The organism is Actinacidiphila sp. bgisy160 (genome assembly GCF_965342435.1).
GTDB lineage: Bacteria > Actinomycetota > Actinomycetes > Streptomycetales > Streptomycetaceae > Actinacidiphila.
Window position 1 is genome coordinate 1 of the sequence record NZ_CBDRCM010000063.1, and the last position, 40,857, is coordinate 40,857.

A 40,857-nucleotide genomic window follows, 5' to 3' on the forward strand; every position below is an offset into this window, starting at 1 on the left:
CACCATCGGTACCAGCGGCGGCGTCCGCCGCCCTCCGCGGCCCGGAACACGAAGCCGAGCAGCCACACCACCAGCACGATCAGCGCGATCCACCACAGGGCCTTGAGGGCGAAGCCCGCCCCGAAGAGGATCAGGGCCAGCAGCAGGACAAGCAGCAAGGGAACCATGTCGTCAACCTCCTGACTCCGCGTGTGCCCCGCCTTGGCGTCACCATGCGTGACCCTTTCCAGGGCCGGTGCGCCGTAGGATCGAAAGGGCTCGGCCCCTTCCTCTGGAACCCGCGATGCCCGACCCGACGTCCGACCAGCCCTGCCAGGCCCGTGGCCCGCAGCCCGACGCCGTCGACCGGCGGCTCGACGCCGTCGCGCGGCATCCCTTCCGCGCCAGGTTCCACCTGCGCGGTCGCGACCGCGTCACCGCCGGGCTGAACGGCCCGTCCACGATCCGGTGGCACGCCCACGACCTCGTCGCCAAGCGCCTGGCCCCGGCCGCGCCGTACAAGGACGGCAAGCAGACCCCCTACCGTGGCCATCCCGTGTTCGTCGCGCAGCACGCGACCGCCACCTGCTGCCGCACGTGTCTGGAGCGGTGGCACGGCATCCCCAAGGGGCGTGAGCTGAGCCGCCGGGAACGCGCCTACGTCGTGGAGGTCATCTGCCGCTGGATCGAACGCGAGCTGTCCGCCCCGTAGGGCCCCGCGGCCTGATCCCCCGGGGCGCGTGCCCGCGGGCGGGGGCATGCCGCAATTCGGCGGCGCTCAGGGGAGGACGGGGCGGGAGGCGCGAGATCCCGGCTCGTCCTGGAGCCGGCGGACCGGCCCCACCGAGCGTGGGGCAGGGCAACCGCGCACTGGCCCTGCCCGGTGCGCATGAACGGCGCCATCGCGGGTCGGACGTGCGGTGCGGGTGCCGGACCGCGATTCCCCCGTCGTGGTCCGGCCCCCCGCCGGCCGTCAGCGCGCCGGCGTCCGCAACTCGATGTCGTCGGGCCCGAGCGGCCGGCCGTCCGCGTCGCGCATCCGCAGTGGGGCCACCGGGCGGCCGGTCGCCCGGTCCACGACGGTGGTCCGCTCCTCCCCGGGCTCGAAGAGGTTGGCCTCGCCCCACTGGCGCAGGGCGAGCAGCACGAGCCGCAGGCCCTTGCCCTCCTCGGTGAGTTCGTACTCCCGGTAGGGGCTCCCGTCCGCGGCGGGCACCGTGCGCAGCACCCCGTGCTCCACCAGTTTGGTGAGCCGACTGCTCAGGATGTTCTTGGCGCAGCCCAGGCCGCGGTGGAAGTCGTTGAACCGGCGCACCCCGTCGAGCGCGTCCCTGACGATCAGCAGCGACCACCAGTCGCCGACGACGCCCAGGGTCCGCGCGACCGGGCACGGTCCGTCACTGAAGTCCTTCTTCTGCATCTCCCTCTCCCGGTTTCGACATTAAACCGAAAGGCCGGGCAGGGCAAACGCCGTGCCGGGGTAGCGCGGATCCACCCGGGCCGGGACGTAGAAGCCGGTGGTGGCGGTGACCGCGGCGGCCGGCTCCGTGGTCTCCTGCGGGGCGCCGGCGGCGGGCGTACGCCGTGCCCCACGCGCGGCTGCGCGCAGCGGCGCGGCCTGGACGGCGTAGAGCCTGCGAGTCCCCTGCGCGCGCACGACGGCGAGACGCCGGCCTGGGGACGTTCCCGTTTCGTCCCCGGTGCCCCTGAGCAGCGAGGACGTACCCCGACGCGCGCCTCACTCCAAGGGAGGAGGGAGGAGCCGGGCATAGGGGTGGCTTCAGGGACGTTCCCTGACACGGGCCCGAGGGCCCACGGCGTAGGACTGGAAGGGTTCGCCCGGCACGGGCCGCGTCTCCGAAGGAGTGATGACCATGCGCCGCATCCGCGTCCAGCGACCGAAGAAGCCGGCGCCGTCCCGCCCTCCGATCGACCTGCGGACACCGTCCGGAAAGCCCCTCCCGTACTGACGCCCGTCACCGACGCACACCGTGCACGTCCAGAAGGGTCGCCCGAGATGAGCGACACGATCCACCGGCCCGGGAGCACCATCCCGGCCTTCCGCCCGGTCTTCGCCTACGTGATGAGGCGGCTGCGCTACTTCGTCGAGGGCTTCCGTCGTGCGGCCCTGGCCAGGTGACGGCGCCGGTCGGTCGAGACCACCCGCCCGGGGAGACGCCCCGCGGCCGGGAGTGCCCGGTCGGCCGCGCCGCGCCCCCGAACGGCCCACGCGGAGCGCTGTTGCGCGTCGGCGCCGACCGGGTGACCCTTGACGTGATTCGGGTGCACCGGGACGCGAGGTGGGCCATGGTCGAGCCAGCTGTGACGATCCGGCAGGACGGCGACGGTTATGTGGTCACCTGCCCGGGGACCGACGCGGTCGGACGCGGGCCGACGGAGACCCAGGCGTGGACGGACTTCTGGGCGGCCCTGCACGCCGACTGGAGACCCCCGGCAGAGCTCAAGGCGGGCCCTGGCGAAAACCATGTACGAGGCCTGCGGGTACTGCGGCTCTTCCTCTGACGCCGGTCAGGTCAGGGCGCCCGGCCGGACCACACCGGCTCGACGCGCGCCCACTCCCGCTCCCACGTCCGCAGCCGCCCGCTCAGCGCGAGGGGGGCCGGCGCGTGGTGGACGCCCCAGGCCGCGGCCGACCACAGCAGCAAGCACGTGATGCCCAGCACCAGGCCCGCACCCCGCGCCCCCGCCGTACTGCGGGTCCCGGGCGCCGGCGAACCCCGGTCGTCCACCCGGATCCGTATGCGCCCGCCCGCCTCGACAGGCCGCCCCATCGGGACCCGCCCGGTGTGCGCACGGCCGCGCGGGCGCCCTCGGAACGGGCATGGGGCTCCTCCCGCGGGGCCACCCCGGGGCCCCGGCACCCTTGTCGGGGATGTCAGGTGCAGACCGTGCCCGCGGGCGGCAACTGGCCGCCGGTCAAGTAGCGGTCGACGGCGTCGTCGACGCAGCCGACCGACCTGAGGTAGGCGGTGTGCCCGTCGCCGTCGTAGGTGAGGAGACGGCCCGAGGAGAGCAGCCGGGACAGGGTCCGTGCCTCGGAGTACGGGGTCGCCGGATCGCGCGTGGTACCGACGACCAGGATCGGCGCGGCGCCCCGCGCGGTGATGGCACGGGCCGGCTGGTCCGCTGGGACCGGCCAGTGGGCGCAGGCCGACAGCTGCTCCGCGAAGTACCTGCCGAAGCGGGGCGAGGCGCTGACGAACGCGGGCAGCGCCTCGCGTGCCTGCGCGGGGGTGGCGCGTGCTCCCAGGGTGCCGCTGAGGCAGCTGATCGCGAGGTAGGCGGCACCGCTGAAACCGGAGTGGTCGAAGGCGCCGCTGAGTTCCTGCACCGCCGTGGTGCCGCCGGAGCGGACCTCGGCGAGCGCGGCCCGCAGCTTCTCCCACGCGGGCGCCATGAGCCCCGTGGTGACCGCGCTGATGAGGCCGTCGCCGTCGAGGACGACGTCCTTGCCCTGTCGCAACGGAGCGCGGTCGAGGGCCTCGACCAGCGCGTCCAGGGCTCGGCCCGCCTCGGCGACGGAGTGACCCACGGAGCAGGCCGGCCGGGCGGCGCAGTCGGCCGCGAAGGAGTCCCAGGCGATCTGGTAGCCCCGGGCCTGGGCCAGCACGCTGCGGACGCCGTCGAGCGTGGGATCGACGCCGCCGTCCAGCACCATGCGGCCCACATGGGACGGGAAGAGGCCGGCGTAGCTCGCGCCGAGGTAGGAGCCGTAGGAGAAGCCGAGGTAGTGCAGCCGCTCGTCGTCGAGGAGGACGCGCATGAGTTCCATGTCCCGGGCCGAGTCGAGCGTGCCGACGTGGGGCAGCAGCCGCCCCGCGCCCCGCTCGCACGCGGCGGCGGTGTCGCGGGCCGCCTCGTCGGCCCCCGCGAGGTCAGGCTGGTCCGCGTCCGGTTCGTCCGCGCCGGGGAGCCACCGTACCCCCAGTAGGGTGCCGGCCGTGTCGGTACCGCAGTCCACCGGAGTGCTGGAGCCGACCCCGCGCGGGTCGACCGCGACCAGGTCGTAAGCGGCGCGCACCGCCGGTGAGAAGGCCCCCGCGAACGGCCACAGCGAGGTGATCGCGGGTTGGCCGGGCCCGCCCGGGTTGAACAGCAGCGAGCCGATGCGCTGGGCGCCGGTCCCGGTGGCTTTTTTGCGGGTCGCGGCCAGTCGGACGTCGCCAGCTTCTGGACGGGCGTAGTCCAGTGGGGCCCGCAGGGTCGTGCACTGGAACGCCGGCTGCTCCGCGCAGGGCTTCCAGTCGAGCTTCTGCCGGTAGTAGCCGGCCAGTGCGGGAGGAACGGCCGTCGCGGCGGCGAGGCGCGCCGGCCCGGCGGGGCCGTGCCCCGCGCTCTGCCCCGGCGGGCCGGCCGTGCAGCCGCTCAGCAGGAGTGCGCAGGCGCAGAGCACGGTGAGCGCCGCGTGATGGAGCCCGCGCCCGGGTCCGCGGGATATGGGTCCGGTGGTCCGGCCTGCCTTCATCGCCACGCCTCTCCTTCACCTTCCGGAGCGTGATCAGTGCACCACGCACCGTCCGCGGCGGGGGCGTTCGCGTAGGCCGGTGGGGTGGTCGCGGCGGGCGGACACCGGCCCGCCCCGGGCCCGTGTACGGGCCCGGGGCGGAGTGCCGTGCGGGGAACTGCGGGCCTCAGGCCTCGCCGCCCTGGGTACGGCGACGGCGCAGGAGGAACACGCCGCCCGCCGCCGCGACGGCGAGGAGGGAGGCGCCGGTGAGGCTCTCGGCGGTGTTCATGCCGGTCGAGCCGCCGAAGCCGGTGTCGGGCGCGCCCCCCTTGTTGTTGTCGTTGTCGCGGTCGTTGTCACGGTCGTAATCGCGGCCACCGTAGCCGCCGTGCCCGCCGTGGCCGTAGTGGCGCTTGTAGCACTTGCGGTCGTGGTCGCGGTCACGACCGCCGCGGTCGCCGTAGCCGCCGCGGCCGTTGCCGTCGTCACCTTGGTCGCCGCGGTCGCCGTAGCCACCGCGGTCGTCGCCGCGGCCGTGGCCGCCCCGGCCGTACGAGCACTTGTCGCGGCGGTGACCGCGGCCGTAGTTGCCGTAGTCGTCCTCGTAGTCGTCCCCGTACTCGTCGTCGCCGTTGTCGTAGTTGTCGTCCGGCACGGTGCCGGGGTCGGTCGTGACGGTTCCGCCGTCGCGGTCACCGGTCGTGCTGGTCGTGGCGGGAACGGTGAGGGTGCCGACGCTGCCCTGGTCGGACTTCGGGCCGACCATGCAGCTGACGGTGATGGTGTACGTGTTGGCCGGCGCGTCGTCGGGGATCGTGAACGTTCCGCTCAGCGGACCGCCCGGGGTCGCCGCGCTCAGGGTCAGGGCGTTGCGCAGCAGGCCGGACGGGAAGGCGTTGGCGTTCACCATCGCGCCGGGTGCCTGGCAAACCTCCGAACTGGCGGTGACGGTGACGGAGCGTCCGTTCTGGGCGACGTTGACGTCGACCACGGCGAAGGCCTGCGAGTTCGGAAGGACGACCGCCGCAGCGGTCATGGTCGCCATCGCCAGGATGCGAGCACCACGCATGGAGCTGAACCTCCTTGTGGACGGGGCAGGCGGGATGTGGCCCCCGGCACGACTGCCAGCGCGTCCTCGAGACCTATATGGCGATCATCCGCAGCCGCTCCGCACCCCGAGACCGTCAGAGGTGTACGGCCGAATGGGGTGGGGCCGTGGCGCCACCCGGAACGTTTCCGCAGGTGAGGGGCGGTACAGGGGGCCGGATAAGAAAAATGTGAAGAGATGTCCAACTGGGTGATGGATCATCAGCTAATGTTGCGTCAGTGAAAGGGCGCGGGCTCGGCCCATTCGATTGCCAACGACTGACTGACCGTCAGCGGGCTTCGTCGTGCACCAGCGTGGGCCGCGACGGGCATGTTGCGCTTACCGACGGCACGTCAGGAACTATGTGAGGCACGAGCGTTCGCCGATCCCGCATCAGAACCGGATGCGGGCCGCGACGGGCAGGTGGTCGCTGCCGGTCGGCGGCAGGGTCCGTACGTCCGAGACCGTCGCGGACCGCGCCAGGACCTGGTCGATCCGGGCCAGCGGGAACCCTCGCGGCCAGCTGAACGCGAACCCCGACTTCGGGGCGCCCAGCCGCGAGGTGAGCGGGGCCAGTCCACGGTCGTCGACCGTGCCGTTGAGGTCCCCGAGCAGGATCACCCGGTCCAGTGGCTCGGCCGAGATCGCGGCGCCGAGCAGAGCCGCGCTCTCGTCCCGCCTGGCGGAGCCGAACCCGCCCAAGCCGAGGCGCAGCGACGGCAGGTGGGCCACGTACACGGCGACGTCCCCCTGCGGCATTCGGGCGGTCGCCCGCAAACCGCGGTCCCAGTCCGCGCCGACGCCCGTCGGCCGGATGTCGATCCTGCGCTCGTCCACCAGGGGATACCTCGACCACAGCCCGACCGTGCCGAAGGACACGTGATGGGGATACGTCTCGTCCAGGACGCCGCCGAAGTCCCGCAGCAGGGACGGCGTCAGCTCCTGAAGGGCGACCAAGTCGCCATCTGCTGCGATGAGCTGCTCGGCCGTACCGGTGGGATCCGCGTTCTCGTCACTCACGTTGTGCTGCACCGCGACGAGGTCGTACGCGCGGCCGCCGTGCGGGAGCGGCAGATCCCCGAAGACCGCGAACCAGGCCGCCAGCGGCACCAGGAGCGCGCACAGGGCGACTCCCGAGCGACGCAGCAGGGCCACGCACAGCAGCGCCGGGACGCCCAGGCCCAGCCACGGCAGGAACGTCTCCAGCAGGCTCCCCCAGCGGCCGGGGCCGTCGGGCACCGCGCAGTGGCAGACGAGCAGCAGCGCCAGCAGCAGCGGGAGCGCCAGTACGACCCCGTCCCAGCGTCGCGGGCCGCGCCATCCGCGGCCGTCGCCCGTCCCGGCGGCCCGCTCGTGATCCGTCCGTCTCCGTGATCGCACGCACCAACGACGCCGGTCCGCGTGATCCGGTTCCCGTACCACTCCGTGACGGGGCCCACACGCCTCCGCTACGACGGCTCCCGCACGTCCGCCACGACCCGGAACTCCGCCGGCCCCAGCGTGAGCACGCCGTCGCTGAGCGGCGTGCACCGCACTCCGCCCTTGCCGCGCAGCGCGCGCTGCGCCCCCGGGCCGATGACGGTGTCCATCCAGGAACAGGGCCGGGCAGGGCGCCGTACCGCGAACAGGACGGGCCCCGCCCCGGTGTCCAGTGCCACGGTCGTGCCCACGTAGGCGTCGATGTCGACGCCGCGGAGCAGCACGTTGCGGCGGGTGTGCCGCAGGTCCGTCTCCGGGTCGATGTCCAGCGGCAGGTTCTCCGCCGCCATGAGGGTGACGGCGGCGTCGCGATGGGCCGGCCGCGCGTAGTAGCGATCACCCACGAGTCCGAGCCCGCCGCGCACCTCGGCGCTGCGCACCAGCTCCCCGTCCGGCGCCGCCGACGGCCCCTGAGACGGCCGCCCCATGTAGCGGTGCAGCGGAGAGACCAGCAATTGCACGACTTCGACCTGCTGAGACATGCGGCAAGCCTAGAACGCCGCCGGCTCTGCCCGGCGCGGGCGTCTCAGGGCCGCCCCCGCGCCGCCGGTCTCACACGTCCCAGGACGTCGCGGTGGGGCGGGGGAGTGGCGCACCGTCGACGTAGAGGTCGACGCGCTCGTTGTAGAAGGCGACCATGCCCGCGACGGGGGCGCACGCCACCATGGGGAAGTCGTACGCCCAGGCGACGTCCTCGTGGACGGTGGTGCCGGCTTCGAACGACCAGTAGCCGCTGGTCGTGCCCTTGTACGGGCAGCGCGTGACCGTGTCCGAAGGGCGCAGCCGGGTCCAGTCGACGTGCACGCGTTCGACGTAGTAGCGGGTCGGCAGGCCGGTCTCGAACAGGGTCACCGCGTGCGGCGCGTCGGCGAGGACGGTGCCGTCGATCTCCACGCGGACGCTGCTGGACGAGCGCAGGGCGTCGACCCGCGTGTAGGGGCTCCGCGGGTGGACGAAGACCTGCTCGTCCTCCTCGTACCAGGCGTCGAGGGCCTCCCAGCGGAAGCGCGCGGTGCCCAGGAGCCGGTCCGGGGCGCCCTCGTCCCAGACCCAGGCCGCGCCCTGGCGGACCTCGGAGCCGACGTGCAGCGAGTGGCGGCGCGCCGGGCCGGGGCCCAGCCTGCCGGTCCGGCCGTCGTCGGTGAGCACCCCCTCGGCGAGGTCCTTCACCGGGATGCTGTACTGCGGGTATCCGGGCCACTCCCACACGTACAGGGCACGCCGGGTGTCGAGGACGGTACGGCCCCCGACCAGCGCCCGGATACGCCGCGGGACGGGTTCGACGTGCCCGACCGGGACGATCAGACCCGGATGGTTCACGCTCTCGTCCGCCATCGGTGATCACCTCGGTCCGTTCACGGGCTTCCGTACGCCCAGCTTGTCCGGAGCCCGCGCAATCGGCCACCCCGGCCGCCCCCGCGGCGCAACACCGCCGCCCGCCGCGACCAGGACGAGCGGGAACTCGGGGCTGGACGCGTGCCGGACGCCACCCGGGACGAAGCCCGCCGCGCGGCAGGTCTCGAGCAGCCGGTCGGACCAGCCGGGAGCTTCCGCGCGGGGGAAGACCACGAGGTCCTGGCCGGACAGATCGACGAGGGACACCCGCGGCCCGCGGGCCACCGGCGAGGGCGGGGGAGGACGACTCCCAGTCCGGAGGCGGCCTCCGGCCGAGCCGGAGCCCCGCCGCGTGAGGGCGCGCTCAGGCCCCCACGGTGCCGTCGACGCCCTCGCGGAGGAAGTCCGCGTGTCCGTTGTGGCGGCCGTACTCCAGGAGCACGTGCACCATGACCATCCGCAGGGAGACGTCCTCCCCCCAGCGCGGCTGGTGCCCGGCCAGGTCCAGGGACTCGGCCGCCTCCTCGATCCGCCGGGAGTTCTCGACCTCGGCCTCCCAGGCCGCGAAGGCCTCGGCGCGGGTGGACCCGCTCGCGTCGTAGGCCGCCTGGAAGTCGATCCTGTCGGACCACACCATGGGCGCGTCGTTGTCCTCGAACACCCGGCGGAACCAGGCGCGTTCCACCTCCGCCATGTGCCGGACGAGCCCGAGCAGCGACAGGGTGGACGGAGGCATGGACCGCAGCCGCAGTTCCTCGTCCGAGAGCCCGCGGCACTTCATGGCCAGCGTGGCGCGGTGGTAGTCGAGGAACGCCCGGAGCGTCTCGCGCTCCCCGCCGAGCAGCGGCGGGCCCACGCGGTCGTCGTCGGTCACTGGATGCTCACTTTCTCCGTTCCTACTGCGGGGGCCAGCCTTTCACCCCTGCCGCCTGTCAGGCCCGGGAATTACGGTGGGCTAGGATTGAAGAGTTCTTCAATTGACGAATCTCCTCAGAGGGTGCGGGTGGTCCGAGTGCAGGTTCCGCTCTACCAGGCCAAGGCGGAGTTCTTCCGCATGCTGGGGCACCCCGTGCGCATCCGCGTCCTGGAACTCCTGCAGGACGGCCCGAAGCCGGTGCGGGACCTCCTCAACGCGGTGGAGATCGAGCCCTCCAGCCTCTCCCAGCAGCTCGCCGTACTGCGCCGCTCCGGCATCGTGACCGCCACGCGCACCGGCTCCACCGTGGTGTACGAGCTGGCGGGCGGCGACGTGGCGGAACTGCTCCGGGCGGCCCGCAGGATCCTCACGGAGCTGCTGACCGGGCAGCAGGACCTGCTGGCCGAGCTGAAGCAGACCGAGGAAGCCTCCGTCGTCCGCGCGGCCGGCACGACGGGCGGCGCCGCGTGAGCTCCGGGGCGGGCGCGCGCAAGGACACGGGCGGCGAGAGGTACAAGCAGCGGGCGGTGCTGCTGCGTGTCCTCGTCTACGTCTTCGTCACCCACTTCATCGCCGGTTTCATCACTCTGCTGTTCTACCTGGGGCAGCACGCCCCCAAGTGAACGGGCCACCGGTTCAGGCGGGGTCCAGCGGCAGGGTGACCCAGATGCCCTTGCCTCCGGTACCAAGGTCGGGGTGCACCGCTGCGGTGCCCCCGCACTCGGCGGTGACCTCGGCGACCATGGCCAGCCCGCCGCCGGCCGCGGCGGATCGGAGCAGGTCCGGCCGGTGGGGATGCCGGTCGTACACGGCGAAGGCGAGTACCCCGCCGCCCGTCGCGTAGACGACGTCCAGGCTGGGGGAGACCGCAGCGGCGTGGCGGACACTGTTGGCGACCAGCTCGCTGAGGATCAGCAGGGCCCGGTCCAGCACGGCGTCGCCCGGTGCGAGGCCCCAGCGGGTGTAGACGTACTCGCCCGTCCTGCGGGCCACGGCCACGGACAGGGGTGCCGTCGGCAGGGTCAGCACATGGCGGCGCTGCAGCATGGCACGCGCATTCACCGGGGGCCGGGCCGGCCGTCGTCAGCGGTGCGGGCACCAGCGCCGGCGGCGCCGCTGAGCCGGTGCCCCTGGATCGTGAGGGGGTGGATCCGCAGCAGGGTGTCGTGCGGACCGTGGACCCATCCGGTGAGCGTGCGCCGGTAGTGGGCGGCCTCGTGCGCGTCGGTGAGGTCCTGGGCGGGCCCGGTGGCCGCGACCGACCAGCCGGTGCCCGCGGCGCCGTGGAACCGTTCGCAGTGGTACGTCACGCCGCCTCCTTGCGTGACCGCGGTGAGCGGGACGGGGGCACGGACGACGAGCGCGCCGTACTCCAGGACGTGGGCGGCGGGACGGACGAGCACCCTGCCGCGCAGCACATAGACCAGGCGGCCGCTGCGTGCCCCTTCCAGCAGCCACAGCGCCTCCGCCCCGGTCAGGTCGGTCATGCGGTACGCGGGGCTCATCCGGCGGCCTCCCCCTGCAGCACTCCGGCCCGGTGCAACCGGGCGCGGGCCGCGCGGACGGCTTCCGGGGCCGTGGCGTGCACCAGGTCCGCGTCCCGCAACCCGTCCAGCACGCCCAGCGCGTCCAATGCGTGCCGCTGCCCGGGCCGGACCCCGGACGCCAGCACCGTGATGCCGCGGCGGTGCAGCCGGTCGATCGCGTCCTTCAGGACCAGGGCGCCGGTGGCGTCGATGTGGGTGACACCGGAGAGCCGCAGGATGACCACCGACACGTCGGCGACCTCGGTGAGTTCGAGCAGGGAACGGTGTGCGGCGGCGAAGAACAGCGGCCCGTCGAGGCGGTACGCGACGATGTGCTCGGAGAGCAGGGCGTGTTCCCCGGCGCCGTGCCCGTCCGGCGGACCCTCGTGCAGCGGCACCTGATCGAGCCGGACCTGCCGCGCCACCGCGCGCAACGCCAGGGCCCCGGCCACCACCAGCCCGATGACGACCGCGTACACCAGGTCAAGGGCCAGCGTGGCGGCTGCGGTCAGCAGCAGCACCGCGCCGTCGGCGCGGGTCGCCTGGGCCATCGCCCGCAGCGAGGCGACCTCGACCATCCGGATCGCGGTGGCGAGCAGCACCCCCGCGAGCGCCGCCAGCGGGATCCTCCCGACCAGGGGAGCCGCGACGAAGACGATCAACGCGAGGACGGCGGCGTGGGCCAGCGCGGCCAGCCGCGAGCCCGCGCCCGTACGCACGTTGACGGCGGTGCGGGCGATCGCCGCGGTGGCCGGAACCCCACCGAACAGCGGGACGACCAGGTTGGCCAGGCCCTGGCCGAACAGTTCCCGGTCCGGGTCGTGGCGCTGTCCGCGCGCCATCCCGTCCGCGACGGTCGCCGACAGCAGTGACTCCAGCGCGGCCAGGGCCGCCACCGCCACGGCCGGCGCCAGCAGCGAAGGGAGGGCGGCCGGGTCGAGGAACCCCAGGGAGGGCGTGGGCAGTCCGGACGGCAGGTGCCCGATGCGCGCCACCGGAAGGTCCGCGGCCTCGGCGGCGATCGTGGCCGCCGCGACGGCCGGCAACGAGAACGGCACCCGGGGGCGCCACCGCGCACCCGCCAGGATGAGCCCGGCCACCGCGGCCGAGATCGCGAGGGGCGCCCAGTGGGGGTGGGTCAGGAACTCCCCTACGGCCCGCAGGGCCACAACTGCGATCTTGTCGCCGTCCGGCGTGGGTACCCCCAGCGCCGCGGGCACCTGCTGCAGCCCGATCACGCAAGCGATGCCGAGGGTGAAGCCCTCCACGACGGGAGCGGGCACGTAGCGCATGTACCGGCCGGCGCGCAGCAGGGCCAGCCCGATCAGCAGCGCACCGGCCATCAGCCCCACGGTCAGCACCCCGCCGGGTCCGTACCGGGCGACGATGGGCACCAGCACGACCGTCATCGCGCCGGTCGGCCCGGAGACCTGCACATTCGATCCACCGAACAGGGCCGCCACGGCCCCCGCCACCACCGCAGTGGCGAGCCCGGCCTCCGCCCCGAGTCCCGAGGAGACCCCGAACGCCAGCGCGAGCGGCAGGGCCACCACCGCGACGGTCAGCCCGGCGAGCAGGTCCTGACGGGGCTGCCGCCGCATCGCCGCCAGATCGTCCCGCGCGGGCAGCAACGCGCGTACCGGGTCCCACACCCGCCCTGCCAGCCAAGTCACCGTGCTAAGACACCGGCCCTGTCGTCCGTCGTCCCGGCCGGTTGCCTGGGACGGTTCGTTGCCGTGCCCGGGTCTCCCATGACGACACAGCGGGATCATCATGTAGCGAATTGAAGAATTTTGCAATTTGTGGATCTGATGGGTCGCCGGGCCCGCCGGCGGCCAGGCATGGGCGACCCGGCAGCCGGCGGCTCCGCTCGGGCCGGGGGCCAGGCCGGGGATCCCCGCGCTCCTCCCGGCGAAACGCCCCGTGTCCGGCCTCCAGCGTCGCTCGTGAGCAGTACCCGGCGGCCCGGCCGGCGCCGCATGGCGGGAGGGGCGCACGGGGTGCGGAGTCGCGGGGGAGTCCTCGGGGCGTACGCGACGAGTGCGTCAGGACCGTACGAACCCGCCGTTCCGCCGGAACCGGGACCACATCGGGTACTTCGGCGCCCGCTGCCCGTCCTTCGGCTTCGCATGTGTGCAACTGCGCGTACTCCCCCCGGATTTCTTCTTGTCACCCGGGGGTGATCACGACGAGGGTGCAGGGCGAGCCGCGGGCGCGATGGTGCGCCGTGCATCCGATGTCCCACTACCGAGCCCGGGTCACCCCCGGGCTGCCGGAGGCATTCGTTCATGTCAACACGCATACGGCCCAGACCGGTTCACCGATCCGGGCGTACCGGTCTGTCCGTCCTGCTCGCCGCCGCCGTCGCCCTGGGCGTCACCGGCCTGACCGCCCCCGCCCACGCCGCCGACCCCGGCACCGGCACCGGAGCGGCGCCCGCGCCGCAGCCGTCCACCGCCACCCCCGCCCTGGTCGACGGCCTCACCGACCCCGCCGACGCCTCCGTGCCCGCCGCCACCGCGGCCCGCACCCACCTGGCCGGCCACCAGGACCGCTACCGCATCCCCGCCCCCGACCGCGACCTGGTCACCGACGCCGTCACCACCGACGCCGACGGCACCGAGACCGTCCGCCTGGGCCAGAAGTACCGCGGCATCCCCGTCCTGGGCGCCCAGTACGTCGTCCGCATGACCCACAAGAACGGCAAGCGGACGGTGACCGGCACCTCCGGCTCCTACTTCACCGCCCTCGACGTCGACACCACCCGCCCCACCCTCCCCGCCTCCACAGCCGTACAGCGCGCCGTGCGGCAGGTGCGGGCGGAGCTGGCGAAGGGCGGATACCGCCCGGCCCACGCCAGGAGCGCCAAGGACGGCCTGACCGGCACCGACCGCGGGCTGACCGTGCTGCCCACCGGCAAGGGCGTGCTCGCCCGCCACGTCACCGTGCGCGGCACCGACCCGGCCACCGGCGCGCCCGTGGTCCAGGAGGTCTACGTCGACGCCGCCACCGGCATCGCGGTCTTCGAGTACGGCGGCCTGCCCACCTTCGCCCCGACCGCCTCCGCCGGCCCCGCCGCGCACCGCAGTGGCACGTCCATGCGCGACGGCGCCTCGACGCGGGGCGGCGCGCCCGCCGCTCCCGCGGCCGGAGCGACGGGCGTCATCGGCAGCGGGGTCCTCCTGAGCGGCACGACCGTGCCGCTGAACCTCTCCGAGGACGCGGCCACCGGCCAGTACCTGCTGCGCGACACCGCGCACATGGCCGACAGCAGGAGCCACAACGTCATCCAGACCTGGGACGCCTCCAGCGTCTGGTACCAGGACGTGTCGGGTCAGTGGCCCGAGAGCGTCGTGCCGTTCGCGATGCCGACCACGACGGCGCCGCAGGAGATGACCGACAGCGGCGCGGTCGACGCCCACTGGGCGGCGGGCAAGGTGTACGACTTCTACCGCGGCACCTTCCGGCGCGACAGCCTCGACGGCAAGGGCATGGCCATCAACTCCCTCGTCGGCGTCACGGACTTCGGCTCGCCGTTCGTCAACGCCTTCTGGGACCACACCAAGATGGTCTACGGCACCGGTGACGACGAGTACCGCTCGCTCGCCTCCGACCTGGACGTCGTCGGCCACGAGATGACCCACGGCGTCGTCGAACACACCGCCGACCTCGTCTACGCCGGTCAGTCCGGCGCCATGAACGAGGCGATCGCCGACTACTTCGGCAATGTCATCGACGTCACCGTCAACCGCACGCCCATGACCGACCCCGAGGCGGGCCTGATCGGCGGCGACCTCTGCCGGACCCGGGCGCCGAAGGACTGCGCCTTCCGCGACCTCAACGACGGCGCCACCACGAAGGGCTTCCTCGGGCTGCCGCTCGGCTCCGCCTACGACAACGGCGGCGTGCACGTCAACTCCACGATCTTCAGCGGCGCGCTGTGGGACATCCGCGAGAGTCTGGGCGGCGAACTCGCAGACAAGATCGTCTACAAGGCGCTCACCTCGTACATCACCCCCCTCGACGGCTTCGACGAGGGACGTGACGCGGTCATCGCCGCCGCCAGGTCCCTGCACGTCAAGGGCGACCGCATGGCGAAGGTGAAGAAGGCCTTCGACGCCCACGGCATCGTCCCCGGCTGGGAGCGGAACCTCGGGCTGGACAGCGACGTGCTGATGGGCCGGCTCGGCACCCTGATGTCGTACGTCGGCACCGGCAACAGCCCCAGCGCGGGCGGCGACTGGTGGGCCGCCCCCAAGTCCAGCGCCGACGGCACCGAGCCGTACGCCGTGTGGACCGGCCGCACCGACGGCAAGGGCAAGCCCCGCCGGGTCTCCCCGGTCGACGGGCGCTCGCACCTGAGCCCGGTCACCGACGGCAAGCGCGTGGTGTGGGTGGCGGTCGGCGACGTCCCCGGCGACGACCCCTGGGCCCACACCTACGACATCCTGTCGGCGCCCGTGGGCGGCGGCCCCGTCAAGACGCTGTACAGCACCACCTCGGAGATCAGCGGCCTGAGCGTGGACGGCGACACGGTCGCCTGGTCCCGCCGCGACGACGCGACCTCGCTGCAGCGGGTCCTGTACCTGAAGGGCGGCGACACCACGCCGCGTCAGGTGCCGCTCGGCCGGGACTACAACCAGGCGGTCGAGCCCGCCGTCAAGGACGGGCGCATCGCCTACATCCACGACGGCATGTTCGACGGCACCTACGGGGTCGTCGTGGAGGTCTTCGACACCAGGACCGGGAAGACCGCCACCCTCGGCGCGCCCTCGCAGCCGGAATGGATCAGCGCGCCGGTGATCACCGCGGCGGGTGTCTACTGGCTGATCGACACCGACTACACCGACGACGACTTCACCACCCTGCGCCGGGCGTCCGTGGACGGCTCCACCGTCACCGACGTCATCGCGGAGAAGGGCCCGCGCCCCGTCCGGGCGTTCGGCCTCACGGCCTCGGACACGGCGGTGACGCTGACGGTGTTCTCCTCGTGGTCGCAGGTCTTCGACGACTACAACGACTCCTTGGCCAAGCTCTACCAGTTCACCCCGCAGGGCACCCCGCTGGGCCGGGTCTCCTGCAGTAAGGGCCAGCAGTCGAACGCCGCCGCCGGCACCGGCAGCCGCGTCCTGTGGATGGACACCACCACCACGGACACCGACCTGGTGACCCGGGCCCGCCCCGCGGGAACCTGCGGCTGAGCGGCCGCGACACCGCACCACCCCGACGGGGGCCCGGACCGGCGCACGCCGGACCGGGCCCCCGCCGGCCGTCCCGCGAGGCGTACGATCATCAGCCGGTGCGCGTACGTACAGGGGTGGCAGGCTGCATGGATGTCTCGTCGGGCGGTCCTTGGGCGGGCACGGGTCTGGACCCCCTGGGCAGCCGGGTCCTCGAGTACCTGGTGGGACGTCCCTCGGCGGACGCCGCCGCGGTGGCCGAGGCGGTCGGCACATCCGCCGGCGAGGCCGAGCGGGCGCTGCGGGACCTGGAGGAGGAACTCCTGGTCATCCGCATCCCCGGCGGGTCCCCGCGCTGGAAGGCCGGACCGCCGCGCTCCTCCCTGGGTTCCCTGCTCGCCCGCAGGCGGGGCGAACTGGCCCGTACGGAGCTGCTCATGGAGCGGCTCGACGAGCTCTACCGCTCCGTCGCGCACCCCGGCGCGCCGAACCTGGTGGAGGTCCTGGAGCACGGCGACGAGGTCGCCGCCCGCTACGCCCACCTGCTGAAGGGCAGCAGGAGCGAGGTGCTGCACCTGGCCAAGCCGCCCTACGTGACCGGGACCTCGGACGACTCGGGGCACCGGGACCCGGACCGCACCGCGGTCGCCCCCGGAGTGCGGCTGCGGTCGGTGTACGAGGCCGACGGCTTCACCGACGAGGTGTCCCTGGAGACCGCGCTGCGCGGCACCGCGGTGGGCGGTGAGTTCCGCCTCGGTACCCGGCTCCCGGTCAAGCTGGCGCTCTTCGACCGGACCGCGGCCCTCCTCCCGCTCCAGGGCGACCGGCCCTCGGCGGGCTCGATGGTGGTGCACTCCCCAGCCCTGATCGAGGTGTGCGTCGCGCTCTTCGAGGGCATCTGGGAACGCGCGACACCCGTCTCGCTGGAGAGCCGCCAGGACTGGCCCGTCCCGCGGCGGGAACGGGAGACGGTGGAGACCGACGAACGGACCCGGGAGATCCTCCACCTCATGGCCACGGGGATGAAGGACGACGCCATCGCCAGGGTGCTCGGCGTCAGCCGCCGGACGGTGCAGAAGCACGTCAGCGAGGCGGGCACCGCCCTGGGCGCCCGGACGCGGTTCCAGATCGCGCTCCTCGCCCACGAACGCGGCTGGCTGGACGGCTGAGCCGGCCGTCCACGGCCGAGCCGACGCTTGGCCTGCGCTGTACGCCGTGTTCGCTGATGTAAAACGTTCAATCACACTATCGCTGCGCCTCGACGACCCGGCGGTGGCCGCCGTCGGCATCGCCGTCGTCGCCGCGCAAGCTCGGTGCCCGCCGTATGGTGCGCAATCCCGTCCTGTTCCCGCCGGCGGCGCTTCGGCCCGGGTGGTTACGCTCCGCCGGTGTCCGGCTCGCCGTGTCCGTGCGGCCCTGAGTGGTGCACCGGGCCGTGCGCCTCGCCACAGTGCCTTCCCGTCGCATCGGGCCGGCCCACCGGGGCACCGCCCACGGTGAGCAGCTCGGCGGGCGCGTGGTCGACCTGCAGGGTGGTGTGGGTGAGCCCGTAGTCCGAGCCGAGCAGGTGCTCCAGGTCACGGCGGACGGCGTGGCAGTCCCCGCCCGGCTCGACGAGGACGTGCGCCGACAGCGCGGGCTGCCCGGAGGTGATGGTCCAGATGTGCAGGTCGTGCACCTCGGTGACCGCCTCGTGGGCGGCCAGGCGGTCGCCCACCTCGTCCGGGGCCAGGCCGGCGGGGGCCGCCTCCAGGAAGATCCGCCCCGACTCGCGCACCAGCGTGCACCCCGCCTTGAGCATGAGGCCGACCACCACGAGCGTCGCGATGGCGTCGGCGCGGACGAAGCCGGTCAGGAGGACGACCAGGCCCGCCACGGCCGTGCCGACGAACGCGTACAGGTCGTTCAGCACGTGCTGGAACGCGCCCTCCACGTTCAGCGACGTCCGGTTCGCCCGCGACAGGCACCACGCCGCGCCGATGTTGACGACCACTCCGGCCAGCGCGGTGACCAGGACCGGGCCGCCCGCCACCTCCGGCGGCGAGACGAGCCGCCGCACCGCCTCGTAGGCCAGCCACGTGGCGAGGAGCAGCAAGGTGATGCCGTTCGCCTGCGCCGAGAGGATCTCGGCCCGCTTGAGTCCGTACGTGAAACCGCCGCGCGCCGGGCGCGCCGCCAGCCGCATCGCCACGAGCGCCAGCACGATCGAGGCGGCGTCGGTGAGCATGTGCGCGGCGTCGGAGAGCAGCGCCAGGGACCCCACCAGCAACCCGACGACGACCTCGACGGCCATGAAGCCGGCGATCAGCCCGAGCGCGAGCGCCAGCCAGCGCCGGTCGGCGTTTTCGGCCACCCCGTGTGCGTGCCCGTGCCCGTGCCCGTGATCGTGCGCGTTCATGGTGCGGCGACCTCCCCGTTCCGGTTGCGACACCCGCAGGGAAACACATGGGCACGCCGATCGCCAAAGACTGCACCGGTGACCGTTGTCAACTTCGATAGGACGGCGGTGACCTGTGCCGATGCCGGGCGGATCAAGAGGCGTCGGGAGTCACTCCGGCAAGCCCACCCGGGGGTGCCCGGAGGCGGGCGGCCTCCCGGCACCCCAGTGAGGTCAGCGGTTGGGGCTCGCGCCGCGGGCCGCGAGCATGTCGGCCATCAGGCGTATCTCCGCCTCCTGGCCCTGGACCATGCCCGCCGCCAGGCGTCGCACCCGGTCGGTCCGCGCGAGGTCGGCGGCCGCGGCCGCCATCTCCACGCCGCCCTTGTGATGTGCGGTGAGCAACTGGAGGTAGAGGACCGCGGCGGCCTTGCCATGGGCCGCGTCGAGCCGTCGCAGCTCCGCGTTCGTGGCCATGCCCGGCATCAGCGACCCGTCGTGCGGCGTGTAGGCCATGTCGTGTCCCATCCACGTCATGGGCGGCGTCGAGGACGACTTGGGCAGCTCCCAGACGTCCAGCCAGCCCAGCAGCATGCCGCGCTGGTTGGCCTGGGTGTTGATGACGTCGTAGGCCAGCCTGCGCACGTCCTCGTCGTCCGTGCGGTCGCGGACGATCAGGGACATCTCCACCGCCTGCTGGTGGTGGATCGCCATGTCGCGCGCGAAGCCGGCGTCGGGCGAGTCCGTGCCCGGGGTGCCCCCGCTGCCGGGGCGTGCCGTGAGCAGAGCGAAGGCCAGGACCGCGAGCACGACCAGCACCATGGCGCCGGCGAGAGCGAGCAGCGGCCTGCTCGCGCCCCGGGCGGCGGTCACGAGGCCTTGCCCCCGGTGCAGGGCGCGCCGGGCTCGGGGGTCTGGTCCCCCTGCACATAGGTGTCGAAGAACTCGGCGACGCGCGGGTCGTCCGCCTCGGTGACGCCCAACTGGTGGCCCCACGCCGTGAGCGTGATCGGCGAGGCCTGGTCCGCGTAGGGGCTCATCAGGGAGTACGGGGTCTTCGAGACGCGGGTGGCGAGCGTCTTGACGTCGGCGTCCGTCGCCTTGTCCGTGTACGTGACCCACACCGCGCCGTGCTCCAGGGAGTGCACGGCGTTCTCATTGGTGAGGGGCTTGTCGTAGACGTCGCCGTTGCAGTTCTGCCAGACCGGGTTGTGGTCGCCGCCCGCGGGCGGGCTCATCGGGTAGTCGACGGTCTTGCTGACGTGGTTCTGCGTGAGGCCGGACCACGTCTTCTCCCCGCTGATGGAGCCGGCGGCCGCGGCTTTCCCGTCGCTGCCGCCGTTGTCGTCGGCGGAGTTGACGAGGTAGAGGCCGCCGCCGACCAGTCCGGCGAGGACGGCCGTGCAGGCGGTGATGGTGATGATCCGGTTGCGGCGTTCGCGGGCCTGCTCCTGGCGGCGTATCTCCTCGACGCGCGCGCGGCGGTCGGCGGTCCTGGCCTTGGAATTGGGGGAACCCATGGCATGTCCTGATTCCCCGCCGCGTCGGCGACACGGCGGTGCTCGTGAAGGGTCGGATGACGTACGGCGCGCACCGGCGGTCACCGCCGGTGCGACCGGCCCTCCTACATCCGCTGGATCTGGAGCATGTGCAGGTCGAAGGGGCGCACGGTGCCGGGGGACGGCGCGCTCAGCCCGGACGCGGCGACCGCGGGGGGCCACACCGACGGCAGTGCGGTGCCGGCGAGGTGCGGCATGGGCGCGGAGCCCAGGGTCACCGGCGTGTGCTCCGCGGGGGAGCAGCCGTTGCCGGGCCTGCCGGGGTCGTGTGCGTCCGTGCACACCTCGTCGCTGACGTACGCGACGTGGGCGGAGACAAGGGTCCGGACCGGGCCGGACGCGGCGTCCGGCGCCCCGGCGTGACCGCAGACCCCGAGGGCGGCGATCAGCCCGCACAGGACGAGGACAACACCGCCCAGGCGGGCGGGTGTCGCACCGCCTCGGCCGGCTCCTCCGTCACTGCGCATCGCGGCAGATCGTACCCGTCGGCGCGCCCCGTGCCCGCGCCGGGTGCACCCCCGGCGGGAAACGGAGGTGCCTGCCGCCGGAGGGCTCTGTCAGGCTGCTCCGCACGGACCTTCGCCTGGAGCCCTGGTCGGAGGCAGCACTTTCGCTCCCTTCCGGCTGATCGACACCCCCGGGATGCGGCGGCACGTCAGGGGCGCGGAGTCCGAGGAACGGCTGCTCGCCCGGCACGAGCGCCACCTGGCCCTGCCGAAGCCGGGCTGGGCCGCATGTAAGCCGTGCTCCTCGGCGACGAGCCCGTCGGCGGCATCGCCCACCACCGCCGTGACTGGCAGGGCGAACCGGTCTACGAGACCGGCTGGAACGTCCTGCCGCCGTACCAGGGCAGGGGCATCGCCGCCGCCTGGGGTTCACCCTGCGCGGCACCCGCGAGTTCGAGTGACCCGAGGGGCAGCGGGACGATGCTGCGCGGCAACGACTGGCGCCTCGAACTCTGAGCAATGCAGGGAGGGCGCGGCGCGCCCGGGGGCGTCACCCGGCCGGGGCCGAGGCCGTCCCGGCGGAGCCCGGAAGGTCCCACAGCGCCTCCACGACGCCGTCGGGTCGTTCCGCGCGGAGCCGGCCGTGGCCGGCTCCGCGAGCCCGCGCCCGCCGGGGCGTCCCGGCCCAGCCGTGCGTGGGCGTCACAAACGGGGAGGCCGTCCTGTCTTTCTTCGGACAGTCCCTGTTTGGAGGAACTCATGAGCGCTGAGCACGCACACCTGCCCCCAGGCGTCGAGGTGATCGCGACCCTGCCGGAAGCCGCGGGCCGGATTCCCGCCGGCGCCGAGGCGAGGACCATCCGGGTCACCCTGCAGCCCGGCGACCCGGGCGCGCCGCCGCACCGGCACCCCGGACCGATCTTCGGGTACGTGACCCAGGGCGAGGTCCTCTTCGAGCTGGAGGGGCAGCCGCCCCGGGTGATCAAGGCCGGTGACGCCCTGTTCGAGCCCGGCGGCGACGTGATCCACTACCTGGGCGCCAACAACCTTCCGGACGCGCAGTCGCAAATGGTGGTGATGATGTTCGCGCCGCCCGGAAGCCCGGTGCTGACCGTGGTCGGCGCGGAGGAGCTGGCCGAACGACGGCACCTGCGCGTCACCGGGTGACGTAGCTCGACCCCCCGCCCGCGGGCGGGGAAGCGAAGCCCCGGGCGGACGGGCCGCCGACCAAGCGCGGCCTGTCCGCCCGGGGCTTCACACGCTCGCCCGTCCCGGGCCCGGGTCGAGCGTCTTCGAGGCGCCGGAGCAATGCGAAGCGGGCCGGCCGCTCGCCGCCACCCCCTCCGCCTGGAACTGAGCACGCATCACGGTCAGGCAGGCCTGCTGTCTGACGAGCAAAGCGACGGAGGCACCTGGCTGATCGTCTCCGGACGATCGGCATTGCCGGAAGCCCGAGCACCTCGATCCGGAAGTGGCGGCGGACCTCCCCATCGCCACCCCGCCCGGAGCACAGCTCTCTGACCGGTGACCAGTGCGTGTGCTCCCGCCGCGGCGCGGTGCCACCCGTGGGAAAATCCGCGGGCGGGGGCGCCGGGGACATGTGATCATCTGCGGATGCTGACACTCACCGACGAACTCGGCCGTCTCGCCTGCACGGTCACGGGGGACGGGCCGCCTGTCGTCCTCGTGCACGCCGGCGTCGCCGACCACCGGATGTGGGACGAGGTCGTGCCCGGCCTCGCGGAGCACCACACGGTCATCCGCTACGACATGCGCGGCTTCGGCCAGTCGCCACCGCCGACCGGCCCGTTCAGCGAGCACGACGACCTGCGCCGTGTCCTGGACCACTTCGGGCACGACCGCGCCCGCGTCGTCGGCGCGTCCTTCGGCGGTCGCGTGGCGCTCGACTTCGCGCTCGCCCACCCCGGTCGCGTCCACTCCCTGGCGGTGTTCGCCCCGCCGTGGCCGGGATACGACTGGTCGTCGCGGATGATCGCCTACGACGCGGCCGAGACCGAGGCGCTCGCCGCTGGGGACCTCGACGCCGCCGTCCGCGTGAACCTCGACATGTGGCTGCGCGGCCCCGCGCGGGGACAGGACGAGGTACCCGCCGGATCGGCCGACCGGCTGCGCGGGCCGCTGCGGACCGCGCTGACCCACCAGGGCACGGTCGATGCGCACTCGAAGGGCCGCGAGGCCGGGGACGTCGCCACCCTCCGCGTGCCCACCCTGGTCGGCGTGGGCCTTCTCGACGTGCCGGACTTCCAGGACATCGCCCGCCGCTACGCCGCCGCGATCCCCGGCGCCACCCTGGTCGAGTTCCCGGCGGCGGCCCACCTCGTGGCCCTGGACGCCCCCGCGGAGGTGACGGCGGCCCTGCTGCCGTTCCTCGCCCGATAGGGGCGCGCACCGCCAACTCGGTGGCCCTCCCGCCCGTACCGTCCGCCCGCCGGGGCGCGGGGGTACGCATCACCCCCGCGGACCGCGGCGTGCGGAGCGCCCCCGCACAGCGGACGGGGCAAGGGAGAGGAGCAACCCCTGTGGACATGAAACTCGAGGTCGTGGTGGTGCCCGTCGCCGACGTCGACCGGGCCAAGGACTTCTACGTGGGGCTCGGATGGCGGCTGGACGCGGACGTCACCGCCGGCGACGACTTCCGGGTGGTCCAGGTGACCCCGCCCGGCTCGCTCTGCTCGGTCATCTTCGGTACCGGGGTCAGCTCGGCCGCGCCGGGCTCGGTCCGGGGACTCCACTTGATCGTGGAGGACGTCGTCGCGGCCCGTGAGGAACTCGTGGGACGCGGCGTCGAGACGAGCGAGGTGTTCCACGACGCCGGAGGTCTGTTTCACCGCGCCGGGACGGAGGGACGCGTGCCCGGCCCCGACGCGGAGCGGCGCAGCTACTGCTCCTTCGCGTCGTTCGGTGACCCCGACGGCAACGAGTGGGTGCTCCAGGAGATCACCGAGAGGCTGCCGGGCCGCTGATCCTCGGCCTCGACGCGGTGGGGCTCGGTACCGCGGGCGCCGCGCCCGTGGTACCGAGCCGTCACACGGCAGACACCGTCACACCGCGGCCACGGCCTCCCGCGGCTCGGTCGCGCCCAGGATGGCGAGGCAGTTCGTCCACAGCGCGCTGAGGCGCCCGGTGTCGTTGTAGAGCTTGGCGAAGAGCACCTGCCCCTCGAGCTGGGCGACGATCGACGCCGCGACAGCGTGGGTGTCGGCGACGGTGGCCTCCCCGCGTTCACGGGCCTCGGTGACGATCTCGTCGATCATGCCGACCTGCGTGTCGAAGATCTCCTGCAGCCGGCCGCGGATGGAATCGGTCTGGTTGCTCATCTCCAGCGTCAGGTTGCCGAACATGCAGCCCGAGACCGTTCCGCAGGACTGCTGGCCCGCGTGCTGGCTCTCCTCGGTCGCCTCGAAGAGCCGGCGCAGCCGCTCCAGGGGGGCCGCGTCGGCGCCCAGGATGCGGGTCCAGTCGCGCTTCTGCGCCGCCCAGTGCTCGTCGATCACGGTCAGGGCGAGGGCTTCCTTGGACTCGAAGAAATAGTAGAAGCTCCCCTTGGGCACCCCGGCCGCCTTGCAGATCTCGGCCACGCCCAGCGCCGAGTAGCCACGCTGCTCGATGAGCGTCTGCGCGGCAGTGATGATCTTCTCCCTGGCATCACTTGTGCGTCCCATGGGCACCAGTATACGACCGATCGACTATTTCCTCGTCGACCGGCTGGATCCCGCCGCTTCCCCCGGCCGGGAAGGCGGCCGGGCCCCCATCCTGGGCCCGGCGGCGCGGCGCGGGCCAGGACCGGTTTCCTCCCTCCTGGGAGGCGGTGGCTTCCACAGGCCGACGATGCGAGGATCCACCGGGCCAGGCCCTAGCATGGCGGCGTGGAGCTGCGTCAACTCCGGTACTTCGTCGCCGTCGCCGAGGAGCTGAACTTCGGGAGGGCGGCCGAACGGCTCCTGATCGCCGGACCCTCCCTGTCCCAGCAGATCAAGGCACTCGAACGCGACCTGGGGGTCAGGCTCTTCGACCGCGACCGCCGGTCGGTGTCGCTCACCCCGGCGGGCTCGTCGCTGCTGCCGCACGTCCGGGCGCTGCTGGAGCGCGCCGACGACGTGGGGCGCCGCGCCAGGCAACTGGCCGGCTCGGAGGCGGTCCGGCTCGGCTACGTCAACTGGCTCCCCGCTGACCTGACGGCCCGCGCGTCCGCCGTGGCGCGGCTGCACGTGGACGCGTGGATCGCGCCCTCCCACACCCAGGCCTCCCGGGTCGCCGACGGCAGCCTGGACCTCGCGGTCTGCTGGGTGCGTACGGAGGACCTGAGGCGGTACGGCCTGCGGTCCCGGCTGCTGGGCGCGGATCAGCTCTACGCGGTCTCCACCGGCGACGACACCAGCGCCGTGCGCGCCGAGGACACCGCCGTCCTCCTCGACGACGACACCACCTCCTGGCTGTCGTGGAACCTGTACGCGGAGCGGCTCGCCGCCGACACGGGGGCGCGGGCGGTCCGCATCTCCGACGGCGGGGTCACCGGCAGCGGGTTCTTCGACCACGTCCGCCGCTGCCGCGGGCCGGTCGTCAACTGCCCCAAGGGCCAGACCGCCCCGCTGCCGCCGGACCTGGTCAAGCGGCCGGTGCTCGCCCCCGAGGTCTACTGGACCTGGTCGCTGGTCTGGCGCGCCGACGAGGTCCGCGACGCGGTGCTGGCCGTGGTGGACGTCCTCACCGACGGCGTGGGCGATCTCGGCGTCCACGGCCCGGACGCCTGGCTCCCCGATGGAGACCCCTACAAAGGGTAGATTTCCGGCGTTCCGCCGGAATTGTCGCCTGGTCGTCGCGCTTGTAGGTGAACGGTCGGCTACCTCACCGGCGCAGTCCCCCATCCATCGGGAGCAGGTCATGAGCGTTCAGGATCGGAAGGTCGCGGTCGTCACGGGTGCGTCGCAGGGCATCGGTGCCGGGCTGGTCGAGGGGTACCGGAAGCTGGGGTACGCAGTCGTGGCCACCTCGCGGAACATCGGCGAGTCGGCGGACCCGGAGGTGGTGACGGTCCGGGGGGACGTCGCCGACCGGGAGACCGCGGAGCGGGTGATCGCGACGGCCGTGGAGCGGTTCGGCCGGGTGGACACGCTGGTCAACAACGCGGGGATCTTCGTCGCGAAGCCGTTCACGGAGTACACCGAGGAGGACTACCGAGCCGTGCTCGGCGTGAACCTGGACGGGTTCTTCCGGATCACGCAGCGGGCGGTGGAGCGGATGCTGGAGCAGGGCGGGGGACATGTCGTCCAGATGTCCAGCAGCCTCGGTGACCAGGCGGACGCGAAGGTGACCTCGGTGCTGGCGTCGCTGACGAAGGGCGGCCTGCAGGCGGCGACCCGGGCGCTGGCCATCGAGTACGCGACGCGGGGGATCCGCGCGAACGCGGTGGCGCTGGGCACGATCAAGACGCCGATGCACCCGGTGGAGACCCATGAGGCGCTGGCGGCGCTGCACCCGGTGGGCCGGATGGGTGAGATCGCCGACGTCGTCGAGGCGGTGCTCTACCTGGAGAGGGCCCCGTTCGTGACCGGTGTGACCCTCCCCGTGGACGGCGGCCAGACCGCCGGCCGCTGACATGCCGTGACCTCCGCCGTGGGGGAGGCAGGGCCTTTCACCACGGCGGACACCGGTCGTGGCGTGCGCGCGGTTCCCGGGCGCACCGTTGGGGCCCGGCCGTGAGGCCTGCCGCGGTTCGCCTGACGCCACCCGCGCCGAGCACCCGAGGGACCGTCCGGCGGCGATGACCGCCGGTGAGCGGCACGATTCGTGCGACGGCCGGGTCGATCGATAAGGTGCCGGGTCACGACCGTACCCCGTTCGATCCACGGGCCGGTCAGGGCTCTGCCGCAGTCGTGGCACCTCCACGGCTGCCGTGCCGGTTCCTGCCTGCCCGGGCCCCGCGACACGGGGGCGATCCCCACGGCGGGGCAGTCGCGCCCCGGCCGACGCGCCAGGAGGAACGAGTGGCACAGATCATCGCCGAGGTCTCACGGACGTTCAACGAGTTCCTGCTCTTGCCGAACCGGACACGGACCGACTGCTCGGCAGCGGCGGTCGACCTGCGCACTCCCCTGGTCCGGCACGTCGCGGGCGAGGCGCCGGCGATCGAGCTCCAGTCCCCCTTCACGTCCGCGATCATGCAGGCCGTCAGCACCCCCGAGCTCGCCATCGCGCTCGCGCGCAACGGCGGTCTCAGCTTCCTGCACCACAACCAGCCGATCCAGGACCAGGCCGCGGCGGTCCGCCAGGTGAAGAACTTCAAGGCCGGATTCGTCACCAGCGACACCAACGTCCGCCCCGACGACAGCCTGGGCCTCCTGGTCGACGTCATGCGCCGCACCGGCCACAGCACCGCCGCGGTCACTCACGACGGGACCGCCACCGGCCGCCTGCTCGGCCTGGTGACCTCCCGGGACTTCCACCCCCAGCGCCATGACCTGGACGGACCGGTCAGCGGCCGGATGACCGCCATCGCCGACCTGGCCCACGCCGGACCCGACACCACGCTCTCCGAGGCCAACGCGCGCCTGTGGGACGAACGGCTGGACTGCCTGCCGGTGCTGAACGCCGAGGGTCACCTGCAGCATCTGGTGTTCCGTTCCGACTACGCGGACAACAAGCGCTACCCGAACCAGCTGGTGGACGCCGCCAAGCGGCTGCGCGTGGGCGCCGGCATCAACACCCATGACTACCGAGAGCGCGTGCCGGCCCTGCTGGAGGCGGGCGTGGACGTGTTGTGCTTCGACTCGTCCGACGGGTACAGCGACTGGCAGGCGCAGGCCCTGACCTGGGTGAAGAAGCACCACCCCGAGATCCCGGTCGGCGGCGGCAACGTGGTCGACGGCGAGGCGTTCACCTTCCTCGCCGAGGCGGGGGCGGACTTCGTCAAGGTCGGGGTGGGCGGCGGCTCCATCTGCATCACCCGCGACCAGAAGGGTATCGGCCGCGGCCAGGCCAGCGCCGTGCTGGACGTCGCGGCGGCCCGGGACGCCTTCCGCGAACGCACCGGCGAGTACGTGCCGATCTGCTCCGACGGCGGGCTGGTGCACGACTACCACGTGGCGCTGGCGCTGGCGATGGGCGCCGACTTCGTCATGATGGGGCGCTACTTCGCGCGCTTCGACCAGGCGGCCGGCGCGAAACTGCCCACCCGCGACGGCTTCGTCAAGGAGTACTGGGGCGAGGGCTCGAACCGGGCCCGCAACTGGCAGCGCTACGGCCAGGGCGGCCAGGGGCTCGTCTTCGAGGAAGGTGTGGACGGCTACGTCCCCTACGCGGGCGACCTCAACGAGGGGCTCGCCCTGACCGTCGCCAAGCTCAGGACCACGATGGTCTCCTGCGGCTCCACCACCGTGCCGGAGTTCCAGTCCACGGCCCGGCTCACCCTCGTCTCGGAACAGAGCTTCCAGGAGAGCCACGCCAACGTCGCCCTGCGGGACACCCCGGCGACGGCCTCCTGACGAGCCGCCGGGGCGGGACCCGCGGTCTCCCGGCCACTGCGCGCGGCGGACGCGCTCCGCGTACGCGACGGCGTCCTGGCGGCTGCGGGCCCCGATCGCGGCGAACAGCTCGTTGGACTTGGGACCTTGACGGCGCGGCCGGACGTTCGTCACCACCGGACTGCCCGACGCCGTCGCCGCCGAGCGTGAGCGGGCGCGGGAGGCGTCGTCGCTCCGCGGCGAGGACCTCGACGTCGTCCTCATGGGCGGCGACGCCACGATCGGCCCGGCGCTCGACGCCGGGCTGGTCGACGCGCTGTCCCTGCACCCGACATCCGTCCTGCCGGGCGCCGGGACACCGCCGTGCACCGCGGGAGCGCGGCGTCCGCTGCCGTAGCGGAGCGTGATCCCGGCATCGACCGCGGCGCACGTGACCCACGACATCGTGCGACGGCGCCGCAGGGGCTCAGGACGAGGGGGAGGGGCTGCTCGCGTCCCGGTCCCCGCCGGGTGCGGACGCCGTCCTCCCGGGCGGCGGGAGGACGGCCCGCACGGCGGGAAGCGTCAGGACCAGGGCCACCGCCGCGAGTTGCCAGACCGCGCCGAAGCCCAGCACCCCCGCGACGCCGAACAGGACGGACACCGGTCCGGCCGCGGCGAGACCCACCGGTCCGAGCGCGAAGGCGCCGAAGGTGCCGTACGCGCTGACCCGGGCGAGCGCACCGGGCGGCACCTGGCTCTGCGTGACCGTCGCGTAGAGGGTGCCGCAGACGGCCGAGCCGGCACCGGCCGCCAGCGCGGCGGCGCAGATCCACGGCAGCGGCAGCCCGGTGGCGAGGGCGGCCGACGGCATGGCCCAGCCCACGGTGGCGGCCGTCCCCACGAACAGCGGCCGGCGGGGCCGGCGGCCCAGCATCGCCGTGCCGCCCGCCACCGCTCCCGCCCCGTACAGGGCCATGACCAGGCCCCAGGAGGCCGGCCCGCCGAGCTCCCGCTGCGCGACCAGGGGCCCGAGGACGAGGAAGGGCGCCCACACGAAGAGGTTGAACAGGCAGACGTGGGCCGAGGTGACCCAGAGCCAGGTCCGGGAGCGGAACTCCGTCCAGCCCTCCCGCAACTCGGCGGCGAAGGAGGTGGCGGGCCCGGAGACCCGGGCGGTGCGCGGAAGCAGGAGCAGCGCGACGACGCTCACCGCGTAACTGACGGCGTCGACGGCGAGGACGGCGGAGGCGCCCGCGGCCGCCGTCAGGACGCCTGCGAGTGCCGGGCCCGCGATCGAGGCCGCCGACCGGGCCACGCCGAGCAGCGCGTTGCCGTCCGAGAGCGCGTCACTTCGCACGATGCGGGGGACGAGCGCGTCGAGCGCGGGGGTGAACAGCGCCTCGGCCGCGCCCCAGACGACGACAAGCGCGATCAGCGTCGCCATGGGGGGCGCGCCGCCGAGCAGGGCCAGGGCGAGGGCGGCCTGGGTGAGGCAGCGTGTGACGTCCGCGGCGAGCATCACCGGCCGGCTGCCCCACCGGTCGGTGAGGACGCCGCCGGCGAGCAGCACCAGCACCAGCGGCAGGATCCGGGCCGCGAGGACCACGCCGAGTTCGGTGCCCCCGCCGCCGGTCTCGAGGACCGCGAAGGCCAGTGCGACGGACGCCATCGACGATCCGAACAGCGAGGTGGAGTAGCCGATGAAGAAGCGACGGAAGTCGCGTTCCCGCAGGACCGCGGGGCGGAGATCGAGTGCCATGGGCGCAGCGTGCAGTGGGCGTGCGGCGACACGCCAGGCCCGCGAAAAGAATTATTGAGTCTGGTCGAGTCAACTTATGATGGCCGCAGTTCACGACGCAGGGGCATTTACTGCGGTCGATCGCGGGATCGCGGGATTGCGGGACGCCGATCGCCGACCGGAGTGACAAGGGAAGGGCGGGCAGCGCATGAGCCAGCCGGTGGAGTACGCCGTCGCCGTCGACCGCTTCCTGGCCGCCTCCGGGCTCGGCGCGGGTTCGCGGCGGGTCTACCGGATCGCGCTGGCCACCTGGGCCTGGGGGCTCGTCGACCGCCCCCCGCCCGTCGGCGGCGGGCGCCGCAACGCCGAGCCGCCCGCGGTCCCGCTGGCACTGCTCGACGCGCCGGGCACCGCGGGGCGGCTCCGCGACGCCTTCGCGGCACGGTCCGCGGCGGTCGGCGCCCGCACCGCCAACCGTGAACTGTCCGTCCTGTGCAGCGCCGTGACGTGGTGGCGCGCGAAGGGCTGGCTGTCGGGCGACCCCACGGACGGCCTACGGGCCCTGCCCGTGCCGAAGGCACGCCAGGCCGAGGCCGGACTCGGCACCGACCAGGTGCGCGAGGTGCTGCGGCTGCCGGCGCCGCTGCGGGAGCAGGCGTTCTGGCATCTGCTCCATGAGACGGGGGCGCCCATCGAACGGCTGCTGGCGCTCGACGTCGACGACCTCGACCTGCCCGGGCGCCGTACCCGCGAGCGCACCGCGGTGCCGCTGCGCTGGGGGCACGGGTCGGCCCGGCTGCTGCCGCTGCTCGTCCTCGGGCGGGTCGACGGGCCGCTGTTCCGCACCAGCCGCGGGCGGCTCTCCTACCGTCGTACTGCGGAGCTGTTCACCGCCGCCACCCGGCCGCTCGACGTGCGGGGGCGTGGCTGGACGCTGCGTCAGCTCCAGGCGGCGGGCCGGCGTTGAGCCGGCCGCCGTCCGGTGTCAGCCGAGGACGCGCAGGGCGCTCTCGACCGCCGCGGCCATCTGCCCGCGGGCCGAGGAGAGGTAGCGACGCGGGTCGACGGCGGCGGAGTCCGAAGAGAGGAAGTCGCGCACCGCGCCGGTGAAGGCGATGTTCAGTGCCGTACCGATGTTGATCTTGGCCATGCCGCCGGCGACGGCGCGGCGCAGCTCGTCGTCGGGGACACCGGTGGAGCCGTGCAGGACGAGCGGGACGGGCACCGCACCTCGCAGCCGCGCGATCAGTTCGTGGTCGAGCCGGGCGGTGCGGGTCGTCATGGCGTGCGAGCTGCCGACGGCGACCGCGAGGGCGTCGATCCCGGTGGTGGCCACGAAGGCGGCGGCCTGCGCGGGGTCGGTGCGTGCGCCAGGGGCGTGCACGCCGTCCTTGCCTCCTATCGCGCCGAGTTCGGCCTCCAGCCATACGCCTCGGTCGTGCGCCCAGTCCGCGGCGGCGCGGGTGGCGGCGACGTTGCGGTCGTGGGGGAGGGCGGACGCGTCGTACATCACGGAGCCGAAGCCGCAGTCCGCGGCGCGGCGCAGCAGGTCCTCGTCGGTGACGTGGTCGAGATGGAGTCCCACGGGGACCGCGGCCGACTCGGCGACCGCGGCGGTCGCGCGGGCGATCGGGGCGAGGGAGCCGCCGTGGAAACGGACCGCGTTCTCGCTGATCTGGCAGACCGCGGGCCGCCCGGCCGCCTCCGCGCCGGCGACGACCGCCTCGGCGTGCTCCAGGGTGATGACGTTGAAGGCGCCGATCCCGCGTCGTTCGGCGTGCGCCGCGCGGACGAGTTCGGCGGTGGGGACCAGCGGCATGACGCGGCGACCTCTCGATGGAATGATGTTGCGTGAACGTGATGGTTCAGTCTGGTAAAGCGCAAAGATGTGCGCGGCCACGCGTGGAACGCGGCTCGGGCCGGCACACCCGACGACAGGGACGAGGAGATGGCGGGACCACAGGCCCGATGGAGCGCGCTGCTGGAGATGCTGACCCGGGACGGGAGTATCGAGGTCGAGTCCGCGGCGGCCGAACTGGCCGTGTCCCCCGCGACGATCCGGCGCGACCTGGACGAGCTGAACCGGCAGAACATGGTCACCCGCACCCACGGCGGCGCGGTGATCAACGCGATCGCCTACGACCTGCCGCTGCGCTACAAAGCCGCCCGCAACGCCCCGGAGAAGGAGCGCATCGCCCGGGCCGCGGCGGCCCTCGTCAAGCCGGGCACCGTGGTGGGGCTCAACGGCGGCACCACGACCACCGAGGTCGCGCGGTCCCTCGCCGCGCGCGCCGACCTCGCCGGCAGTGGTGCGCAGACCGCGCTGACGATCGTCACCAACGCGCTGAACATCGCCGGTGAGCTGGCCGTCCGCCGGCACGTGAAGCTGGTGGTGACCGGCGGCGTCGCCCGCCCGGCCTCGTACGAGCTGATCGGTCCGCTGGCCGCGGAACTGCTCGCGGAGCTCACCCTCGACCTGGTCTTCCTCGGCGTGGACGCCATCGACGTCACCCATGGCGCGGCGGCCCGGCACGAAGGCGAGGCGAGCATCAACCGGGCACTCGCTCGGCGCGCCGAGCGGGTCGTGGTGGTCGCCGACGCGTCCAAGCTGGGGAAGCGGGCCTTCGCCCGGATCTGCCCGGTGGAGGAGGTCGACGTCCTGGTGACGGACGGGAGCGCCCCGGCCGCGGTCACCGAGCCTTTCGCTGCGGCCGGCGTGGAGGTCGTCCGCGCCTGACCGGACCTGCCGTCGCACGGGCCACCCACCCCCCTTGCGTTGTCCCGCCACCTCATGAAGCAGCATGCAATTTTCTGCAGGAAAATTGCTAGAGTCGAGCAACTTCACACATGATGCTCGAACGGGCGTGCTCGGTGTCAAGGGCCGCCGGACGGGGACGGAGTCCATCCATGAGCCAGAGCGAGACCCGGAACGCGAGCCGGAGCAGGACAGAGGCCGAGATAGCGACCCAGCCGGACTGCTGGCGCCGCGCCGTCGCGCTCGCCGGTGACGGCGTGGCGCCCTGGCGGGCCGCGATGCCCCGGGCCGGCGAGCGGGTGGCGGTCGTGGGCTGCGGCACCTCGTGGTTCATGGCCCATGCCTACGCCGTGCTCCGCGAGACCGCCGGGCAGGGCGAGACGGACGCCTTCGCCGCCTCGGAGATGCCGGCCGGCCGGGCCTACGACCGGGTCGTCGCCCTCACCCGGTCGGGCACGACCACCGAGGTGCTGGAGCTGCTGGCCACGCTGCGCGGCGGCACCCCCACCGTGGCCGTCACCGCTGATCCCGCCACTCCCGTCATGGAACTGGCCGACGCAGCGGTGGTCCTGGACTTCGCCGACGAGACCTCGGTCGTCCAGACCCGCTTCGCCACCACGGAACTCGTCCTGTTGCGCGCCCTGCTCGGGGAGGATCTGGCCGGTCTGCCCGCCCAGGCGGAGGCCGCGCTCGCCGCGCCGCTGCCCGACGGGCTGCTGGAGACCGGGCAGTTCACCTTCCTCGGGCGTGGCTGGGCCTACGGCGTCGCGCAGGAGGCCGCGCTGAAGATGCGGGAGGCGGCCGGCGTCTGGACGGAGGCGTACCCGGTCATGGAGTACCGGCACGGCCCGATCAGCGTCACCGGGCCCGGCCGGGTGGCGTGGTGGTTCGGCGACCCCGCGGACCTCCCGGCGGGGCTGGCGGGGGAGATCGCGCGCACCGGCGGACGCCTGGTGGCCCTCGGGCGCGACCCGCTCGCCGACCTGGTCGTCGTCCAGCGGCTGGCCGCCGCGCTCGGCGCGGCGCGCGGCCTCGACCCGGACGCGCCCCGCCACCTCACGCGCTCGGTGGTCCTCCCGGACGGCCGGGGCTGAGGGCCGGGCCGGCGCCCGCACGCCGGAACGTGAAGGCCGTCCCCTCCCCGAGGCGGGGCGGGGACGGCATCAGGCGAGGACCGTCAGGCCTTGACCCACTTCTGGTTCGACGTTCCGTAGCACGTCCACAGCTGGAGCGGCGTGCCGCTGGATGTGCCCTTGTCGACCACGTCGACGCACTTGTTCCTGTTGGTCAGGTCGTTCGAGGCGTTGAGCCTGAACTGCTGGGCCCAGCCGCCGTTGCAGCGGGCCAGTTGTATGCCCGCACCGTCGGTGAACGAGGCGTTGGCCAGGTCCATGCACATGCCGAAGGCGCGGATGGTCCCGTCGGAGCGGAAGTCCCACTTCTGCCAGGCGCCGCCGTCGCAGTCCTGGATCTGCAGCCGGGCGCCGTCGCGGCCGGTGCTGTTCTGCGCGCCGCTTACCGCGATGCAGCGGCCGCTCTGCACGCTGCGGATGCGCACGCCGGGCACGGTGACCGTCTGCTGCGTCTTGGTGGGCGTCGGCTGGCCGGCCGACGAACCCGAGGTCGAGCCCGACGAACCGCCGGATCCGCCGGTGGCCGAACCGCCGCTGCTGCTGCCACCACCGCTGCTGCCACCTGTGCCGCTGCCACCGGCGCTGCCGGGGGCGCCGCCCACGGCCGGCAGGCCGCCGCCGGTGCCGCCCGCGGAACCGCCGCCGTTCGCCCGCCCCTGGGACCCGGAGGCCGGCGGGAGGTTGCCGCCCGAGGCGGGGGAGCCCTTGGTGCCGTTGACGCCGGGCGAAGCCGGCAGGACACCGTTCTGCGAGGCACTGGGTGCGACGGCCGCCACCGGGTCGCCCTTGCCGCCCCCGTCGGGCAGCACGTCGATTCGCGCCATCAAGGGCACGACCAGCACCGCGCAGCCGATGACGGCCGACGTGGTGGCCAGGACGCTCCACGCCCGCCGGTCCGGCAGCAGCCGCCGGTGCGGCAGGGAGGGGCGTCGGGCGAAAGTGTCCGCGAAACGGGGCGTCGCCCCGTCGAGAACCTCGGGGTCCCGGGGATCGGGATGGGGAGGCACGTGGTCTCCTGTCGGCTCGGGAGTCTGCGCGGAAGCGTAGGGCGGGCGTCCGCCCCTCGGTTTCGGCAAGGTGAACAATAGTTTAAGATTTCACCAACTGTGACGGCGAATGATCGAATATGCGCCAACACTGTGGTCAGAGCATCTCGTTCAGCAGCTTAATCTTTACGCCATGTGTGTGAACGAGTCCGACTGTCGTAAGGGCGGGGCGGATGTCCTCGCCGAGCACGACACCGGCGGCGCCGACGAACACAGTGCTGTCGCCAGCATGATCATCGCCGAGCGGGACAGCCTGCGGCGCTTCGTCACCGGCCTCATGGGCCGTGACGTGCACGCCGCGGAGGACGTGCTCCAGGAGACTCTGCTGCGCGCCCTGCAGCGAGCCGGACGGCTGGACGTGCACGATCGTCCGGTCCGTATGTGGCTCTTCCGGGTCGCCCGCAACCTCGTGGTGGACCACCGGCGGCGCGACCGCGCCGTGCCCGTGGGCATCACCGCCGCGGACTTCGCGGGCACCGCGCTCGAGCACTCCGGCGACCACGCCGGTCTCGTCGAGGACCGTTCCGTGCTGCTCGCCGCGCTGAGCGCCCTGCCGCCCGCCCACCGCGAGGCCGTGGTCCGAGTGCACGTCATGGACCAGACCGGGGCCGACGCCGCCGCCGAGATGGGCGTGCCGCGAGGCACCGTCAAGTCCCGGACCCACCACGGAGTACGGGCCCTGCGGGCCGAACTCGCCCGCCGCGGCGTGGACGGAGTCGCCGCGTGAACGTTCCCGCCGGCTGGACCCGGCTCATCGGACTCATCGGCCTGCTGATCCTCGTCGTCGTGGTGGCGCACTGGATCGTCCGGCGCAAAGGCGGCTGGGGCGCGCTGCGCCGCCGTGTCGTGCGGGAACTGACGACCGCCGCCCGAGCCTTCGCCACGCCCGTCCGCACCGCGCTGCGGCACCGCCGCGGCCTGCGCGTGCTCGGCCGCCTGCTCCGCGACGCCTCCGGCTGGACGGACGCGGGGACCGCGCTGCGCCGCGCCGCCGCCGAGCGGCCCGACGCCCGGCCGTACGCGGCGCTGCTCGGTGCCGACGTCGTCGGCGTGTACGTCGCCCATGGCCACGGAGACGGCGCGCTGCCCGAACCGTGGGCCCGAGACGCGGCCGAACCACGCCTGTGGTGGATCAGCCGCGCCGACCTCGGTTCCGCACCGGAGAACGAGTACGGCGGCGAGGTCCCCGTGGTGGTCTGCCTCGGCAGGGCCGGTACCGACGCGGTGCTCCTCGACCTGACCGCCGTTCCGCCGGCGGTCTCCGTGACCGGGGAGCGGCGCACGGCCCGCGCGGTCCTCCAGGCCCTCGCGGCCCAGCTCGACGCCCGCCTGCCCTCCGGACGCGTCGTGGTCGGCGCCGGGGTGCACCCCCGGCACCACGGTCCCACCGACGTCTTCGAACGCCTCGACACCGGCTACGCGGTGAGCGCCGAGGCGCCGGAACGCAACCGGCCGGGCGGCGTGCGCCTGCTCACCCTGGGTGTGGCCCACCACAGCACCCTGATCCTGGAAGCGGACCGGGACGGCCACCTGCGCCTGCACGGCGGCCCGCCCGCCCTCACGGTCGACGCGCTGCCCCTGGCCCGCGCCGTCTCCCGGCTGGTGCGCGACCTGCCGCCGGTTCCCGGGGACGGCGCAGGCGCCGGCCCCAACCCGCCGAAGTCGCTCGGCACCCTCTCGCCCGACGACGACCTTGTCGAGTCCGGGCTGTCGCCCACCGCCATGGCCGTCTCCGCGACCGCCCCCCGCCCCGAGCCCGGCACGGCCCCCGCCGCCCCCGCCGCCACCGATTCAGGCGACGAGGACGGCGATCTCGCCGAGCCGACCGCTTTCGGACCGGCGGGTGTCTCCGCCGCCACCGCACGCTCCTCGTCCTCGTGACGCCCGAACTGGGAAGCCCGTGAACCTCACCATCACCACCGTCGACGGCGCGGACGGTGCGCGCCGCGACCACCTCGTAGGGTTGCCCGCGCGCAGCACCGTCGCGGACCTCGCGGAGGCCGTGGACGGGGCGCGAGCCCGCGACCTCTACCTCGACGGCCGTCGGCTCGACCCGGACGCGCCCGTCGCCGCCGCCGGACTGCGCGAAGGCGGCGTCCTGGGCCTCGGCGCCCCCGGCACGGACCCCGACCGGGTCCGGGTGGGCGCGAAGACCGACGCGGAACCGGTACTCGCCGAGATCCACGTGGTCTCCGGACCGCAGGCCGGGCGCACCTGGCGGCTCGGGTTCGGCAGCCACGAGATCGGCTCCGGACCGCTGTGCGCGATCCGCCTCGAGGGCGACGGCGTCCCCGAGGGCGGCCTGTGGGTGACCGTCGGTGCCGACGGCTCGGCCCACTGGCACCGCACCCGCACCACGCCCGGTGACGAGGTGCGCGGCCGGGTCGCCGCGCCCCCGCCGGACGACGCCGTGACCGCGCTGCGCCGTACCCGCCCGCAACGGGTCACCACCGAGCGCACCGCCGCCCGCGGACTGCCGGTGCCGTGGCCGCCCGGCGAGGACCTGACCGTGGGCTCCGTCCTGCTGCGGATGAGCGCGCCGGTCGAGGCGGACGCCGCCGTCACCGAGTCCGCGGACGGGTTCGGCATCGACTACAACCGCCCGCCTCGGATCGCCCCGCACCTGGACGGCGAGCGGGTCCGGCTGCCCTCGCCGCCCTCACCCCCGGCCAAGCGTCCCTTCCCCGCGGCCATGATGATCGCCCCGGTGATCATGGGATTCTTCATGGTCGCCATCTTCAAGTCGTACTACTTCGTCGTCTTCATCGCGCTCGGCCCGATGATGATGGTCTCCAACTGGGTCACCGGCCGCCGCACCGCCCGCAAGGACTACGAGGAGGCGGACCGGCAGTACAACCGCCGGCGCGTCGCGGTCGAGGACGGCGTCCGCGAGGCCGTCGCCCGGGAGCGCCGGGTACGGCACGTCACCGGACCCGACCCGGCCACCGTCGCGCTGATGGCCACCGGGCCGGGCAGCCGGCTGTGGGAGCGGCGCCGCCACGACCCCGACCACCTCGTGCTGCGACTGGGCACCGCCGACCAGCCCTCGCTGCGCGAACTCGAGGACCCCGCCCGCGACGAGAACCACCGCACCATTCGCTGGAACATCCCCGACGCCCCGATCGGCGTGGACCTCAGCGGCCACGGAGTGGTGGGCGTGGCGGGCCCGGCCGCCGAGGTGCAGCCGCTGGCCCGTTGGATGGCGGTCCAGGCGGCAGTGCTGCACAGCCCCCGCGACCTGCGGATCGTGCTGCTCACCGATCCCCGGCGCGCCGACGAATGGGCCTGGGTGCGCTGGCTCCCGCACGTGCGTCCCGCCGCGTCCGGCGGCCCGCTCGTCCTGATCGGCAACGACCCCGAGTCGACCGCGGCCCGCGTCTCGGAACTGGTGGCGCAGATCCAGGTGCGCAAGCGCGCCACGAGCTCCGACCGCAACGCCGCTCTCGTCGGCCCCGACGTCCTGGTGATCGCCGACGGCGCCCGGCGGCTGCGCGACGTACCCGGCATGGTCCAGGTCCTCACCGAGGGCCCGGCCGCGCGCGTCTTCAGCGTGTGCCTCGACGAGCAGGAGCGGCTGCTGCCCGAGGAGAGCACCGGAGTGGTGCTGGCCGAGGCCGGCCGGCTCACCGTCAAGCGCCCCGGCACGCCCGACGTGCCGGCGGTCCGCGCCGACCAGGTCACGCCCGAGTGGTGCGAGCAAGTCGCCCGCGCCGTGGCACCGGTGCGCGACGTCAGTCCCGAGCACGACGCGGGACTGCCGCAGCGTGTGAAGCTGCTGGACCTGCTGAAGCAGGAGCCGCCCAGCGCCGAGAAGATCCTGGCGGGCTGGCAGACCCGGCCCTCCGCCACCACCTTCGTGCTCGGCAGCGGCTTCGAGGGCCCGTTCTCCCTCGACCTGGTCCAGGACGGCCCGCACGGACTGGTGGCCGGCACCACCGGCTCCGGCAAGTCCGAACTGCTGCAGACCTTCGTCGCCTCCCTGGCCGCCGCCAACCGGCCGGACGAACTGACCTTCGTCCTCGTCGACTACAAGGGCGGTAGCGCCTTCAAGGAGTGCGCGAACCTGCCGCACACCCTCGGCATGGTCACCGACCTCGACGCCCACCTGGTCGAACGCGCCCTGGAGTCGTTGGGCGCCGAGCTGATGCGCCGTGAGCACGTCCTGGCCGCCGCGGACGCCAAAGACCTCCCCGAGTACCAGGCCAAACGCGCCGCCGACCCGACGCTCGCGCCGCTTCCGCGGCTGCTGCTGGTCATCGACGAGTTCGCCACCCTGGTGCGCGAGGTGCCCGACTTCGTGCCCGGGCTCATCAGCATCGCCCAGCGCGGACGGTCGCTCGGCATCCACCTGATCCTGGCCACCCAGCGCCCGGCCGGTGTGGTGACCGCCGACATCCGCGCCAACACCAACCTCCGGATCGCACTGCGGGTCACCGACCAGTCCGAGAGCCAGGACGTCATCGACGTCAACGACGCCGTCGACATCTCCGCCACCACTCCCGGCCGCGCCCTGGTGCGGCGCGGCCCGAAGTCCGCAGAGCCCTTCCAGACCGCCTGGGTGGGCGCCGAGCGGCCGCGTCCGAAGTCCGCCGAGGAGACCGAGGCCGACAGCGGCGCCCGTAAGCCCGTCGTCGCGGCGGAGCTGTCCTGGGACGCACTCGGGCGGGCCGCGGCGCCGGCCGAGTCCGAAGTCGTCCTCACCCAGAGCGCCCAGGCGCCCGCCCCCACCGACCTGCAGGTCCTGGTGGACGAGATCCGCGGGGCCGTGGACCAGCTTCAGGACTACACCCCGCAGCCCAGCCCCTGGCTGCCCGCGCTGGAGCGCCGGATCCTGCTCGACGACCTCGACGCGATGAACCCCGTCCGCGAGGGACGCCTGCTCATCCCGTACGCCCTGGAGGACGTCCCGCAGCTGCAGCGGCGTCACGTGGCCGCCGCGGACCTCAGCAACTTCGGCCACCTGTACGTCATCGGTGCGCCCCGGTCCGGCCGCACCCAGGTGCTGCGCACCCTGGCCGGCTCCGCCGCCCGCTACCAGAGCACCGCCGACGTGCACTTCTACGGCATCGACGCGGCCGGCGGCGGCCTGGCCGCGCTCACCACGCTCCCGCACTGCGGCGCCGTCGTCCCCCGGCACGACACCGAGCGACTGGAGCGGCTGCTGCGCCGCCTCAACCAGGAACTCGTCAACCGCCAGGAACTGGCGCAGCAGCACAACGCCACCGGCATCGACGAACTGCGCAAGCTGCTCCCGAAGGCCGAACGCCCCGCGCACATCCTGCTGCTGGTCGACGGCTGGGACGCCCTGTCGGCCATGCTCGACGAGCACGAGTACAGCCACATGTACCAGGACATGGTCCGCCTGGTACGCGAAGGCGCCGGCGCCGGCATCCACTTCATCGGCACCTCCGAACGCTCGCTGCTGGGCGGCCGCATGGCGGCCCACAACGACCACCGGCTGCTGCTGCGGCCCGGCGACCGCTCCGACGTCCAGGCGATCGGCATGAAGCCGGGCAAGCTGCCGGCGGACATCCCGCCCGGCCGCGGATGGCACGTCCTGACCGGTACCGAGACCCAGGTCGCGCTGCTCGCCCCGGACGGCGGCACCGAGCAGGTCGAGGCGCTCCGGAAGATCGGCGCCGCCGCCCTCAAGCGCGACGCACGGGTGCCGCAGGCACGGCGGCCCTTCAAGGTGTCCTCGCTGCCGCGGTCGGCGGAGTTCGCCGACGTCTACGACAAGGTGCCCGCCGAGCAGCGGCGGCCCCTGTGGGGCCTGCTCGGCATCGGCGGCGACGAGGGCGAACCGGTCGGCGTGGACCTCGCGGGTGCGTCCGCGGTGTTCGGGGTCATCGGCCCCACCGGGTCCGGGCGCAGCAACACCCTGGCCTCGCTGGCGGTCTCGCTGCTTGCCGGCGGCACCTCACTGGTCGTCCTCACGCCGCGCGAGTCCCCGCTGCGCGGACTCAGCCGGCACACGACGGTCCGGGTGATCACCGACACCGAACCGACCGAGGAGGCGGTGCGCTCGGCGCTCGCCGCGCTGCCCGGACCGCGGGTGGTCATGGTCGACGACGCCGACCTGCTGACGATGTCGGGCGCCGACAAACTCCTCAAGGAGATCACGGTGTCCGGCCGTGACCAGGGTCTCGGCCTCGTCTACGCCGCGACCGCCGACGGCGTCCAGGGCGGCATGAGCGGCTGGATGTCCAGCGCCCGCAAGGCCCGCCGCGGACTGCTGCTGGGGCCGAAGAGCATCACCGAGGGCGATCTGATCGGCGTACGGCTCCCGCACGCCGTCACACGGGTGGCACCCCACGCGGGCCGCGGCTGGACCGCCGGACCGGGCAGCGAGGTGATGGCGCTGCAGGTG

Annotated in this window: 42 protein-coding genes and 1 pseudogene; 21 read left to right on the top strand and 22 right to left on the bottom strand. The window is 73.6% G+C overall.

Features of this window, described 5'->3' with window-relative positions; all coding sequences use genetic code 11:
* Positions 1–167 (bottom strand): hydrophobic protein (locus tag ACRWNP_RS32015; protein WP_406261659.1); only part of this gene is annotated, 167 nt, incomplete at its 3' end.
* Positions 168–283: 116 nt separating this feature from the next.
* Between ACRWNP_RS32015 and ACRWNP_RS32020 the strand changes: the two genes are divergently transcribed.
* The gene (locus ACRWNP_RS32020) at positions 284–691 is read left to right on the top strand and encodes a DUF4186 domain-containing protein (RefSeq protein ID WP_431967603.1); all 408 of its coding nucleotides are present in this window, start codon (positions 284–286) and stop codon (positions 689–691) included.
* 261 nt (positions 692–952) lie between these two features.
* Here ACRWNP_RS32020 and ACRWNP_RS32025 read toward each other — a convergent pair whose 3' ends face one another.
* Positions 953–1,399: a winged helix-turn-helix transcriptional regulator gene (locus tag ACRWNP_RS32025; RefSeq protein WP_431967605.1), complete on the bottom strand. Its 447-nt coding sequence runs from the start codon at positions 1,397–1,399 to the stop codon at positions 953–955.
* Positions 1,400–1,420: 21 nt separating this feature from the next.
* Positions 1,421–1,636, bottom strand: a complete 216-nt coding sequence (locus ACRWNP_RS32030; RefSeq protein WP_431967607.1) for a hypothetical protein — start codon at positions 1,634–1,636, stop codon at positions 1,421–1,423.
* Between the two features lie 360 nt (positions 1,637–1,996).
* On the opposite strand from ACRWNP_RS32030, the gene ACRWNP_RS32035 reads away from it, so the two are divergent.
* The gene (locus tag ACRWNP_RS32035) at positions 1,997–2,119 is read left to right on the top strand and encodes a hypothetical protein (protein WP_431967608.1); all 123 of its coding nucleotides are present in this window, start codon (positions 1,997–1,999) and stop codon (positions 2,117–2,119) included.
* 167 nt (positions 2,120–2,286) lie between these two features.
* Positions 2,287–2,502, top strand: a complete 216-nt coding sequence (locus tag ACRWNP_RS32040; RefSeq protein ID WP_431967610.1) for a hypothetical protein — start codon at positions 2,287–2,289, stop codon at positions 2,500–2,502.
* An 11-nt stretch (positions 2,503–2,513) separates the two neighbouring features.
* On the opposite strand, the gene ACRWNP_RS32045 is transcribed toward ACRWNP_RS32040, so the two are convergent.
* From ACRWNP_RS32045 to ACRWNP_RS32080, 8 genes are all read right to left on the bottom strand, one after another.
* Positions 2,514–2,663, bottom strand: coding sequence for a hypothetical protein (locus ACRWNP_RS32045; RefSeq protein ID WP_431967612.1), 150 nt, complete (start codon positions 2,661–2,663; stop codon positions 2,514–2,516).
* 212 nt (positions 2,664–2,875) lie between these two features.
* Positions 2,876–4,465 (bottom strand): alpha/beta hydrolase, encoded by a 1,590-nt coding sequence (locus ACRWNP_RS32050; RefSeq protein ID WP_431967679.1) that lies wholly within the window; start codon positions 4,463–4,465, stop codon positions 2,876–2,878.
* A 166-nt stretch (positions 4,466–4,631) separates the two neighbouring features.
* Positions 4,632–5,516, bottom strand: coding sequence for a hypothetical protein (locus ACRWNP_RS32055; RefSeq protein ID WP_431967614.1), 885 nt, complete (start codon positions 5,514–5,516; stop codon positions 4,632–4,634).
* Positions 5,517–5,927: 411 nt separating this feature from the next.
* A complete protein-coding gene (locus ACRWNP_RS32060; protein ID WP_431967616.1) occupies positions 5,928–6,914 on the bottom strand; it encodes an endonuclease/exonuclease/phosphatase family protein in 987 nt (328 codons plus the stop codon).
* Positions 6,915–6,982: 68 nt separating this feature from the next.
* Complete coding sequence (locus ACRWNP_RS32065; RefSeq protein ID WP_431967618.1) at positions 6,983–7,495, bottom strand: molybdenum cofactor biosysynthesis protein; 513 nt, start codon at positions 7,493–7,495, stop codon at positions 6,983–6,985.
* Between the two features lie 70 nt (positions 7,496–7,565).
* Positions 7,566–8,348, bottom strand: a complete 783-nt coding sequence (locus tag ACRWNP_RS32070; protein WP_431967620.1) for a DUF427 domain-containing protein — start codon at positions 8,346–8,348, stop codon at positions 7,566–7,568.
* A 6-nt stretch (positions 8,349–8,354) separates the two neighbouring features.
* Entirely contained in the window at positions 8,355–8,633 is a 279-nt protein-coding gene (locus ACRWNP_RS32075) for a LysR substrate-binding domain-containing protein (RefSeq protein ID WP_431967622.1), read from the bottom strand.
* Between the two features lie 79 nt (positions 8,634–8,712).
* Positions 8,713–9,222, bottom strand: coding sequence for a DinB family protein (locus ACRWNP_RS32080; RefSeq protein WP_431967624.1), 510 nt, complete (start codon positions 9,220–9,222; stop codon positions 8,713–8,715).
* A 138-nt stretch (positions 9,223–9,360) separates the two neighbouring features.
* Between ACRWNP_RS32080 and ACRWNP_RS32085 the strand changes: the two genes are divergently transcribed.
* Both ACRWNP_RS32085 and ACRWNP_RS32090 read left to right on the top strand, forming a co-directional pair.
* Positions 9,361–9,735 (top strand): ArsR/SmtB family transcription factor, encoded by a 375-nt coding sequence (locus tag ACRWNP_RS32085; RefSeq protein WP_431967681.1) that lies wholly within the window; start codon positions 9,361–9,363, stop codon positions 9,733–9,735.
* Complete coding sequence (locus ACRWNP_RS32090) at positions 9,732–9,887, top strand: DUF6126 family protein (RefSeq protein ID WP_431967626.1); 156 nt, start codon at positions 9,732–9,734, stop codon at positions 9,885–9,887. The genes ACRWNP_RS32085 and ACRWNP_RS32090 overlap by 4 nt, the downstream gene beginning before the upstream one ends.
* Positions 9,888–9,900: 13 nt before the next feature.
* Here ACRWNP_RS32090 and ACRWNP_RS32095 read toward each other — a convergent pair whose 3' ends face one another.
* Genes ACRWNP_RS32095 through ACRWNP_RS32105 form a run of 3 tightly spaced genes read right to left on the bottom strand, consistent with a single transcriptional unit; the run spans position 9,901 to position 12,391 of the window.
* Positions 9,901–10,311, bottom strand: coding sequence for an ATP-binding protein (locus ACRWNP_RS32095; protein WP_431967628.1), 411 nt, complete (start codon positions 10,309–10,311; stop codon positions 9,901–9,903).
* Between the two features lie 11 nt (positions 10,312–10,322).
* Positions 10,323–10,769 carry a pyridoxamine 5'-phosphate oxidase family protein gene (locus ACRWNP_RS32100; RefSeq protein WP_431967630.1) on the bottom strand — a complete coding sequence of 149 codons (447 nt, stop codon included), beginning with the start codon at positions 10,767–10,769 and terminating at the stop codon, positions 10,323–10,325.
* On the bottom strand, positions 10,766–12,391 hold the full coding sequence (locus ACRWNP_RS32105; RefSeq protein WP_431967683.1) for a SulP family inorganic anion transporter: 1,626 nt from the start codon (positions 12,389–12,391) through the stop codon (positions 10,766–10,768). Before ACRWNP_RS32105 ends, ACRWNP_RS32100 begins: the two co-directional genes overlap by 4 nt.
* A 687-nt stretch (positions 12,392–13,078) precedes the next feature.
* On the opposite strand from ACRWNP_RS32105, the gene ACRWNP_RS32110 reads away from it, so the two are divergent.
* Both ACRWNP_RS32110 and ACRWNP_RS32115 read left to right on the top strand, forming a co-directional pair.
* Positions 13,079–15,991 carry a M4 family metallopeptidase gene (locus ACRWNP_RS32110; protein ID WP_431967632.1) on the top strand — a complete coding sequence of 971 codons (2,913 nt, stop codon included), beginning with the start codon at positions 13,079–13,081 and terminating at the stop codon, positions 15,989–15,991.
* A 128-nt stretch (positions 15,992–16,119) separates the two neighbouring features.
* A complete protein-coding gene (locus ACRWNP_RS32115; protein ID WP_431967634.1) occupies positions 16,120–17,139 on the top strand; it encodes a helix-turn-helix transcriptional regulator in 1,020 nt (339 codons plus the stop codon).
* Between the two features lie 206 nt (positions 17,140–17,345).
* Here ACRWNP_RS32115 and ACRWNP_RS32120 read toward each other — a convergent pair whose 3' ends face one another.
* The 4 genes from ACRWNP_RS32120 to ACRWNP_RS32135 all read right to left on the bottom strand — a co-directional run bounded on the left by ACRWNP_RS32120 (position 17,346) and on the right by ACRWNP_RS32135 (position 20,373).
* Complete coding sequence (locus ACRWNP_RS32120; RefSeq protein WP_431967636.1) at positions 17,346–18,368, bottom strand: cation diffusion facilitator family transporter; 1,023 nt, start codon at positions 18,366–18,368, stop codon at positions 17,346–17,348.
* A gap of 213 nt (positions 18,369–18,581) precedes the next feature.
* Positions 18,582–19,220 (bottom strand): DUF305 domain-containing protein, encoded by a 639-nt coding sequence (locus tag ACRWNP_RS32125; protein WP_431967638.1) that lies wholly within the window; start codon positions 19,218–19,220, stop codon positions 18,582–18,584.
* Entirely contained in the window at positions 19,217–19,867 is a 651-nt protein-coding gene (locus ACRWNP_RS32130) for a DUF3105 domain-containing protein (protein ID WP_431967640.1), read from the bottom strand. Before ACRWNP_RS32130 ends, ACRWNP_RS32125 begins: the two co-directional genes overlap by 4 nt.
* 104 nt (positions 19,868–19,971) lie before the next feature.
* The gene (locus ACRWNP_RS32135; protein ID WP_431967642.1) at positions 19,972–20,373 is read right to left on the bottom strand and encodes a hypothetical protein; all 402 of its coding nucleotides are present in this window, start codon (positions 20,371–20,373) and stop codon (positions 19,972–19,974) included.
* 276 nt (positions 20,374–20,649) lie between these two features.
* Here ACRWNP_RS32135 and ACRWNP_RS32140 point away from each other — a divergent pair, with 276 nt between their 5' ends.
* The 4 genes from ACRWNP_RS32140 (at position 20,650) to ACRWNP_RS32155 (ending at position 23,336) form a co-directional block, all read left to right on the top strand.
* Positions 20,650–20,868, top strand: a complete 219-nt coding sequence (locus ACRWNP_RS32140; RefSeq protein WP_431967644.1) for a hypothetical protein — start codon at positions 20,650–20,652, stop codon at positions 20,866–20,868.
* A 243-nt stretch (positions 20,869–21,111) separates the two neighbouring features.
* Positions 21,112–21,519, top strand: a complete 408-nt coding sequence (locus ACRWNP_RS32145) for a cupin domain-containing protein (RefSeq protein WP_431967646.1) — start codon at positions 21,112–21,114, stop codon at positions 21,517–21,519.
* Between the two features lie 447 nt (positions 21,520–21,966).
* Positions 21,967–22,752 (top strand): alpha/beta fold hydrolase, encoded by a 786-nt coding sequence (locus tag ACRWNP_RS32150; protein ID WP_431967648.1) that lies wholly within the window; start codon positions 21,967–21,969, stop codon positions 22,750–22,752.
* Between the two features lie 140 nt (positions 22,753–22,892).
* Positions 22,893–23,336: a VOC family protein gene (locus ACRWNP_RS32155; protein WP_431967650.1), complete on the top strand. Its 444-nt coding sequence runs from the start codon at positions 22,893–22,895 to the stop codon at positions 23,334–23,336.
* 78 nt (positions 23,337–23,414) lie between these two features.
* On the opposite strand, the gene ACRWNP_RS32160 is transcribed toward ACRWNP_RS32155, so the two are convergent.
* Positions 23,415–24,035, bottom strand: coding sequence for a TetR/AcrR family transcriptional regulator (locus ACRWNP_RS32160; protein ID WP_431967652.1), 621 nt, complete (start codon positions 24,033–24,035; stop codon positions 23,415–23,417).
* Positions 24,036–24,239: 204 nt separating this feature from the next.
* Between ACRWNP_RS32160 and ACRWNP_RS32165 the strand changes: the two genes are divergently transcribed.
* The 4 genes and pseudogenes from ACRWNP_RS32165 to ACRWNP_RS32180 form a co-directional block, all read left to right on the top strand.
* On the top strand, positions 24,240–25,154 hold the full coding sequence (locus tag ACRWNP_RS32165; protein ID WP_431967654.1) for a LysR family transcriptional regulator: 915 nt from the start codon (positions 24,240–24,242) through the stop codon (positions 25,152–25,154).
* Between the two features lie 100 nt (positions 25,155–25,254).
* Positions 25,255–25,968, top strand: coding sequence for an SDR family NAD(P)-dependent oxidoreductase (locus ACRWNP_RS32170; protein WP_431967656.1), 714 nt, complete (start codon positions 25,255–25,257; stop codon positions 25,966–25,968).
* 389 nt (positions 25,969–26,357) lie between these two features.
* Positions 26,358–27,854 (top strand): IMP dehydrogenase, encoded by a 1,497-nt coding sequence (locus ACRWNP_RS32175; protein WP_431967658.1) that lies wholly within the window; start codon positions 26,358–26,360, stop codon positions 27,852–27,854.
* 142 nt (positions 27,855–27,996) lie between these two features.
* Positions 27,997–28,230, top strand: a pseudogene (locus tag ACRWNP_RS32180) (dihydrofolate reductase family protein); the annotation flags it as partial.
* Positions 28,231–28,299: 69 nt separating this feature from the next.
* Here the strand turns inward: ACRWNP_RS32180 and ACRWNP_RS32185 are convergent.
* On the bottom strand, positions 28,300–29,574 hold the full coding sequence (locus tag ACRWNP_RS32185; RefSeq protein ID WP_431967660.1) for an MFS transporter: 1,275 nt from the start codon (positions 29,572–29,574) through the stop codon (positions 28,300–28,302).
* A 187-nt stretch (positions 29,575–29,761) separates the two neighbouring features.
* Between ACRWNP_RS32185 and ACRWNP_RS32190 the strand changes: the two genes are divergently transcribed.
* Entirely contained in the window at positions 29,762–30,520 is a 759-nt protein-coding gene (locus ACRWNP_RS32190) for a hypothetical protein (protein ID WP_431967662.1), read from the top strand.
* An 18-nt stretch (positions 30,521–30,538) separates the two neighbouring features.
* On the opposite strand, the gene ACRWNP_RS32195 is transcribed toward ACRWNP_RS32190, so the two are convergent.
* Entirely contained in the window at positions 30,539–31,372 is an 834-nt protein-coding gene (locus tag ACRWNP_RS32195; protein ID WP_431967664.1) for a class II fructose-bisphosphate aldolase, read from the bottom strand.
* A gap of 129 nt (positions 31,373–31,501) precedes the next feature.
* Between ACRWNP_RS32195 and ACRWNP_RS32200 the strand changes: the two genes are divergently transcribed.
* Together ACRWNP_RS32200 and ACRWNP_RS32205 are read left to right on the top strand one after the other, a co-directional pair.
* Positions 31,502–32,290 (top strand): DeoR/GlpR family DNA-binding transcription regulator, encoded by a 789-nt coding sequence (locus ACRWNP_RS32200; RefSeq protein WP_431967666.1) that lies wholly within the window; start codon positions 31,502–31,504, stop codon positions 32,288–32,290.
* A 170-nt stretch (positions 32,291–32,460) separates the two neighbouring features.
* A complete protein-coding gene (locus ACRWNP_RS32205; protein ID WP_431967668.1) occupies positions 32,461–33,402 on the top strand; it encodes an SIS domain-containing protein in 942 nt (313 codons plus the stop codon).
* A gap of 83 nt (positions 33,403–33,485) precedes the next feature.
* Here the strand turns inward: ACRWNP_RS32205 and ACRWNP_RS32210 are convergent, their stop codons facing one another.
* Complete coding sequence (locus ACRWNP_RS32210; protein WP_431967670.1) at positions 33,486–34,448, bottom strand: ricin-type beta-trefoil lectin domain protein; 963 nt, start codon at positions 34,446–34,448, stop codon at positions 33,486–33,488.
* A 172-nt stretch (positions 34,449–34,620) separates the two neighbouring features.
* Here ACRWNP_RS32210 and ACRWNP_RS32215 point away from each other — a divergent pair, with 172 nt between their 5' ends.
* The 3 genes from ACRWNP_RS32215 to ACRWNP_RS32225 form a co-directional block, all read left to right on the top strand.
* Positions 34,621–35,214: a sigma-70 family RNA polymerase sigma factor gene (locus tag ACRWNP_RS32215; RefSeq protein ID WP_431967672.1), complete on the top strand. Its 594-nt coding sequence runs from the start codon at positions 34,621–34,623 to the stop codon at positions 35,212–35,214.
* The gene (locus ACRWNP_RS32220) at positions 35,211–36,368 is read left to right on the top strand and encodes a hypothetical protein (RefSeq protein WP_431967674.1); all 1,158 of its coding nucleotides are present in this window, start codon (positions 35,211–35,213) and stop codon (positions 36,366–36,368) included. The genes ACRWNP_RS32215 and ACRWNP_RS32220 overlap by 4 nt, the downstream gene beginning before the upstream one ends.
* Before the next feature lie 19 nt (positions 36,369–36,387).
* A partial coding sequence (locus tag ACRWNP_RS32225) for an FtsK/SpoIIIE domain-containing protein (protein WP_431967676.1) occupies positions 36,388–40,857 on the top strand: 4,470 nt, incomplete at its 3' end.

What these genes read in the sequence shown, in the direction of transcription:
- ACRWNP_RS32020 (WP_431967603.1), top strand. Translation starts at nt 284, where the DNA reads ATGCCCGACCCGACGTCCGACCAGCCCTGCCAGGCCCGTGGCCCGCAG.
- ACRWNP_RS32025 (WP_431967605.1), bottom strand. Translation starts at nt 1,399, where the DNA reads ATGCAGAAGAAGGACTTCAGTGACGGACCGTGCCCGGTCGCGCGGACC.
- ACRWNP_RS32035 (WP_431967608.1), top strand. Translation starts at nt 1,997, where the DNA reads ATGAGCGACACGATCCACCGGCCCGGGAGCACCATCCCGGCCTTCCGC.
- ACRWNP_RS32040 (WP_431967610.1), top strand. Translation starts at nt 2,287, where the DNA reads ATGGTCGAGCCAGCTGTGACGATCCGGCAGGACGGCGACGGTTATGTG.
- ACRWNP_RS32050 (WP_431967679.1), bottom strand. Translation starts at nt 4,465, where the DNA reads ATGAAGGCAGGCCGGACCACCGGACCCATATCCCGCGGACCCGGGCGC.
- ACRWNP_RS32055 (WP_431967614.1), bottom strand. Translation starts at nt 5,516, where the DNA reads ATGCGTGGTGCTCGCATCCTGGCGATGGCGACCATGACCGCTGCGGCG.
- ACRWNP_RS32065 (WP_431967618.1), bottom strand. Translation starts at nt 7,495, where the DNA reads ATGTCTCAGCAGGTCGAAGTCGTGCAATTGCTGGTCTCTCCGCTGCAC.
- ACRWNP_RS32070 (WP_431967620.1), bottom strand. Translation starts at nt 8,348, where the DNA reads ATGGCGGACGAGAGCGTGAACCATCCGGGTCTGATCGTCCCGGTCGGG.
- ACRWNP_RS32095 (WP_431967628.1), bottom strand. Translation starts at nt 10,311, where the DNA reads ATGCTGCAGCGCCGCCATGTGCTGACCCTGCCGACGGCACCCCTGTCC.
- ACRWNP_RS32100 (WP_431967630.1), bottom strand. Translation starts at nt 10,769, where the DNA reads ATGAGCCCCGCGTACCGCATGACCGACCTGACCGGGGCGGAGGCGCTG.
- ACRWNP_RS32105 (WP_431967683.1), bottom strand. Translation starts at nt 12,391, where the DNA reads ATGCGGCGGCAGCCCCGTCAGGACCTGCTCGCCGGGCTGACCGTCGCG.
- ACRWNP_RS32110 (WP_431967632.1), top strand. Translation starts at nt 13,079, where the DNA reads ATGTCAACACGCATACGGCCCAGACCGGTTCACCGATCCGGGCGTACC.
- ACRWNP_RS32115 (WP_431967634.1), top strand. Translation starts at nt 16,120, where the DNA reads ATGGATGTCTCGTCGGGCGGTCCTTGGGCGGGCACGGGTCTGGACCCC.
- ACRWNP_RS32120 (WP_431967636.1), bottom strand. Translation starts at nt 18,368, where the DNA reads ATGAACGCGCACGATCACGGGCACGGGCACGGGCACGCACACGGGGTG.
- ACRWNP_RS32130 (WP_431967640.1), bottom strand. Translation starts at nt 19,867, where the DNA reads ATGGGTTCCCCCAATTCCAAGGCCAGGACCGCCGACCGCCGCGCGCGC.
- ACRWNP_RS32135 (WP_431967642.1), bottom strand. Translation starts at nt 20,373, where the DNA reads ATGCGCAGTGACGGAGGAGCCGGCCGAGGCGGTGCGACACCCGCCCGC.
- ACRWNP_RS32145 (WP_431967646.1), top strand. Translation starts at nt 21,112, where the DNA reads ATGAGCGCTGAGCACGCACACCTGCCCCCAGGCGTCGAGGTGATCGCG.
- ACRWNP_RS32150 (WP_431967648.1), top strand. Translation starts at nt 21,967, where the DNA reads ATGCTGACACTCACCGACGAACTCGGCCGTCTCGCCTGCACGGTCACG.
- ACRWNP_RS32160 (WP_431967652.1), bottom strand. Translation starts at nt 24,035, where the DNA reads ATGGGACGCACAAGTGATGCCAGGGAGAAGATCATCACTGCCGCGCAG.
- ACRWNP_RS32170 (WP_431967656.1), top strand. Translation starts at nt 25,255, where the DNA reads ATGAGCGTTCAGGATCGGAAGGTCGCGGTCGTCACGGGTGCGTCGCAG.
- ACRWNP_RS32185 (WP_431967660.1), bottom strand. Translation starts at nt 29,574, where the DNA reads ATGGCACTCGATCTCCGCCCCGCGGTCCTGCGGGAACGCGACTTCCGT.
- ACRWNP_RS32190 (WP_431967662.1), top strand. Translation starts at nt 29,762, where the DNA reads ATGAGCCAGCCGGTGGAGTACGCCGTCGCCGTCGACCGCTTCCTGGCC.
- ACRWNP_RS32195 (WP_431967664.1), bottom strand. Translation starts at nt 31,372, where the DNA reads ATGCCGCTGGTCCCCACCGCCGAACTCGTCCGCGCGGCGCACGCCGAA.
- ACRWNP_RS32200 (WP_431967666.1), top strand. Translation starts at nt 31,502, where the DNA reads ATGGCGGGACCACAGGCCCGATGGAGCGCGCTGCTGGAGATGCTGACC.
- ACRWNP_RS32205 (WP_431967668.1), top strand. Translation starts at nt 32,461, where the DNA reads ATGAGCCAGAGCGAGACCCGGAACGCGAGCCGGAGCAGGACAGAGGCC.
- ACRWNP_RS32215 (WP_431967672.1), top strand. Translation starts at nt 34,621, where the DNA reads ATGTGTGTGAACGAGTCCGACTGTCGTAAGGGCGGGGCGGATGTCCTC.